The organism is Adonisia turfae CCMR0081, from assembly GCF_011009555.1.
Classification (GTDB): Bacteria; Cyanobacteriota; Cyanobacteriia; order Phormidesmidales; family Phormidesmidaceae; genus Leptothoe; species Leptothoe turfae.
Map to the genome: position 1 here is coordinate 6054954 of NZ_QXHD01000004.1, position 57671 is coordinate 6112624.

At 48.5% G+C, this 57671-nt stretch carries 46 protein-coding genes and 1 pseudogene; 23 read left to right on the forward strand and 24 right to left on the reverse strand.

Translation table 11 applies throughout. From position 1 onward, the window contains the following. From DXZ20_RS29820 to DXZ20_RS29850, 7 genes and pseudogenes are all read left to right on the forward strand, one after another. A pseudogene (locus tag DXZ20_RS29820) lies at positions 1–723 on the forward strand (putative baseplate assembly protein); the annotation flags it as partial. 10 nt (positions 724–733) lie between these two features. Then, positions 734–1750 carry a phage tail protein gene (locus DXZ20_RS29825; protein WP_163702611.1) on the forward strand — a complete coding sequence of 339 codons (1017 nt, stop codon included), beginning with the start codon at positions 734–736 and terminating at the stop codon, positions 1748–1750. A gap of 18 nt (positions 1751–1768) precedes the next feature. Further along, positions 1769–3049: a hypothetical protein gene (locus DXZ20_RS29830; RefSeq protein ID WP_250565975.1), complete on the forward strand. Its 1281-nt coding sequence runs from the start codon at positions 1769–1771 to the stop codon at positions 3047–3049. 93 nt (positions 3050–3142) lie between these two features. Then, positions 3143–5293, forward strand: a complete 2151-nt coding sequence (locus DXZ20_RS29835) for a WD40 repeat domain-containing protein (protein ID WP_163702612.1) — start codon at positions 3143–3145, stop codon at positions 5291–5293. A 12-nt stretch (positions 5294–5305) separates the two neighbouring features. After that, the gene (locus DXZ20_RS29840; RefSeq protein ID WP_163702613.1) at positions 5306–7873 is read left to right on the forward strand and encodes a COG1470 family protein; all 2568 of its coding nucleotides are present in this window, start codon (positions 5306–5308) and stop codon (positions 7871–7873) included. 616 nt (positions 7874–8489) lie between these two features. After that, positions 8490–9038: a hypothetical protein gene (locus DXZ20_RS29845; RefSeq protein WP_163702614.1), complete on the forward strand. Its 549-nt coding sequence runs from the start codon at positions 8490–8492 to the stop codon at positions 9036–9038. A gap of 326 nt (positions 9039–9364) precedes the next feature. Next, on the forward strand, positions 9365–9592 hold the full coding sequence (locus DXZ20_RS29850) for a hypothetical protein (protein ID WP_163702615.1): 228 nt from the start codon (positions 9365–9367) through the stop codon (positions 9590–9592). 116 nt (positions 9593–9708) lie between these two features. On the opposite strand, the gene DXZ20_RS29855 is transcribed toward DXZ20_RS29850, so the two are convergent. From DXZ20_RS29855 to DXZ20_RS29865, 3 genes are all read right to left on the reverse strand, one after another. Then, positions 9709–9981: a hypothetical protein gene (locus DXZ20_RS29855; protein WP_163702616.1), complete on the reverse strand. Its 273-nt coding sequence runs from the start codon at positions 9979–9981 to the stop codon at positions 9709–9711. A gap of 452 nt (positions 9982–10433) precedes the next feature. After that, entirely contained in the window at positions 10434–11612 is a 1179-nt protein-coding gene (locus DXZ20_RS29860; RefSeq protein ID WP_163702617.1) for an SUMF1/EgtB/PvdO family nonheme iron enzyme, read from the reverse strand. Between the two features lie 316 nt (positions 11613–11928). Further along, a protein-coding gene (locus DXZ20_RS29865) for an IS630 family transposase (RefSeq protein WP_431732065.1) occupies positions 11929–12956 on the reverse strand; the annotation gives its coding sequence in 2 pieces (ribosomal slippage) (positions 11929–12527 and positions 12527–12956; 1029 coding nt in all). Positions 12957–13716: 760 nt separating this feature from the next. Here DXZ20_RS29865 and DXZ20_RS29870 point away from each other — a divergent pair. Beyond that, the gene (locus DXZ20_RS29870; RefSeq protein WP_163702618.1) at positions 13717–14832 is read left to right on the forward strand and encodes a glycosyltransferase family 2 protein; all 1116 of its coding nucleotides are present in this window, start codon (positions 13717–13719) and stop codon (positions 14830–14832) included. A 260-nt stretch (positions 14833–15092) separates the two neighbouring features. On the opposite strand, the gene DXZ20_RS29875 is transcribed toward DXZ20_RS29870, so the two are convergent. Continuing rightward, positions 15093–18176 carry an efflux RND transporter permease subunit gene (locus DXZ20_RS29875; protein WP_163702619.1) on the reverse strand — a complete coding sequence of 1028 codons (3084 nt, stop codon included), beginning with the start codon at positions 18174–18176 and terminating at the stop codon, positions 15093–15095. A gap of 154 nt (positions 18177–18330) precedes the next feature. Continuing rightward, positions 18331–19617 carry an efflux RND transporter periplasmic adaptor subunit gene (locus DXZ20_RS29880; RefSeq protein WP_163702620.1) on the reverse strand — a complete coding sequence of 429 codons (1287 nt, stop codon included), beginning with the start codon at positions 19615–19617 and terminating at the stop codon, positions 18331–18333. Positions 19618–19795: 178 nt separating this feature from the next. Between DXZ20_RS29880 and DXZ20_RS29885 the strand changes: the two genes are divergently transcribed. Beyond that, complete coding sequence (locus DXZ20_RS29885; protein WP_163667997.1) at positions 19796–20353, forward strand: PadR family transcriptional regulator; 558 nt, start codon at positions 19796–19798, stop codon at positions 20351–20353. A gap of 363 nt (positions 20354–20716) precedes the next feature. Continuing rightward, positions 20717–21436 (forward strand): phycobilisome rod-core linker polypeptide, encoded by a 720-nt coding sequence (locus tag DXZ20_RS29890; RefSeq protein ID WP_250565976.1) that lies wholly within the window; start codon positions 20717–20719, stop codon positions 21434–21436. 266 nt (positions 21437–21702) lie between these two features. Here the strand turns inward: DXZ20_RS29890 and DXZ20_RS29895 are convergent, their stop codons facing one another. From DXZ20_RS29895 to tmk, 12 genes are all read right to left on the reverse strand, one after another. Beyond that, positions 21703–22953, reverse strand: coding sequence for a flotillin family protein (locus DXZ20_RS29895; protein ID WP_163702622.1), 1251 nt, complete (start codon positions 22951–22953; stop codon positions 21703–21705). Then, a complete protein-coding gene (locus tag DXZ20_RS29900; protein WP_163668003.1) occupies positions 22953–24425 on the reverse strand; it encodes a flotillin family protein in 1473 nt (490 codons plus the stop codon). The genes DXZ20_RS29895 and DXZ20_RS29900 overlap by 1 nt, the downstream gene beginning before the upstream one ends. Positions 24426–24445: 20 nt before the next feature. After that, positions 24446–25159, reverse strand: coding sequence for an NfeD family protein (locus tag DXZ20_RS29905; RefSeq protein ID WP_163702623.1), 714 nt, complete (start codon positions 25157–25159; stop codon positions 24446–24448). 238 nt (positions 25160–25397) lie between these two features. Beyond that, entirely contained in the window at positions 25398–27431 is a 2034-nt protein-coding gene (locus DXZ20_RS29910; protein ID WP_163702624.1) for an elongation factor G, read from the reverse strand. Positions 27432–27732: 301 nt separating this feature from the next. Next, the gene (locus DXZ20_RS29915) at positions 27733–28701 is read right to left on the reverse strand and encodes a sulfotransferase family protein (RefSeq protein ID WP_163702625.1); all 969 of its coding nucleotides are present in this window, start codon (positions 28699–28701) and stop codon (positions 27733–27735) included. 427 nt (positions 28702–29128) lie between these two features. Next, entirely contained in the window at positions 29129–29611 is a 483-nt protein-coding gene (locus DXZ20_RS29920) for a YbjN domain-containing protein (RefSeq protein WP_163702626.1), read from the reverse strand. Between the two features lie 14 nt (positions 29612–29625). Beyond that, positions 29626–30414, reverse strand: coding sequence for an ATP-binding cassette domain-containing protein (locus tag DXZ20_RS29925; protein ID WP_163702627.1), 789 nt, complete (start codon positions 30412–30414; stop codon positions 29626–29628). A 35-nt stretch (positions 30415–30449) separates the two neighbouring features. Further along, positions 30450–31619: an ABC transporter permease DevC gene (devC, locus tag DXZ20_RS29930; protein WP_163702628.1), complete on the reverse strand. Its 1170-nt coding sequence runs from the start codon at positions 31617–31619 to the stop codon at positions 30450–30452. Between the two features lie 11 nt (positions 31620–31630). Beyond that, positions 31631–32776, reverse strand: a complete 1146-nt coding sequence (gene devC / locus DXZ20_RS29935) for an ABC transporter permease DevC (RefSeq protein ID WP_163668017.1) — start codon at positions 32774–32776, stop codon at positions 31631–31633. A gap of 2 nt (positions 32777–32778) precedes the next feature. Then, positions 32779–33957 (reverse strand): efflux RND transporter periplasmic adaptor subunit, encoded by a 1179-nt coding sequence (locus DXZ20_RS29940; RefSeq protein WP_250565090.1) that lies wholly within the window; start codon positions 33955–33957, stop codon positions 32779–32781. 76 nt (positions 33958–34033) lie between these two features. Continuing rightward, the gene (locus tag DXZ20_RS29945; RefSeq protein WP_250565977.1) at positions 34034–35017 is read right to left on the reverse strand and encodes a DNA polymerase III subunit delta'; all 984 of its coding nucleotides are present in this window, start codon (positions 35015–35017) and stop codon (positions 34034–34036) included. Next, a complete protein-coding gene (tmk, locus tag DXZ20_RS29950) occupies positions 35007–35669 on the reverse strand; it encodes a dTMP kinase (RefSeq protein WP_163668021.1) in 663 nt (220 codons plus the stop codon). Before tmk ends, DXZ20_RS29945 begins: the two co-directional genes overlap by 11 nt. Positions 35670–35924: 255 nt before the next feature. Here tmk and DXZ20_RS29955 point away from each other — a divergent pair, with 255 nt between their 5' ends. Further along, the gene (locus DXZ20_RS29955) at positions 35925–36260 is read left to right on the forward strand and encodes a hypothetical protein (protein ID WP_006515553.1); all 336 of its coding nucleotides are present in this window, start codon (positions 35925–35927) and stop codon (positions 36258–36260) included. 106 nt (positions 36261–36366) lie between these two features. Here DXZ20_RS29955 and DXZ20_RS29960 read toward each other — a convergent pair whose 3' ends face one another. Both DXZ20_RS29960 and DXZ20_RS29965 read right to left on the reverse strand, forming a co-directional pair. Further along, complete coding sequence (locus DXZ20_RS29960) at positions 36367–36804, reverse strand: FHA domain-containing protein (RefSeq protein ID WP_006515552.1); 438 nt, start codon at positions 36802–36804, stop codon at positions 36367–36369. Positions 36805–37217: 413 nt separating this feature from the next. Next, positions 37218–38228, reverse strand: a complete 1011-nt coding sequence (locus DXZ20_RS29965) for a phosphoribulokinase (RefSeq protein ID WP_163668023.1) — start codon at positions 38226–38228, stop codon at positions 37218–37220. Between the two features lie 509 nt (positions 38229–38737). Between DXZ20_RS29965 and DXZ20_RS29970 the strand changes: the two genes are divergently transcribed. The 4 genes from DXZ20_RS29970 (at position 38738) to ftsH (ending at position 43348) form a co-directional block, all read left to right on the forward strand. Then, positions 38738–39319, forward strand: coding sequence for a photosystem I assembly protein Ycf4 (locus tag DXZ20_RS29970; protein ID WP_163668025.1), 582 nt, complete (start codon positions 38738–38740; stop codon positions 39317–39319). A gap of 92 nt (positions 39320–39411) precedes the next feature. Further along, on the forward strand, positions 39412–40155 hold the full coding sequence (locus DXZ20_RS29975; RefSeq protein WP_163702629.1) for a peptidylprolyl isomerase: 744 nt from the start codon (positions 39412–39414) through the stop codon (positions 40153–40155). 29 nt (positions 40156–40184) lie between these two features. Further along, entirely contained in the window at positions 40185–41300 is a 1116-nt protein-coding gene (locus DXZ20_RS29980) for a beta-ketoacyl-ACP synthase (protein WP_163668029.1), read from the forward strand. A gap of 128 nt (positions 41301–41428) precedes the next feature. Next, entirely contained in the window at positions 41429–43348 is a 1920-nt protein-coding gene (ftsH, locus tag DXZ20_RS29985; protein ID WP_163702630.1) for an ATP-dependent zinc metalloprotease FtsH, read from the forward strand. 132 nt (positions 43349–43480) lie between these two features. On the opposite strand, the gene DXZ20_RS29990 is transcribed toward ftsH, so the two are convergent. Further along, positions 43481–43771, reverse strand: a complete 291-nt coding sequence (locus DXZ20_RS29990; RefSeq protein ID WP_163668033.1) for a hypothetical protein — start codon at positions 43769–43771, stop codon at positions 43481–43483. 224 nt (positions 43772–43995) lie between these two features. Further along, positions 43996–44631 (reverse strand): M23 family metallopeptidase, encoded by a 636-nt coding sequence (locus DXZ20_RS29995; protein WP_250565978.1) that lies wholly within the window; start codon positions 44629–44631, stop codon positions 43996–43998. A 410-nt stretch (positions 44632–45041) separates the two neighbouring features. On the opposite strand from DXZ20_RS29995, the gene DXZ20_RS30000 reads away from it, so the two are divergent. The 3 genes from DXZ20_RS30000 (at position 45042) to mnmH (ending at position 48875) form a co-directional block, all read left to right on the forward strand. Beyond that, the gene (locus tag DXZ20_RS30000; RefSeq protein ID WP_163668038.1) at positions 45042–45449 is read left to right on the forward strand and encodes a tetratricopeptide repeat protein; all 408 of its coding nucleotides are present in this window, start codon (positions 45042–45044) and stop codon (positions 45447–45449) included. A 116-nt stretch (positions 45450–45565) separates the two neighbouring features. Then, positions 45566–47803: a selenide, water dikinase SelD gene (gene selD, locus DXZ20_RS30005; protein ID WP_163702631.1), complete on the forward strand. Its 2238-nt coding sequence runs from the start codon at positions 45566–45568 to the stop codon at positions 47801–47803. Positions 47804–47843: 40 nt separating this feature from the next. Further along, positions 47844–48875: a tRNA 2-selenouridine(34) synthase MnmH gene (mnmH, locus tag DXZ20_RS30010; RefSeq protein ID WP_431732031.1), complete on the forward strand. Its 1032-nt coding sequence runs from the start codon at positions 47844–47846 to the stop codon at positions 48873–48875. A gap of 311 nt (positions 48876–49186) precedes the next feature. On the opposite strand, the gene DXZ20_RS30015 is transcribed toward mnmH, so the two are convergent. Further along, positions 49187–50848, reverse strand: coding sequence for a B12-binding domain-containing radical SAM protein (locus DXZ20_RS30015; protein ID WP_163668042.1), 1662 nt, complete (start codon positions 50846–50848; stop codon positions 49187–49189). A 247-nt stretch (positions 50849–51095) separates the two neighbouring features. Between DXZ20_RS30015 and DXZ20_RS30020 the strand changes: the two genes are divergently transcribed. Then, entirely contained in the window at positions 51096–52127 is a 1032-nt protein-coding gene (locus DXZ20_RS30020) for a tetratricopeptide repeat protein (protein WP_163702632.1), read from the forward strand. Positions 52128–52238: 111 nt separating this feature from the next. On the opposite strand, the gene DXZ20_RS30025 is transcribed toward DXZ20_RS30020, so the two are convergent. Further along, positions 52239–53255 carry a type I glyceraldehyde-3-phosphate dehydrogenase gene (locus tag DXZ20_RS30025; protein WP_163668046.1) on the reverse strand — a complete coding sequence of 339 codons (1017 nt, stop codon included), beginning with the start codon at positions 53253–53255 and terminating at the stop codon, positions 52239–52241. Positions 53256–53664: 409 nt separating this feature from the next. On the opposite strand from DXZ20_RS30025, the gene murC reads away from it, so the two are divergent. From murC to DXZ20_RS30045, 4 genes are all read left to right on the forward strand, one after another. After that, positions 53665–55116: a UDP-N-acetylmuramate--L-alanine ligase gene (gene murC / locus DXZ20_RS30030; RefSeq protein ID WP_163668048.1), complete on the forward strand. Its 1452-nt coding sequence runs from the start codon at positions 53665–53667 to the stop codon at positions 55114–55116. 76 nt (positions 55117–55192) lie between these two features. After that, positions 55193–56104: a UDP-N-acetylmuramate dehydrogenase gene (murB, locus tag DXZ20_RS30035; RefSeq protein WP_163702633.1), complete on the forward strand. Its 912-nt coding sequence runs from the start codon at positions 55193–55195 to the stop codon at positions 56102–56104. A 97-nt stretch (positions 56105–56201) separates the two neighbouring features. Next, on the forward strand, positions 56202–56549 hold the full coding sequence (locus DXZ20_RS30040; protein ID WP_163671767.1) for a YbaB/EbfC family nucleoid-associated protein: 348 nt from the start codon (positions 56202–56204) through the stop codon (positions 56547–56549). A 95-nt stretch (positions 56550–56644) separates the two neighbouring features. Continuing rightward, positions 56645–57112 carry a low molecular weight protein-tyrosine-phosphatase gene (locus tag DXZ20_RS30045; protein WP_163668053.1) on the forward strand — a complete coding sequence of 156 codons (468 nt, stop codon included), beginning with the start codon at positions 56645–56647 and terminating at the stop codon, positions 57110–57112. Between the two features lie 6 nt (positions 57113–57118). Here DXZ20_RS30045 and DXZ20_RS30050 read toward each other — a convergent pair whose 3' ends face one another. After that, positions 57119–57649 (reverse strand): hypothetical protein, encoded by a 531-nt coding sequence (locus DXZ20_RS30050; RefSeq protein ID WP_163668055.1) that lies wholly within the window; start codon positions 57647–57649, stop codon positions 57119–57121. Between the last annotated feature and the right edge of the window lie 22 nt (positions 57650–57671).

Here is a 57671-nt window from a genome sequence, read left to right on the forward strand (position 1 = left end):
GCCGCTTACCATGGAGCCGATGCTGAATCATTAGATGATGCCGTACTACGAGTGCCGCGACTGTTGCGTACCCGAGACCGAGCCGTCACTCCAGAAGATTTTGAAACCTTGGCCATTGAGGCCAGTCAAGGGGCTGTAGCCCGCAGTATTTGTCCTCAACAGATTAACAGCCAGCCGGGGGTGGTGAATGTGATGTTAGTGCCCCAAGCCAACACCGCCACCATTGATACTGCCATGGGGATCTCTCCGGAGTCCTTTGACCTTACGCCTCAGCTGACCCAACAGGTTACCCAGTATCTAGATGAGCGCCGTCCTTTAGGTATCCAGGTGAAGCTACAGTCCCCTGAGTATGTGGGCGTGACTGTCAAAACAGAAGTTGCCATTGATGCAGCCTATGGTGCCCCTGAAGCTCAGCAGGTGATTCTCCATGATCTGCAAGTCGCCCTCTATCGGTTCTTAAATCCCCTTGTTGGAGGCCGTAACGGTCATGGTTGGCCTTTTGGTACAGCGGTGCATCCGTCAGACATTATCACATTGTTGCAGGGGATAACTGGAGTACGTTATCTCGGGGCCGTCATGCTATATGAATTACGACGTCAAGACAATGGCTGGGTGCGTCAGTTAGCCCCTGATAACGTTGTTAAACCAGGACCATTAGGCCTGGTCTGTTCCTGGGCAGATACTCAGCTACGTTCGGGCCACACCATTAGTCTGATTAATTAGGGAGAGGCCGATGTCACAGGTACAAACGGGACAAATGATGAGTCTTGAGCTATTGCCTCTCCAGGTGCCTGAAGCGGTTATAGACTCAGCTACCGTATTCTCTCGACAAGCGGTAATGCCGCAGTCGTTAATCAGTAAACTGTGTCTACGGCCAGGGGAGTTTAGTGAATTAGTGGTGCGGATCAAAAACCACTCTAGTGAGTCGATCCAACTTAACTTCTCGGTCACTGGAGATATGCCCTCTAGCTGGTGGCAACTGCGCACAGAAGGCTCTAGTTTACCTGGCCATCACCAGATGGAAGTTGTTCTGTATTTTGCGATCGCAGCCGATTTCTTTGAACAGCCCCTCGCCCCTGAGCAACTGCCCCTGAAACTAGATTACACTGGCCAACTAACCGTTACCGCCATCACCTCCCGAGGTGACAGTCAGGAACAAATTAGCCCTTTCCAAGTGTTGGTCAGGCCGCCAAGCCTGTATCTCGACTTTCTCCCCGACATCTATCGCAATGTTGATTTTGTTGGTCGATTTCTAAAAATCTTTGAAACCACCTTTGAGCCCACCGTTGATATTCTCGATCACCAATGGGCCTACCTTGATCCGCTCACAGCCCCCCAGGCCATGCTGCCGTTTCTGGCACACTGGGTGGGCTGGTCATTTCAAGGACCGCTCAGTTTAGCCCAACAGCGTGCCTTGATCCGCTATGCCATGGAGATTTATCGATGGCGTGGCACCCGACGCGGTTTGCGATTTTATCTCCATCTGGCCAGTGGTCTCCCCTTAGACGACCATGTATCCGATGAATCCCAACGGTCCATTGGCATCCACGAAAACTTTAGCCAGGGCTACGTGTTGGGTCAAACTATTCTAGGAGAATCCACCATCCTCAGAGGTAATCTTCCCTATCACTTCAACGTGCAGCTACGCCCTCCCAGGGATTATCCCCTCAATGAGACCCTGATTCGCACCATCATCGAACAAGAAAAACCCGCCTTCTGTAGCTACGACCTTGCCATCGAACCCCAATAACCAATACCAATACCCCCCATGAACCCCACCCCCCTCCGGCGTATCCAAGTCAACGACGGCATAATGAATCCCAGCCCCCTCCAGCGCATCCAAGTCAACGACGGCATGCTGATCACCGCCAACCATTGGCAAATCGCCCACAGCTATCACCAACAACGACAAACTATTCATTATGAAGCTCTCCATCGGGGTGGTATTGTTAGCGGCTTAGGAGTGAGTGTGGGTCCCATTCCCGAAGTCGCACCGAGTAAATATCGACAGCCCCGCTGGTTAACTATCCAGCCGGGATTAGCCATCGACGCTAAAGGCAATCCCATTGTGGTTTCTAATTTAGAAAGCTGTTATCTCTCAGCCCAGCCCATTGCTGAGACGACAATTTATATTGTGCTGAAACATTCAGAACGGTCCTCTCAATCTGAGATTGTTCAAGAAGCATTTCAGATTATTGAAAAAGATGTCCCGGCAGAGAGTGATGAGGTAGAACTTTGTCGAGTGCGATTAGGCATGGGGGACGTTGCGATCTCACCTCCTGAGGATGTCTTTTCTCCTGCGCTCAACCAGCTTGACTTACGCTATCGTCAGTGGGTGCAGCCTCGCCCCCAGCGAATGGCCAGCGTTGCAGCCTGGTCTTACCATAGCTCAATTATTGCTCAGTTCGAAGACCTATTTGCCGCCTTGCCAGGCCTATATCCAGCATTGCAGGGACAGGTGACAGCGCAAGTATTGGAGAGTGATTTAACCTATCTTGCCTATGAAGATTTTTGTGAGCTGACTCGCCCCGATCAGCGACAGGTTGCTCAGTATCTTCAGCAAGGGGGTGTAATTTTGGTTGGAGCTGCAGCCGACCAACTGGGTGAACTCTATCGGGTTGAAGCTGAGCTCAATCAAGCCCTCTTCGCCAAGCCTCAAGGCTTAACGTCATCGCTATACACCTCGGCAGAGCAGGAACTACATAACGTTCAAGGTTGCATTGCTGAAGCTGTGGCAAAACTAACTGAGCCATTGCTGGCTTTTCTAAACGCAGAAGGATTAAGTCTTAAATCTGTAGGCAGAGAAGTGCGATCGCAACCCTTTAGCTTTAGTCAGTGGCCCACGATCCATGGTCAGCCAGTTGATCTGCACGGTTGGGGTGGGTTGTTACTGTTGGTGGGGCCGTTGCCTCAGGCTTGGAGCCTTAGCGAAGACCTGAATCTCTCCCGCGAAGAGATTCGCAGCGCTCAGGAATTGGGGGTTAACGTGTTGAATTTTGCAGCACGGCGGCGGTGTATGTATCAGTGGTTAGCGCCGCCGCCATCATAAGGGGGCATTGCCCAACCTCAGTTTCCTGATGCCTTGACCAATTCTCAACTAATCCGATTGCCTGACCCCATTGCCTGACCCTATTGCCTGACCATGGCCAAACAAATTCTGACCCAGCTTTCTACCCATACAGTCCATTTAGGCATGGGTAATGACCAATTTGAAGTCATGGTCAATAATCTTAGCGATCGGTTTGCCACCTTTGCCTTAGAACTGTCAGCTTCGGGGCTAGCTCGCCAGACTACACCAGATTGGTATCGGCTCACTCCAGACATCTCGGCAAAGATTCCGGCGGGGGATCAAGTCAATTTTGTGGTGAGCATTCTAGAAACTCCCCCGATCCCTGGTGGTTTCACTGGCAAAATGAATCTCAATGTCAATGTGACCTGTCTGGAGTTGGGGGAAGAAGACCGCCAGCTAGTCAACCTTGTTGTTGCCGGATCTGGTGTACTACCGTCCTCCCTTAGCGTCCCCAAAACTGAATTTCAGGCTGTTCCAGGAGATTTGATTGAGATCCCTTTACAGCTGTTTAATCCTAATCGTAACACCGCACATACGCGGGTTACCCTCAAAGGTTTGCCCAAAGCATGGCTTACCGACGGTCACGAGCGGCGTTTACAAGTAGCCCCCCAGGGAAGTGCCCATGGGGTATTTATCTGCCAGCTACCATCGACTAGTGAGGCAAAACCCTATCCATTTAGCATTGAAGTAAACCAGGCCGAGGCACCGATTGTCAGACAAAAAGGTATCCTCACAGTGTTGCCAACGGGCTGGGTTGAATTTGTTTATGAACTTGAGCAATCTGAAGATTCGGAACCACCATTAGAGAAAAGAGTAAATGCTGCGTCGAATCGCTATGCCCTGGTCCTCAATAACAAAAGTAATGTCCATCAATCTGTTGCCATCACCCTAAATCGGGTTGATATTCCCTGGCACCAGAAAATTTGGGCGATGTTACGTCGCCGCCCACCCATACCTGCCTCAACGACATCGCATTTACTTCAGCTCACCCCAGCACAGGTTGATCTCAAAGTGGACGATCTGGCCCAGATGAGTTTAACCCTTTCGCCAAAATCCCCCTGGTGGGGCTGGCAACGACGGCAACAGTTTCAGCTACGCCCCCAGCTACATCAAACAGAAATACGACCATCGACTCAGACCGTTGAACTGGTAGCTAACCCCAAAGTTCCCTTCTGGTTACAGTGTCTAGGTTTCCTTAGCCTGAGTATTATGGCCATTATGGCTGTCTATTGGCCCAATGGTCATCGCGGCTCTGTGAATAGTGTACAGTTCGACGGTCAGGCGAATGCCGTGATTAGTGGGGCAGACGATCATACCCTATATCGTTGGCAAGTCTCGCCGCGTCTGCAAGATGTAGCAAAGCTAACAGATACGAATAAGTCTGTGCGTGTCGTTCGTTATCGTCCCCGCAATAATGATTTGTTAGCAGCTGGTTTAGAAAATGGAGAAATTCAACTATGGGATTTTTTATCCCAGAAGTCTCCTAAAACTTTGGTATTTCATAAGGATGATCGAGTCTTTGACCTGCAATTTAGCTATGATTCCCAAAGTCTTTTTAGTGCCCACGGTAGCGGGCTGGTACTACGCTGGGCCATGGATGATTTATCTCACCTGGGTCAGGGCACTGTTCCAGAACAGGAGCAACACTTTGACTTTGCTATTCAAGCGATAGCGTCGATTGATTACACTAACCAGCAACATGATCAACAGTCCCACTGGCTGGCTGTGGGCGGACGCTTTAACCACCTGGTTTTATGGAATCTAGAAACGGATCAGCAACACTTCCTAAAGTACCCTGCTGGGGAACCCAATCACTATATCTCTAGCGTAGATACAGCAGATGCAACGTCAACTCGCTTAGCGGTTGCAGATAATCAGGGGCGCATTACCCTATGGAATTTGGATAAATGTCTCCATAGTGTTACCGCTTGCAAAGTAAGCGACCAATGGATGGATGGCCATAAAGGTAAACCTGTAAATACCGTAGCCCTGAGTAAAAATGCCTGTTACCTGGCTAGCGGTGGCGACGATGGTCGCGTCATGCTCTGGTTTCTGAATACGGCAGGACAGGTGATGGAACAGAAGAAAATAGCCCACTTTAGTAAACCCGTTAACAGTGTTGACATTTTGCAACAAGATAAAACCCTGCTAGTGGTCAGCGGCAGTGATAACCATCGTGTCAAGCTGCATCGCACTAAGGCCAACAATAAAATCTGCCCATAAGGATACGTCGTAATGACTCATTTTTCCCTACCCATGCGATCGCTACCCGAGGTAGCTATGGAACCGTCTGAGATTGCCCTATCTCAGCCCATTGGGATTATCCTCTCCTCTTCTGGAGAAGACTCTGTGCTACCGGGCGAGCGTTTAGAAATTGGGGTGACCATTAACAACAAGGGAAACCAGAGTGCCATTATTGATGTCTACCTAGACGAATTACCAACGGCCATTCATAACTGGTGCTCTACGACACAAACCCGTCTGGCGTTGGATCCTGGTCAAGGGGAAGAAGTCACCTTTGGGTTTGATGTGCCAGCGTCAGCTTTATCGGGAGCCTATCGCTATCGATTGATCGTAGACGCCCCTAACCATTATCCTGATAGTCCGCCCCAGCGATACGAACAAGTCTTGCAGGTGTTGCCACCGACCCATACAACCGTCAGAGTAAATGATCCGACGTTTGCCGTAGAGCCAGTTACCACCACCAATAAGCCAGTTAAAACACTGCCAGGCAATCCGCTTCAGTTTCAAATATATGTTTATAACAGAGCGGACCGAGTGGATCGGTTTCGGCTACAGTGCACTGATTTAGCTGAAGATTGGGTAACCATTAATTATCCCCAGGGATTCCAAGCGCCAGGTTTGGCCATAACAGAACCCTATCTGGATTTGAACCCAGGTATGGAGGGCGTTATTTTATTGACCATTACGCCACCATCCAATGCCCTGGCAGCAACCATGCTGGCTACGCTACAGCTTAAATCTGAGAATAATCCACAACTCAAGCTGCTAGATGTTCTATACATCACCATTGATCCGGTTTATCAGCTGGATACTCGCTTTCGCACCCTGGTGAGTCGGGTACAGCGACAGCCAGGTTTATATAGTATTCAAGCCAGTAATCAGGGAAATACCCCCAGAACCCTGGAGTTCAAAATTTTAGGGCTGGAAGACGCTGATCTTTGTGACTATCAGATTCGGCCTCCATCACTGACCCTAGCTCCGCAACAAACCTTACTCAGCCAGATTTCTGTTCAACCTAAAAATCCCTGGCAGCGACCACTGTTTGGGGGTGGGCGAGTAATCAACTTTGAAGTTACAACAACTGACCCAGAGAAAAAGCCACTCCTCGACATGCCCATGCAGGGGCTTTTAATGTGGGAAGCGCGCCCCTGGTGGCAAATTTTGCCAGTTATTTTATTGTTGCTAGGCTCATTTATCGGGCTAATATGGTTAGCCTGGTATTTTTTTATTCGCCCCCCTGCACCCACCAACATTTTACGATTTTCAACCGAGGATACAGCCTACAGTGCCGCCCAAGGAGACACAGTACATCTTGGGTTTGACATTGCCAACCCAAGGCGGATACAGCATCTAGAAATCGTTGGCCTATCGGCTGAAGGTAAGCTGTTGAGTGGTCCTTTAAAGTTTGACTTTACCCAGGGGTTGCCTGCCACTTTAGAGCCTCTATGTGTGCAGCGAAAAAAACAGCTGACTTGCCGTAATATTCGCACTGATGCCACACGAGCAGGCGAGTATACGTTTACCCTTTCATTGATTCCTAAGCCAGGTCGTAATGCTACACCAGCAACAGCAACAGCACTGCCTGTGACAATTACCCCTGCACCGCTACCGGCCATTCTAGAACTGGTCCCGACCTTCGCTTCTTATGCTGAAGCACCGCCACAGCCAAAGACAAAATCTAAGGAGACCCAGACAAACGCTGCGAAGAAGGCCCAGGCTACGGATGGGAAAAGAGCACAAATGACAGATCTTCCCATAGCGTTTGTTCCATCTCTGCCAGAAAAAGATCCCCATGTTGCCAGAGTCAACTGGAAGGTAGATCATCCAGAACAATTAGAGACGCTACACCTGGTTGGACGAGATGCAGAAGGAGCTGTCGCTACACCAGTGTTTTCATTCGATTTTCAGGCTGGGATACCCAAAGAACTCACTGATTTCTGCCTATTAGACACCCAGTTAATTTGTCGTAATGTCCCCACAAGTCTGCGTCAGGCGGGTATATACACGTTCGATTTAATCGCCATTCCTAAAGGAGAGTTGCCTGAAAAACCTATTTCATTGACCAGTGAACCCACACACATTCAGCCGCGCCCCCCCCGTTTGTTGACGTTCACGCTCAATGGAGAACCGGCTCAGCCTAACTATTTGGTCCCTGTTGATGAGGGACAGCCTTTAGTAAATTTGGAACTAGCTTGGGCCGTAGAAGATAATCCGGGTACTCAAGTGATGCTGATGCCAGCCCCTGGCAATGTCCCCGTAGAAGGTGTTTTGCCTTTACCCCTTAGTCCAGAACCGGGTGAAACGCTCGTCTCTTTGCAGGTGATTAATGGGGCTGGAGAACAGCTCACCCGCTCGATTACGATTACCACCTATGATCCGACACCAGAGAGTCCCACAATTGTTGTGAATACAGGGGATGCAGCAGCTGGTGATGGTGATGGAGCCAATGCTGCTGGCAGTGCTGATGCTGCCGGGAATAATGGAGGCGCAATTAGGGTGCCAGTGCCTAGCAGACCAGGTACAGTATCCCCGCAGGAGCTACCCCCACAGTTTGAATAAACTGGCTGTAATCCCCGTTGGATTTGGCGCGATACTTCCCTTGCTGGGATCAGAGAAGCACTGGAAAACTCTATCTACTCACAGCAGGGTATCCTGGCCCACGAAGTTGAAAAAGGTCGAACCGTAACACCTAAAGAATCCATTTGATCGTTTCTATGCAGAAAATACATGCTTGCGGCGACCGATTAGCTGGTAGAGCCACCAGCTAAAGAGGAACGCAACGGCTGCGATCGCAACCGACTGCCCAATCCGCAACCATTCTCTATCACCTGAAATGCTTGTACCATAGTCATTTTGCCTATTTTCAGGGAATTAAGAGGGATTGAAATACGCCTGAACTATGCTTAATAGCGTTCAATTTCTAGATTTTTTAAGCCATTTTTAAGCCAAAAACCCACCCTGCACGCATATCTGCAAGAAAGAACAGGTAGACGGTATTTTTATATATCTATCTAGGTCAACCTGACTTTTCCTGCTAAGTCCTAGAATTGCCTAATAGCAAGGGTTCTGAAACCACACTAAATTCTTAATAAGCTGACCTTATTGAGAATTGAGCCGCGAGGCTAAAGGGCTTCCAGGGCGTTAAAATTGAGCAGATTTTTCTCTGAAAAAGATAATGGGAAAAGTCAGCAAAGGTGACACCAATACAGCTCGTGGGGGTGCAACCGGTACCCACAAGATGCGGGATGAAGGGGAGGTGCATATCAAGCTACTGGCTAAAGGTAAGGCACGAATCACGTTCCCGGATGAAGCGCCCTTTATCCTGCACTATCCCAACTTGGAAGCCTACACCCAGGTAACTGACAGCTATTTAAGCGAGCATGATGCACTCATTGATGAGCTAGCTGAGGATGATTTTGAAAGTCAAATCATTAAGGAATCCCCTTCAATAAAGCTCCCTACGAAATGGGAAGTGGCTAAATCCAAAATGCAGGCTGTGGATAGCCCTTTACTACCTCTAATGGAGTGGTTTGAAAGCAGAAATGAAAACTCATTCTCCATGCAGTTCATCAAAGAAAATGGGAAGTTGCGAAACACCATTGGAAAGCATGAGTATTTCCAGGGAAGTAGCGCTAGAGAAAAAGTAGAATCTGCTGTGCTTTTATTGGTCAGGGATGGACTACTTCATTATGATGGCGAGGCTGTTTTTAATAACAATAAATAGCCTCTTGGCGATTGGGTGGGCGTTGGGTGATTTTTACTCTGAGCGCACTGGGTGATACAAAAAATCAAGCCGCCCAGACCGCCCACCCAGAAATCGCCCAGCATTTTTAAGTTGCATTTACATGATTTTGAAGAGATAGAAAAATACTTAACTTGAAGGTATTCCCATGACGTCAAATATGGTTCCTAAAGCAGTCATCACACACGATCTCAGAATTGTTAATATCACGGGGCTAAAAAAGTTAAATAGACTAGTCTATAGCCTATTTTTACTCAATAAATCACTGCATCTACGTCCCAATAAAATCACTGACTTGTCACAAAACAATGAATCAAAATCCCGAAAATCATCAAGCGCTAAAAGACCAAATCAGTAATCTGATCGAGTCGTATGATCCGTCCGGTTCTGCACTTCTTGAAATTGCGGTTGATGTCGCTGATAGGTACTCAGCACTCGCGCAGGTATCAGAACTGTTAGCAGCGTCCCATAGTCAAATGCGAGCGCTCGAACATCGCCACGCGCTCTTTGAGAAGCACGGCATTCCAATTCAATAAAAACCATTGCATCTACTTTCATTCCTGGAAATCAAGCTATGTCACTGAATCAACATGAAAACCACGAACCAAAAACCAGGCTTCACCCGCCATAGGGGAAGCAGTCAGTAACCACATCAATACGCGCTTTGAGCGGTAGCTGTAGATTCGGTTACCGCTCGCTTTTTGAAGAAGGGTACTGAAATGCTTGCAGCTAAAGGATTTGAGGGTGCGGGGGATTCTGCGAATAAATTGACTGGAATGCTTGCAGCTAAAGGATTTAAGGGTGCGGAGATTGTGCGTTTCTTGCTGTTAGAGGTATCAGCATTCTGATCGAGGTCGCGGCAGAGGATGAAGGCGTCATTGATAAAATTATTCGGCTTAAGAAAATGCTGGATGGTGATGCCCAACACGAAAAGGAGCTTAAGCAATCTGGCACTGTGAATGATGATTGCTCTTGAGTATAGAGACGAATTACTCAAGGAAAACGGAATTTCAATCGAGTAACCCGCAACTTAGTCTCACTTGCTTCCGAAAAATCACTGCATCTACTTGATTCCTAGAAATGAAATCATGTTGCTGAATCAAAATGAAAAACACAAAAGCAAAACTACGCCATGGCAGACATCGGGGTACTGGTCGGTAGAAGCCTAAGCCATGGATAAATGTAAGCGGTAGCTATGGACATTTCAGGCTACCGCTCTCCTAACATCACTTAACAATAGATATACATATTGAATTTACGGCTACCGTTGCATCCGGTTCTACGACTATGGATGCCTGGTGGGTAGTTGAATAGTTATAATTTGTGGCTATCTGTAACTGGCTGTGGCAAATTGCAGCAGTATCTAACAAGGAGTTACTAAACCCTCGGGGCACGACAGACTACCCGGAAACCGAGACTGAGGTTATCGTGCTCGGAGAAGTAGTCGAGGCGACCGACCGACCGACAGCCTCTAGGAACGCAGTTCCAAGAACCACCGCGTATCACTCGATGGTTTGAATTACCTCCTTCAGTCCACGCACTACCATCCGTGGGCGCTCCATCGGAAATCTTATGCCAAGAATCTTGACACCACTCCCAGACGTTCCCATGCATATCATAAAGACCAAAGGCATTAGCAGGATACGTTCCTACAGGTGTCGTTTCACCTATGTTTCGGTCATAATTAGCCTGTTCCCCGGACAGGGTATCGCCAAAATAATATCGAGTCATCGTCCCTGCTCGACATGCATACTCCCACTCTGCTTCGCTAGGTAACTGAATATTCTCTCTAGTCTTCTGTGAGATTCTTTCACAAAACGATACCGCCTTGTACCATGAGACAGTTTCAACAGGGAGGTTATCTCCTTTGCCATAGCTCGGGTTATCGCCCTCAACAGCCTGATATTGCGCCTGAGTAACTGGGTATTTCCCCATCCAAAACGCAGGTACGGTTACCTCATGCTGTGGCTGCTCCCAGTCCTCGCCATCGTTCTCATTAGCAGGTGCTCCCATTTGAAACGTACCTCCAGGGATATACTCCAGTTCTAAGGTGACACCGTTACCGAGGTCGATCGCTTTTGGCTGAAGCGTTATCTCTTCCCCCTCAGCAGAAACCGTAGCTTTAACTGCATCAGGAAAGGCATAGTCTATAGCGGCTACTAACTGCTCAAATCCATCAGGTTCAAAGAAGTCTACCCAGTGAATATCTTGAAGATTTACTCCGTATTCCTCTTGACGAAGCTCTGGTATTTCACAATCATCTAACCGTAGCGGTATTAAGTAGACATCACCAGGTGGCAACTCGCTATATTTATTCAGCGCCATCTTGAACTCTTTTTGCACATAGCTACGCTTGCTCACTGATGTTTGGGATAAGCAAGCAATGAAAACATCGCAGTTCTTGATTGCCTTAGGTATTTCTAAACGCCAGTTCTGACCACCTCGCAAATCCATCTTATCCAGCCAAGGCTGGTAACCCTTTTGTTTCAGGCGATTGTATAACTCAAACACCTGCGCTTTATCTTCTTTCGCGTGGGCTAGAAATATGCGTATCATTGGGTATGATGGACAGCACAAAACATCACACAGAAAGCGACTCAGAACTTGCCGGTTGGGAGTCGTTTTCTATGTCTATACCTATTAAAGTCGCTTTATCTATTACAGACCAGGAAGAATACTGGATCATGCGTCAAAGGGATGACTGCCTCATCAAGATCCACAGTGTCAGGTAACGAAAGCGCTAGAACACCCTATGCAACTTCACTGTGAAACCTGGAACGTTTCCTTAGTCTGTGAAGTGGAATAGTGTACTTAGCCTGGTAAAGTAGAGAGCTATTTTTAGACGCAATAGCGAAAAGCAGCTATAGCGTTCCTATTTGATTGGTGAGAATGTTCCATACATATGCATTTTGGGAAAGTCAAAGAGTTCCAGGGCACAAAACTGCTCAAATAGAGCTTTGAGGCCAGTGAATGACGGCTTCAATCCAGCCATCTGTCTGACCCAGGTCTTGGCTTGTAACCAAACATCCTCAATCGGATTTTGAGTTGGGTCGTTGGGCGCAAAGCGAATGCAGTGGATACGCCACTGGGATTCTGGCAGTCCTTCATTGAGCTCGTTTAAGCACGCTTGAATCTCCTGAGAACGATGATAACTGGCTCCATCCCATAGAATAATCAAGCGCTGGTTTGGAAACTGACGCTGCAAGAACTTGAGATAGGCCAATGTACAGGTCGTATTGCCGGCAGCGTGGGCCTCAACGAAAACGCGTTTACTTAGCAGGTCCAAGGCCCCATAGTACGTCTGCCGGTCGCGTTCATTGACAATCGGGACCTCAACGCGCTGATTTCGACGTCCCCAAACGTAGCCTTCGAGATCCCCACTCATCAGATGACATTCATCGACAAACAACACCCTCACTTGGCCACATTCAATCTCGGTGCGGTAGCGTGCCAATAGCCGTTGGATGTCGGCTTTTTTTTAGCCACTAGAGCGGGATCGGTTTTGGGGTTGACCTTGCTGGTTTTCTTCCAACTCAGACCAGCGGTCTCGAATAAGTCGTAGTAACTCTGTTTGGACTCATAGCTGACCCCATATTCACTGGCCAGGTGATACTCCAATTCATTCAGTGTCCAGATAGCTTTGGTCCCGAGCCACTCGATAACAGCGGCCTTTTGAGCAGCACTCAGATAGCTTTGACGACCTTTATGACGCGGTGCAAAGCTGCTGAGTCCCTCGGCCTCGTATCGCTGCTTCCAGTTTGCAATGAAGCCCATCGACACGTCGAGAATACTGATAATCGATTCGTAGGTATGCCCCTGATAGAGCAGTTTAACTGCTAGGGCTTTCTTCACCTGACGACCATCACGTTGCGTCTTGATGAAGGTTTTCAATTCTTCGATGGCTGCGGTTTGACTGGATACTGGTATCTCCGAACTCATAACGATACGGGGGGAACATGCTCTGATGAATACAATTTCTCAGATCATACCGATCTACCCTCAAGAATCAAGACGGATGACTATAAGCTACATATGTATCAATATAAAGTTATTTATAATACTGAGTTCCTATTATTCGACAGGCTATAAAAATCCCTATTTATACTGAGTTTTCTTGATGAGAACTAATTAATAATTTAGATGAGTAAGATGAGAGCTAATTATTAACTAAAAGCAGCAGCAACAGTTTCTTGGAAAGCCCCCACATTCCTCTAGGCTGTTTGCTAAGCTAGAGCCCAGTTAACGCTTTTGTCTTTTTCCAGTAAGCTTTAATTCGAATGCTGATAGGTTAGCCTATTAGCTATTTATGGCTGAATAACTGAGGCTATTTGCTAAGCTAGAGCCCGGTTAACGCTTTTAATTTCTTCTTCTAGTCAGCTTCAATGTTGGATGCTGATAGATTAGCCTGTCAGCTATCCATAGCTGAATGACTTAGAAGAAATTACACCTCATTCCATTCTTATCTATTTTTTTCTGTGTCCGTGAGGTAGCAATGTGTATGGTTGCCACTACAATATTTGAGTAGAATTACCCATGCTTTTAGTTTAGCTGTAAGCATGCTCCACTGAGAAAAAAATAAACTATATCTACGCTTAGAGCCACCCGTCATTGCTGACAGTTACTGTCTATTGTCCTTGCCTGAAAACTTTGAGTGGTTTCCATGACTGCTAAACGCTTTAACCCCAATGCTTTACCCCAAGCAGCCTCAAAGCCTTCGATTACAATCGTTGTCTCACCGCGCGAATGCTTTGGTAGTACACAGCAGACTCTGGAAAGTATCTACAGGCATACTAAAATGCCATTTGAACTTGTATATGTGGATACTGGTTCACCCAAACAGATTAAAAATTACCTATCCCAAGCAGCAGTTAAATATAATTTCACGTTATTACGTTCTGAGCATTTTCTTACACCAAATCAAGCCCGGAATCTGGGCCTAAGTCAAGTTACGACAGATTATATAGTTTTTATTACTAATGATATTCATGTCTCAAATGGTTGGTTAGAAAGGCTTTGGCAATGTTCCCAAGAGACGGATGCAGCCGTTGTTTGTCCCCTTACCTGTGTGGGTATACCTTTACATGAGCGCATTCATCTAGCTGGTGGTGAGGCCAGGGTCTTCATGGATGTTCAGGATGGACAGCCCCGTCGTTGTCTTTATGAACAACCCTTTCTTGTGGGTTGTTCAGCAACAGCTATGAAATCTCAATTGTCTAGACGAGCCTGTGAATTTGCAGAGTTAAACTGTCTGTTGATTAAACGAGAGATTTTTGCTCAGATTGGCTATTTGGACCCAAGGTTGGTGGGGGCTCAGGCAGATATGGATTTTTGTCTCAATGTGAATCGCGTTGGTGGGCTCATGTTCTGTGAACCTGCCTCAGTTGTGACCCATGTTTCACAGAAACCCAATAATTGGGCTGATTGGTCTTGTTTTATGTTGCGTTGGAGTGATGCGTGGGGGCTGGAAAGTCTGATGCGTTTTCAACAGAAATGGGATTTAGATGTGGAACGCTATTTTCAGACGCGCTACAGTCATCTAGGACAGCATCGTCAGGAGACTGTTGTTTATCCTTTACTTCGTCAGTTAACCATAGGCAATATCTCTCCATGGTTGGAGCAGCTGACCATTGATGTTGAAAGGTGGTTCAATCAAACACTTGCAGATCGGTATGCTCAGTCTAGTGAAGAGGCTGTTGGTAAGGTGGTTCACGCTGCTGTGGGATCGACTCAAACGATGGAGTCTCGCACACGGGCTTTAGTCAGTATTTCTTTGTAATAGCAGCCTTGTTATTTGAAGATCACTTAAGGTTTCACCAATTACTAACTCCATAATATCGTTGGACTTTGCATCCAAAATCGATGGATGGGCTTAGGGGAGGGGGATAGGTGTTGGATGGGGTGTTGGGTTTCATGTTTCAACCCAACCTGCGGGCTATCGTATATGCATATCTCGAAAAGATGTTCGACATCCTGCCTTATCAAGGGGAGATCTAGCTCAGACACTCTTGTATTCAAAGTTTTATTCTTGTTGTCCTTTTAGCTCGTTGTAACCTTAACCAATGTTTTCCTAGGTCGATGAATTAACAAATGAGCTGACGGGATAAAATACAACGCCAACAGTGTTGCCCCCCCTAGACCCCCAGCGATCGCAATCGCCAACGGTGGCCAAAACCCAGTCGAATCGAGCAATAGCGGCGTAAACCCAATAATCGTTGTAACCGTCGTCGCCACTACGTGCCGCGTTGCCCTCATCACCACCTGTCGCGTTGCGCCTGCATCTCCCTTTCGTGCCAGGGGATCATTTCGCAATGCTGCCAACACCACAATCGAGTCATTAATCGCTAGACCAATTAGACCCAGCGTACCAAGAATGGCAGTAAAGCCGAATAGTGAGTTAAACAACCACAAGGCCATTGCTGCTAAACCCACTGCCGCCACTGCAACAACTGCCAGCAACCCGGCCAATGCAAAGGAATTAAAGGACAATACCAGTGTCGCTGTCATCAATACCACCAAAACTCCCACCGTTGACAACAGATTACCAACGGCAGATCCTCTGGCATCAGCCTCCCCTCCATAGCTGAGACGATACCCCGTTGGTAGCTCAAAGCCCTGCTCTGTCAATGCTTGTTGAAACTCAGTCAAAACAGTGCTGGGCAAAGACCCCGCCGTAATAAATGCCTGTACCGTATTCACCCGCTGTCCATCCCGTCGAGCGATAGTGCTCAGTTCTGGACGTAGGTTAACTGATGCCACGGCAGAAAAGGGAACTGTTGTCCCAGTAGCACTGAGTAAATCAACAGAGGTAATGCTTGCTAAGTCACCGCGCTCCTGCTCCGGTAGCTGTACACGCACAGGAATATCTTCTGTGTCTTCTAGAATAGAACCGCCGAGCTGACCATCTAGAAGAGTACTGAGTTGGGATGCGATCGCACCATTATCCAATCCCACTCGTTTAGCTGCTGCCTCATCCACCTCCAATGCTAGCTTTGGCGATAGCTCCGTCAACGTGGCCCGAGTATGGGTAACCTCATTCAGCTGAGACAATATTAGCCGCAGCTGATTTCCCAGTGTCCTCAACTGCTCCAAATCAGGTCCATAGAGACTGACCTCAAGCGGCGCATCAAAAGGTGGTCCCTGCTCCAGCTGTTTCACCAGGATCTGAGCATCGGGAAATGTCCTATCTAGTTCAGTTTGCAGTGTTCTAATTGTCTCTCGCAGATTATCGGTGGACTCCAACTGCACAATTCCCTGGGCATACTCAGATGCATTCCGACGACTGCCCATTACGTTATAGAAAAAAGACGGGGCGTTTTGGCCTAGAAACCAATGGATATCGCTGACTGCTGAATGTTGTTGGATCAGGTTGCGGATAGCCAGGGTTTGAGCGCGGGTGGTTGCGATCGCGCTAGATGCCGGACGTTCCACTTCAATTTGAAACTGGTCACGATTTGTTGGTGGAAAAAACTGTTGCGGTAAACTGGCAAACTGCACAAATCCCACCATAGGCAGCACCATGGCTATCAATACACCTAAAATAGGTCGACGAAAGACAGCTCGTAAACTTCCCTCATAGATACGTGAGAGAGTTTGATTAGAGAAGCCACCAATACTCCAATGTTGAGAGTGAGAACGTAACGGTCGCCAACGATAGACTAAGCCGGCTAAGGCTGCAATTACAGTTAGTGAAAGAGTTAACGAACTCAGTAGCGCTAAAATTACAGTGCTGCCAATCGTGCCAATAAACTCTCCTGTACCACCAGGAGAGGTGGCAATGGGAACAAATGCCAGCACTGTAGTCAGTGTGGATGCCAGCAACGGAACTGTCAGGTGCTTCACTGTTTCACCCACCGCGATCGCAGGATGGCTGCCACTTTGCAAGTGTACCCGCACCTCATCCACCACCACAATGGCATTGTCAATCAGCAAGCCCAGGGCAATAATTAACCCTGTAACAGACATCTGGTGTAGCGGAATGCCCAGCACGTTCATACTGCCAAATACCATCAGTGTAGAGAGCGGTAGCGCCATGCCAACAATCAAAGCTGAGCGCCATCCCAGCACCACCAGGGAGATGCCAATCACTAAAAGAGAACTAACAATCAGGTTGCCAATTACCCCATTCAATCGCTGTTGCACATACCGACTTTGATCCAGCACAATGTTGATGCCAAGACCATCTGACAGATCAGCTTCAAACATTTTGAGAACTTTTCTGGCCTGCTGTGCCCATTGGTCTACACGGTAGTCAGACTCAACAGTGGCTGCCACTACAACGGCGGGTTGACCACCGATCAATGCCAGGTCAGAGACTGGAGTTTGTACTCCTTTGGTTACCTGAGCAATATCTCCTAGCTGAGCAATCTGCCCCTCTGCCCCTACCTGAATTGGAATTTCTCGAATCTGATCCAGCGAATCCAGAGAACTGTCCACCTCAAACAAGAGTTCAGTAGCATCACTTCGCAGCTCTCCAGTAGAAATCTTCGCATCGCTAGCCCTAATCTGTTGTGATAAACTCTGGGCACTAATGCCTAACTTCAGCAAATCAGCCTGACTAATTTCCACCTGAATCTCTTCATCCGGCTCACCAAACAGCTCTACACTGTCCGTCCCAGGCAAGTTTCTTAATTCAGCTTCCAAGCCCTCTGCCACCCGACGCAGAATCGAATAGTTAACTGGCTCATTCAGCTCCCACGTTAGCCCCACAATCATGGCGCTTGCCTGTACCTCTTGATCCTCATACTCAGGCCGACTTGCCTCAGCAGGTAGCTCAGGAATCACATCGTCAATCTGACTCCGCACCCGTGCCCATACTGGCTCCACAGCAGACACCGTATCCTTCAGCTCCACTGTAACTACCGATATGCCAGGACCAGAAGACGAACTAATCTCCTCAACCTCTTCAATATCAGACAGCTCTTCCTCAATTTTGTCAGTTACTAAAGACTCTACTCGTTCTGCACTAGCCCCTGGGAAAAAGGTAGTCACCGTCGATGACCGCTGAACAATTTCAGGATCTTCCAACCGGGGTAATGATAAGAATGCAGACAGACCCCAGACAATAACTAATGTTAGCGTCAAAAATAGTAACTGCCGATTTCGAAAAAATAGATTAAACATAATTAGGTCAAGAGAAAAAGCAGTTCTTAGTCAAGACTTTGTATAGGAAAATAGCTTGGTTAGCGGTGGGGGAGTGGAGGCCCCCACGAAAGGAAGGGTTTCAGGGAGGAAAGCCCTGAGCAACCCCCACCGCTATTGACCAATTTTCACGCTCCTAATTCTTCACCAACTGCCCTGGCACCAGCCGATGCGTACCACTGGTAATAATCTCTTCCCCTGGCTGTAGAAGCCCCCGCACAAAAGCCCGATCACTTTCCGTATACAGCACCTCCACCTCTCGACGACTCACCTCATAAAGATTCTCACCAATGTCACTTTCCGCCTCATCCAATACATAGGCCGACCACAATCCTCGCTCTCCAGCAACAAGAGCACTGGTTGGTAACCAGTAGCCAATTTCATTCTGTTGATCTTGCAACTCCAGTCGTGCAGTTGCACCAATTGTTGGCTGTGCTGCCGGTGGCAAAGCCATTACCACAGTGACCGTCTGGCTAGCATCATCAAGCTCTGGCAACAGTGCAGTAACTCTACCCTCAAACGATGCACCATCAACTTCAACTGTCTGAACGTCGCCGCTATTAATACGACTTGCCATCTGGCGAGGTACTCCAATACGAGCCTCCAAAGCATTGCCTTCCACCAGACGCATAATGGTTTGACCTGGGCTGACAACGACACCTTCATCCATAAGCCTCAGAGAGACACGACCATCAAAAGGAGCGTAGATAACGCTTTTAGCAATGGAGACATCTAAATTTTTCAAACTGGCCTCAATTTGGTCTACCTGGGCATCCTGAGCGCTGACTTGTTCCACCCGAGTACCTGTGTTTAGCTCATCTAACTGACTTTTGGCCTGATTAAGACGACTTTCTAAGGCATCGGCACCAAATGTGGCCTCATCTCGTTCTTCTAAAGAAATTGCACCTTGAATATAGAGATTTTCACGGCGCACCTGCTGTAACCGCGCCAGGTCAAGCTGAGCTTGCAAGTCTTGAACAGCAGCAGCGGCAGCGGCAATATCTTCCTGACGGGGACCGCGTTCTAATTCTTCAAATCGAGCCTGAGCCTGACGACGTTGGGCCTCAATCTGCTGACGTTGAGCTTGCAGGCTGCGGGTATCTAACCGAGCTAGAGGTGCTCCGGCAGCGACGGTATCCCCTTCATCTACAAGCACTTCCACCAGGGTACCTGCTTGCTCAAAACCCAGATCACTACTGCGTCGAGCAACGATTTCACCGGTGTAGGTGCGCTCTACTTGATATTCATTAACACGTTCTAAGGCTTGGGTTTGAACGGGGAGCGGTTGAATCGCATCCTCAGCCACAGCTGAGCCAGACCGAAAACGCCCCAGCCAGATGGCAGGAGCTACTAATACCGGCAGCAACCATAACCAGTGCCAGCTAGGGCGCTTTGCACTGGTATCAGACGTTGATGAAACCATAGCTCAATATCCAAACAGTTGATATTCACTTAGTTGATATTCGCGTAGTTGATAATCAAATAATTGATATCCAACTTGTTGCTTATGATTCCATAGCGTATACTCAACATGTTGGATATGTCAACGGATTCTCCATTAAATCTGTCTGTTAAGTCTGTCTGTTAAGTCTTTAAATTCTATGGCCCTAGCCCACACCATCCTTGCGTTATTAGCCCAGCGACCCGATAGCGGATACGACATTAGTAAACGCTTTGACGAAGGGCTTAGCTGCTTTTGGAAAGCCTCCCAGCAGCAGGTATATCGAGAGCTATCTAAAATGGAGTCCCAAGGCTGGGTGAATTTTGAAAAGGTGCCCCAGGAAGGTAAGCCGGACAAAAAGATTTACAGCATTACAGATTCGGGATGGAGTGAACTCACTCGCTGGTATGCAGAACCTACTGAACGCACCCAAATCCGAGAAGATTTGCTGGTGAAGGCGATGATTGGCTATAAAATGCCCCGGGAGATGTTGTTGAAAGAATTACACCATCGCCAGGCACTACATCAGGCACAGTTAGATGAGTATCGTGTCATTGAGGAGATGTGTTTGGGGCATCCTGAACCCCCTGTGGAGCTGCAGTTTAAATACCTCACCCTGAAACGAGGGATTGCTTACGAAACAAGCTGGCTGCAGTGGTGTGCTGATGTGCTTTTATTTTTGGAGCAGTACGATGCGCAGCAAAGGACTGTGTCTTAGGGTGGGGTGCGATCGCATACTAGTTTCGACGGTTGCCATGGCCTTAGTGCAAAATTATTGATTTGACTTCAGGCGTACAAGACTGATTATTATTCAATTGCAATTATCGTTATGCTTCTTTACGTATCCTAAAAGAAGTCTAAAAACCCTAACGATTTCTCAAGAATCTTCAGATATCAGTCGTTTCTAGTGGGTGAGCACCCTACTTAGAGCTCCCTTTTCTGAGGAAAATGCAACATAATTAAACAAATTGAGTAAATATACTTATCAGTTTTGCTAGTGGGGGACGGCCTGTCACTAATATGTCCTTGACTAAAGGGCTCTATGTCGGCCTGCTTGTCCATTTATAAAAGTCAATTAAAAATGCAGACACTTGCCAATAACAATCAGGTCATCCCCGTAGCCACCAACGGTAGTATCCGTTTAGAAAGTGGTGATGCCAGCGGCATTAAGATGTTTTCTACGATGGATAAAGCAGACTGCTTGCAAGCAGTTTATCGTCGTCTCTTCAAAGACAATCGCAACATTGATTTTCACCACAATGAGTCTCTGGATTCAGCTTATCTCAATGGTGAAATTACCACGCAGGAGTTGGTTCGCGAGCTAATTTGCTCTGATATGTTCGTGAACTACATTCTGGCCAACAACAGCAACTATCGCTTTGTTCAGCTTTGCTTTGAGCGGGTTCTAGGTCGCCCTGCCATTCAGTCAGAAGTATTCAAGTGGAGTTCATTGCTGGCTTCAGAGGGCATTCGCACATTTGCCGAGCAGCTGACCGGTTCTGAAGAGTACATAAATGCATTTGGTCCTTACCAGGTGCCTAGCCGTCGTTCCATCAAGCTATCGTCCAGTGATCAGGATTTACCTGCTCTACCTAAGGAACTCAGCATCAAGCGTTATCAAGGTGAAGGTAACGTTAATCAGTTTAACTACATTGGTGCTATTAACCCACTATGGGACGGCAACATGCCGCCAGCTATTATCCGTAAGATTGGTGCTGTGATTACCGTTGCTGGCGTTATTGAAGTCACTCGCATATTGTTTACAGCGGCTGTGGGTGCCATTACTGCTGGCCACATGTAATGGTTGTTTCAATCATTTAATTACTGCCTAATTCTTTGGATTTCTGTAGGGGCAGCCCTTGTGGCTGCCCCTACAACGTCTATCTTCAAAATTCAAGGTCTTCCTTGCATAAGGTCAGCACAAATAAACCCCATAGCGGCATAGGCTTGCCTCCATGGGGTTTTGTTTACGAGGAGATTCAGACAATTATCCCAGGGTGGAAGGCACTACCCCTACGAGATTATCCAGTTTGAATGTGAATCAGGGAGACTTGATCGAATTTGATATTATTTCCCTTCTGGTAATCGCTGGGAGCTACTAGCCAGATTGTTCACGGCACTGGCAATATCCAGGCCAGTCGTCTGTTTTAACTGCTCGATAATGGCAATTGCCTGTTTTGCGGTGCCCCCTGTCTGACTGTCAATCATGGTGACATTCTGAATGTCAACATCGGGTACCGTAGCACTCAGGGTCTTCAACAACATTTCTAGCTTTTGTAGTAAGAAAATGTCGCGGGCATTTGCTCCAGCAGCGCGCCAGGACTCGGCTAACTGTTTAGTACCTTCGGCCTGGGCTTTACCATCTTCAACAATCTGAGCTGCATCCCCTTTGGCTTCTGCCAACGCTCGTTTGCAATTGGCCTCAGCTGGGGCAATCACATCTGCTTTGAGCTGTTCAGTCACTTGCTTAATGCGCTCTTGCTGTACTGGAATCTCGGACTGAATACGGACGAGTTCAGAGGCAATTTCAGCTTCTACCTCGGCCACAACAGCCCCTCGCTTAGTAAGGGCATCCTGGATTCGACGCTCGGCTTCCGCTTCAGCAATGCCAGTGTCACGCTCAATCCGGCGCACAGAGGTAATCTTTTCGTTCTCAGCTGTTTGAATAGCTGATGCTGCCTGGGCTTTGGCCTCGGCGATGCGGGCATCACGCTGGAGCTGGGCCTGCTGTTTACGACCGATGGAGTCAAGGTAGCGCACGTTATCAGAAATGTTCTGAATCTGCAGGGTATCGAGCACTAATCCTAGCTTTTCGAGATCTTCTTCTGCTTCATCTAAGAGACTTTTGGCAAAGGCAATTTTGTCTTCGTTTACCTGTTCTGGTGTAAGGCTAGCGAGAACGCCCCGTAAGTTACCTTCTAGGGTCTCTTTGGCAATTTTTTCAATCTCTTTTCGACTCTTGCCCAACAATCTCTCAATGGCATTATGAATGGCGGGTTCTTCACCAGCGACCTTGATGTTAGCAACGCCATCTACCTGCAGCGGAATACCGCCTTTAGAGTAGGCATTAGTTACCTTGAGCTCGATAATCATGTTGGTGAGGTCCATGCGCAGCGCCTTTTCTACCAAGGGCTTACGAATGCTGCTACCACCTTTGACCAGACGATAGCCTACCGTTTTTTGCCCCAATCGCTGCTGAGCGCCCGCAAAGATCAGTACCTCATTCGGCTGACAAATGTAGTAGAGGTTGCGGATGATTAGGGAGATTACTCCAGAACCACCACCGAAAATAACGAGTAAAAGAATTAAACCTTCCATTAGCGATTGCCCTCCATGTTGGGCTCTACAGTTGTTGTATGGGTTGTGACAGCGGGTTCTAACTGGCGCTGAAAATCTAAGCTTTGGTTCAGGGTGCCCGTAACATCGATACCCAGGGTGTCGTCTACCTGTTTAAGGAACTGACGGACAACGTCGGGATAGACATTGACCAGGTTGGCAATAGACTTACCGTCGCCATTGTCAATAACGTTGACATTCTTAAGATGGATGCGGTCAGGAATTTTAGCGGCTTCCTTCAGTACCATGTCAATTTGTTGAATCAAAAAGACCTGGGTGGCATCGGTTCCGGTTTCGGCCCAGACCTCAGCCAGCATGTTGTTGACGAGAGCAGCGGCCTTAGCATTCTCTTCGAGAGCAGCGGCTTGACCCTTGGCGTGCAGTTCCTGAGCTTGTTTTGCAGCTTGGGCAGGCAGTACTTCATCGGCTTGTAGACGCAGTCGCTCTAGCTCGGCTCGTACTGTCTGGAGCTGTTGCTCGGCACGGGCGCGGGCTTCTTTGGCGGCAGCGATGGTGCGTTCCTCTTCAGATTTGGCTCGTTCCTCTAGCTCAGCTTTGATTTTGCGAAGTTCGTTTTGCTGTTGCTGTACAACTGTCAGAGCCTGGGTTTTTGCTACTTCCGCTTGCTTTTGGCAATCGGCTTCGATACGGTCGGCTTCACCCACAGCTTCAGACTCGGCAATCTCAGCATCGCGAATGATATTGGCAATTTGGCGGCGACCAATGGAGCTGAGATAGTCCATATCATCGGTGACACTTTGAATTTTGAGCGTATCTAAATGCAGTCCCAACTTACTGAGATCTTTAGCAACGTCAGCTGCAATGCGCTCGGCAAAGTTCATGCGATCTTCGTTGACCTGCTCAGGGGTAAGTAGGGCGACAACACCGCGTAGGTTACCTTCAAGGGTTTCGCGGACCACCCGACGAATTTCGGAGCGGTTGCGGCCTAGAAAGCGCTCAATGGCGTTACCAACAACGCTGCGATTGCTAGAAATTTTAACATTAGCGATGGCTTGAATATTCAGTGGTGTACCCCCTTTGGCATAGGCATTTGTCACCTCAACGGGGATAGGCATGGTGGTCATGTCCATGCTTTGCACCTGTTCAATAATGGGTACCACCAACGTACGACCACCAAACACTACGCGGTAACCGACTGTCTGCCCCCTTTTGTTTTTGTATTTACGACCCGAGATAATCAAAATCTGATTGGGGTTGCAAATACGCAGGCAGGTTTTGAGCACTATGATTAGCGCGCCAATGCCAATCAGGCCAAGAACTAAGGCACTACCGCCTAAAACGGCACCTGCCTGGGCTGTATTTTGGTTAGCCTGTGAAATAGGAATGGCCTGGGCAAGTTCGTAACTAACGGTCTCAGTGGTTTCGGCCTGGACCGATATTTTTTGATCCCCTGCTGGTGTAGTCTGTCCCAGCAAGAATAAAGTGTGTGTCATGGGTATGAAATGGGTATAAGTTAGTTCTGCTGAGCAGCGGTTTCGTCTGAAACGACCCAAAGCCGGTTTTTCTCGACATTAACGACGAGCACTTTATCACCCGGTACAAATTGTTTGGTGTCGTCCGTGAGTGCCATCATGTGCAAAGTGCTACCACGTAGTTCCAGACGCACTTTGCCTTTGCTTTTGGCATCAAAGGGCAGTTCTACGATGCCCACCCGTCCAGCAAAATCCTCGGTACGAATAAGGCTGTCGGCATGGCGACGAGCCAGGTGGCGCAGGGTAATGGCCAAGGTGCCTCCTAGCACAATGCCCATGAGCAAAGCGACGATAAAGATGACTGAGGCGGGCCAATTGGATTGTACCCAGCTCAGGCTGAGGCCCGTCAAACCAAAGAAAAATCCGCCGACAGTCCAGAATTTGAAACTGGTGAGGATGTTCAGGCTGAAGATGTAGGCTCCTTTAACTTTTCGTAGGAGCTGAAGATCAGTGTCTATCTCGGCATCGAAGCCACCACCTGTACTGATATTGGGGCCAATATCTGGCGCATCGCCGTCAAGGTCTACATCACCATCAAGATCTAAATCTGCATCTAGATCTATATCGGCATCAAAGTCAGCGTCAAAATCAACATCGGTATCGGCATCGAAATCTGCATCACCGGCACCACCTAGTGTGGCGATCGCAACAAAGACGCCGCCAATGACAAAACAAAACCAATAAATTGACTGCACAGTATCTCCTTAGGGTTCATTCCCTAGTGATAGTCAGATACAGTCTGTGCCTCTAAAATTCCTGACAATTTTTAATGATTGGTAGGGTGGGCAGCGCCCACCAATCCTTGCAGCGGAAGTGCTACCCAATATCGTCATCATAGAATAGATGTACTTATCATATCCCAGACAGATCAAGGTGCGCCGTCACTTAGTTAAATAACAGCGCACCTGATTTTAGTTATGAGAGTTTGTGCGGTTACTTATGGTTGCTAGCCTCAGCCACAATTTTCTCCTTTAATCTCTCAGGTACAGTATTCAGATGGTCGTACTGCCAGCTGAAGAAGCCCACACCCATACTCAACGAACGCAGTTCCAGGATCAGCGTTTGCATTTCAGCAACCGGTAGCTGTGCAGACACCTCATCCCAACCAGGCCAGTTAGCCTTGTTGGTATACCCCATCACCTGACCCCGACGACCGCTAATCAGAGTGAGCACGTTAGAGGTAAACCGATTCGGAACGGATATAGACAGAGAGGCAATCGGCTCTAACAGCGCAGGTTTGCACTCGGGTAGACCCGTTTGCATGGCAATGCGTGCAGCCTGCTTAAATGCCTGGTCAGAACTGTCTACATGGTGGTACGACCCGTTCTTAAGGGTGACCGAGACATCCACCACTGGGAAGCCTAATGGCCCTTGCTTGAGAAACTCTCTCACACCAGTCTCAACACTGGGAATGTATTGTTTAGGAACAACGCCGCCAACAATTTTCTCAGCGAACTTAAACCCTTCTCCGCGCGGTAGGGGCTGAATGTCGATGTAAATATCACCAAACTGTCCATGGCCGCCGGTCTGGTGCTTATAGCGCCCACGAATGTCCTCTTTGGCATTGCGAATGGTCTCTTTATAGGCCACCTGAGGAACGTGAGTGACCATGGATAGATTGTACTTACGGCGGAGCCAGTCCATGGCAATTTTGAGATGGACGTCTCCTTGTCCCCACAAGATTACTTCGTGGGTGTCGCCATGTTGTTCCCAATGCAGAGCAGGATCTTCATCTACTAGCTTGTTGAGTGCTCCACTCAGCTTGACTTCGTCATCGCGCTTTTCGGGAGCAATGGCTAAGGAGTAAACCGCTGGCAGAATATCTGCGATAGGTAAGGTTTCGTCAGAGTTTTCTGCTGTGGTGAGGGTGTCGCCAGTCCTAGCGTGTTCTAGACGTGCGATTGCAACCACGCTACCTGCTTCAGCTGCACTGAGTGCCTGCTGCTGACTACCCATCAAAGAATACAAACCGCCCATGCGATCTAGCCCTAGGTTGGCTCCATCCTTGAGGGTGCCTCGCCACAGCCGAGCTAAAGACAGTTTGCCGCCTTGGGGACTGTAGTAGGTTTTGAGAATCTGAACCAAAGGCTCAGTAGAGTTCAGATCAATGCCACGTCGTTCTGCAGTGACCTGAGGCTCAGGCGTTTCTCGTACTAATGCATCCAGCAGTGGACGAACGCCATAGTCCTTAGAGGCTACACCGACAAAGACGGGCACCACTAGGTCTGCGCCCAGTTCCATTTTGAGATCCTGGATAATCTCGTCCTCCGGTGGATCAATTTCTTCCAGTAGCTCTTCTAAGAGGTGATCATCGAAGTCTGCCAGGGTCTCTAGCATTTCCGTGCGGGCTATTGCTTCTTCGACCGCCAACTCCTGAGGCAATGGCACTGGATCGGCGGCGGCTCCTGCGTGGTAGTGATAGGCCTGCTCACTGACTAAATCAATGAACCCGACCAAGTCTGCTCCAGCGCCGATGGGATATTGATGGGGGACCAGGGGCCGACTGGAGACTGATTTTAAGGCTTCTAAGACGTCAGAAAATGGTGCACTGGCCCGATCCATTTTGTTGAGCCAGAGAACATGGGGAATTTCCCATTTATCTAGAAAATGCAGCAGTGGCGATACGGTAAGTACTCGGCTAGGGTCAGGTTCGCACACGACGATGGCGGCATCTACTCCCATCAATACATGTAGCGGTTCTTGGAGCAGCTCGATGGAACCTGGGCAGTCAAGGAATGTAAAACGAATGCCGCCGTACTCAGTACAGGCGGCATTCGTTTCGACCGTCATTTGGCGATTGCGGGCTTCAGGTGTATGGTCTCCAATCGTATTACCTTCAGGAATGGATCCTTTTCGAGAAATCGTATCGGTGACCGAAAGTAGACTTTCAAGCAATGTGGTTTTACCACTGGAATATGGGCCTACAATCGCCACGTTTCGTGAACGAGAGACAGCAGCTTTTGCCATTAGGTTTACCCCTTTTTCTAAAGAGACGACTATTGGCCAAGCTCAGATTGACTTGTTAGGTTATAGGGCGTCTGAGCTGGTAGAGCGGGGAAAATAACCTCTTAACGGAAATTAAGGGCGAAAATATTGGTTAAGAAGTGTATAACCCCTTGGTTTATATAGCCAGCCTAACGCTGCTGCAAACCTTTAATGACAAGGGGTTTGAAAAAGTTCACTAGGTTAAGAAGCATGAGCAACCTTGAAGTTTTGAGTGGTAAATGTTGAGTTTTGAATTGAGCTTAGAAAGTATCCAACTGGACAACTAAGTTAACGAATAACCGAGTCGCGTTAGGGTTTTTCCGGCAGATTGATGCCACAGGTCGATATGTTCTTGCGATAAGGCTGTTTTCCAGTTGTTGATATTTCCCTTGTTGATATGTTGGCCAATGCCTTTATTCTTAATGTTTTCAATATTGTAGGATTCTATAATTTGGCTCAGTTCTGTAGTCGTAATCTCTAAATCAATAAAGTTACAGATTTGATTGAGTTGAGCGATCGGATCTTCTCGCAGTTCCTCATATTTGATTGAATACATACGAGCTGAAAAGGCTGGATCTAGAGAAAGTTTTTCACTTAAAGCAATGCATCTTTCCCATTGAGAAATTATGGTTCTTGTGTCGTATTCAGCCCATCGCTTTGTTGTAGCTCTGGCTTGTAAAGACGCACAAACATCCCGACCATCTCGGACTATGTTGATGATTCTGGCTTCGGGCCAACTATTTAAGATGACATCAGCATATTTAATGTGAAATGGAGTTTTTTCGAGAAAAAACTGTTGCGGCTGTCCGCCCACCTGTTCAAAAAAAATATCGATAATAAGCTGGATTAGGTACTGGGCCTTCTCTAGATCTGAATCTGAGTTTTGTCTTACTTGGTGGATTAAGGTTTTAAGTTGTTGATAGCTAATGAGATGATGTAAACCGATATCGTTGTTTTTTTGATAAATTTGGTAGCTCTTCAAGATACTGTTCCAAACATTTGAAGAGGTTGCTCCAAACAACAAAGCAGTGATGCCAAAATGTCTTGCGAAGCGTGGCCAGTCTTGCCAACGGCGTTGTGCATTTAATTTAGTGATATAGGTGAATGGCTCATAGATAAGCCGATAAATATGACTCTCATTTTTTACGGGAATCACATTTCTATGATTAGAGAGCATTTTCTGTAACCACGTAGTGCCCGAGCGAGGACAACCAACAATAAAAATCTTTTTGTAAGAAATCTGAGCTTCCATTTAAGCCTGCTTTATCGAGAAGTAAGGGCATCAATTTAAGCTGGGAAAGCTTGGCTGAGTGGGAGTTAGAAGCTCATGAATTCTGGCTTCTGACTCCTGACTTCTATGCTTGGAGACCTGTCCCGCTCTGACTTGATACCCGAATTAAACCTATAGGTTCGGTGAAATGAGAAACAGCTAGTCCAAACGGACTAGCTGTTTTCTATAGGTAAAATTCCCCTAAAGCGATGCGCGCTAACGGAAAATCACGAACTAGGCAACATGTTTCATATCTCTGTTATTTCTTATTTCCAATTTTTATTCACGCCAATGAGATTGCCAAATAACATGATGAAACCACTAGCCAAAATAATGATGGCCAAAGCTACAAAAATACCGTCGTAGGTTGCTAGGTCTTCCATAGTGCGGAGTGAAGGTTTTTATACTCTTATAGTTTAGAGGTTGGTGTTGAGTTGCGGGCACGCTGACCGTCAAACTTGTCAAGCATGATGTCGCTATAATGACTTGCGATCGCACCCACCGACAGCAAACATACTTCTAGCTCTGTTGGGTCCATATGTTGGCCACCCAAAATCCGGTTAGCAAAAAATACAGTACCGGCTTCATCGGTCTGAAAGGAGCCAAATCGCATTTTTCGGTTTTCGTCCAGTAAAAACCTCAGTAAATATAACTCTGGGCCACAGCCGATGGCCACACAGCTGCTGGCTCGCACAATGGCCAGTTCCTTATCGGGGTAAGGATGCGCCTCCCAGGGCAATATGTAAAGCTCAATCAGCGTTGTATTTTGGTAAATTAAGTCAAAATAAGGCTTTTCATCGCTCGCCCGCACCGTTTTCTTAAATACGCTGCCACTTAGATAGTCTTGAACCCGTTCATAGGTTAACTCTTGGGCTCCATTTGTAAATTTCATAGGTGGTTTACCACTTACATGATGAACATGTCGGCGCTGACTTCTGTCATGGCACCTTTTGTCTTGCTTTGGACAAAGGCATTGGGAGTGGTATCTGATTCTAGACGACCGTCCACCAGGTTAATAATCCGATCGGCTACGTCTAAAATACGGTTGTCATGGGTAACCATCAGCACGGTGCAACCCTCTTGTCGCGATAGGGTGTGGAGATAGTTGACCACGTCCCGACCAGACTTTTTATCTAAGGCCGCTGTGGGTTCATCAGCCAAAATTAGCTTTGGATGGTTGACTAGGGCTCGGGCAATTGCCACCTGTTGTTTTTGTCCCCCAGACAGCGAATGGGGCTTATAATCGACTCGATCAGCGAGTCCCAGTGCACTGAGCATGGCTACGGCCTGCTCTCGCTTTGAAACAAAGTCTCCTGTCAGTTCCACGGCCATTTCTACATTTTGGCTGGCGGTCAGAGACTCAAATAAATTGTGAGCTTGAAAGATAAAGCCGATATTGCGTCGGACATTGACCATGGCGCGTTCGCTCATGCCAACGAGTTCTTGGTCCAGTATGCGCAGACTGCCGTCCTGTAAATGTCGCAAAGCCCCCGCCAGGGTGAGCAGTGTTGTCTTACCGGAACCTGATGGGCCGGTCAGGATAACAATCTGACCCTTGGGTAGCTCCAGGGAAATGTCGAACAGCACCTGCTTGCTCAGGTCGCCGATACCAAAGTAATAGTTAAGATGCTGAATATGGACGGCTAGGTCGTCCTGTGGAGGGTCAAACGTAGATTGTTGCTGAGTTTTGAACATGCTATTAACCTAATTCAACGCCACTATAAAAGTTGCTAAAACACGTCTGCTGGGTCGGTGGTTTGGACTTTGCGGACTGCGATCGCCCCCGACACTAAACACATAATGAATGTGGCCACTAGCAAATTCAGGACGCGTTCGGGGGTCATTTGAAAAAATAGACCAGTGGCATTACCTGCTGCCTGATAGAGCAGCTGACTGACCAGAACCCCTGGAATAAATCCCAATACAGATAAGATCAAGGCTTCTTGCATCACGACCCCCAGTAGATAGCCATTTTTGTAGCCCATGGCCTTGAGCGTGGCATATTCAGCCCAGTGGTCTGCCACATCGGTGTAGAGAATCTGGTAGACCAGGATAATGCCGACAAAAAAGCCCATGCTGGTCAGCAGCGAAAACACAAAGCCGATGTTGGTGTTTTCTTGCCAATATTTACGTTCGCGAATGACAAAACCGTTCTCCCCATCGCGAGCCATGACCAACACATCATTGGGTAGATTGTCCTGCAGCGTTTTCACGATGCGATCGACATTGGTTCCTGGTTCAAGTTTGACGACACCTATATCCACCGTGGCAAAGCTACGCTTATCCTCCTCGGGACCTCGGTCAGCAAAGTAGCGCAGAAAATTTTGGTCGCTCATGATCAGGTTGCCATTGCCTGAGGCAAAGTCAGTGCCCATGGTAAAGGTGCCGACCAAACGAATGCGTCGATCGGCCAATTCACTCACTACTCCAGCTTCCACTGGCCCTACCTCTGCCCGTGATTGGGTATCCATGAGCGCGGTTTCTGGGAGCTTCAAAACCTGGCGATGGGCCTTGATTTCAGGAATATTGAGGACTGGTTCATCGGGGTTGATGGCAATGACCCTGACACCACGCGACGTACGATTGTCTGGATTTTTCCAGTTCACTTCACTGACGTATATGGCGAAGGCGTCCTGGACACCTTCGAAGGCACGGGCCTGGTACAGCCGCCTGCGGGCAAAGGCCCGAGGCACAAACATGTTGGTACGCAATCGATTGACGATTATTACCTCACCGTTAAACCGATTGAGTAGCTGGAGCTGACTGTCGTACAGGGCATTCATAAACCCGTTGAACATAAACATCAGCAGCACAGCAAAGCCTACACCCGCTAACGACGTGGCAAAACGTCTGCGGTCGTGGGTCAGGTTGAGCCAGGCTAGGGGAATGCGTTTGATCATGGCTTTCCCCTCTAAAAGATTTCTGCTGGGTCAGCTTTCACCGCTTTGCGTACGGAAATCAGACCCGATAGGCAGCACATGACTAATGTTAGGATCAGCACAAAGATGACTCGACCACCGTTCATGGCGACGGGTAACGTGCCAGCGGTGGCGGTGGCGGTGAGATGGTAGAGCCCGAGAGCCGCTGCTAGCCCCGGAATATAGCCCAATAATGCCAATAAAATTGCTTCCTGCAGCACGATTTTGAATAAGTACTGGGAGCGATACCCCATGGCTTTCATGGTGGCGTACTCAGGCAGGTGATCGCGAATGTCAGTAAACAAGATCTGATAGACAATCACAGCCCCCACTACAAATGAAACCATTACACCCATGCTGAAAATAAAGCCAATGGATGTGGCTTCTAGCCAGTAGGTGGAGTCATGCTCGATGATGCCTGCCTTGGTGTACACATCCACATCGGCGGGTAGGACTGAGCGCATGGTTTCTGCCACTTTTTCTGCCGAGACCCCTGGCTGGAGTTGGACGAGGCCCACATTGACCAGACTCAACGGTCGTGGTTCTAGATACCTGATAAAATTCTGATCGCTCATGATCAGGGTGCCATCAGCCGCAAATCCACCTCCTAGAAAATAGGTGCCGCCGATGGTGGCGCGACGACGATCCGCTTCAGTGGTGGTGCCAATGTCTTGGGGGCCAAACTCGGGGCGTGAGAATCTGTCCATAAATACGGTGTCGGGTTGACTGAGGATGCGGCGGGCCTCTTCACCCTGTAATTCAGGCATCAGAAATACGGGGTCATTGGGATTGACGCCATAGACAAAGATGGCGCGGCTGACACCGGTTTCTGGGTTACGCCACAGTAGATATTCGCTGTAGAGGGGCATGACGCGCTCCACACCATCCACGCCAGCGACCTGGTACAGTCGCTCCCGTGGAAAGGCGGTAGAAGTGCTAATTTCCAGTGTTTCTGGCGAAATTAAGAAGAGCTCGGCATTGAACTGTTCATAGAAATTGGTGGCAGTGGAGATCAGGGCTCCCATGAACCCAAGGTTCATAAAAATTAGAATGACGGCGAAAGCCACACCTGCGATCGCAACCACTAACCTGGTACGCTCGTGCATTAAGTTGGCCCAAGCCACCGACACCCTGGCCATCGCTAGTTCTCCTCAGCTTGGATGTCGATCAGCACATCCACCTGAAGATTAGTCAGCATGGCGACGGCATCATCTTGATCGACTGCAATGCGCACCTCCACAATGCGGGCATCGGCATTGGCAGCCGGGTCATCGTCCAACACATCATTTTTAAAGATTTGCAGACCGATCGTTTCTACGGTGCCGGTCAGTTCTCCTGCAAAGGCTCCGTTACGGCTAGTAATCATCGCCTTTTGTCCCGCTTTCACCAGGCCCACATCCGTTTCATAGACCTCGGCGACTACATACATTTCCTGCGTATCGCCCATGGAAAGCAGCCGATTGTTAGACACAGTCTCCCCTGGGCGCACATAGATATCGAGAATTTGACCCGCAGCTGGTGCTTTGATCACGGTGCGATTAAGTCTCGCTTCGGCCAGGGCTAAATTCTGCTGAGCCGCTTCTACGCCAGTTTCTACGGAGGCCAGTTGTAAATCTGCCTCTGCCATGGAAACTTGGGCAGCCGCATTGTCTAAGGCGGTATTTCGAGCTAGTTCTAGCTGGGTTTTGGTGGCCACAGCATTGGCAATGTCGCTGGTGAGTTCGTCGACCTCGGTTTGCTGACGGTCCAAATCTTGACGGGTAATGGCCCCTTGGCTAAACAAATCCTTAAACCGAGCCAGATCGGTTTCCGCCAGAGCCAGGCGAGCTTCTAAGCTGCGAATCTGAGCTGCCTGGGCCTCAATCGCCTGAATCTGCGGCTGATCAATTTGCCCCGCTTTGGTGTTAGCTTCGGTAATCCGGGCCGCGCCTAGACTGCGCTCCGCCGCTAAGGTTTGCTGAGCTTCCGCCAGCTGACTGGCGGCATAGTCCCGCTCAGCTTTACGGATTTCGTACATATCTAGCTCAGCTAAGACTTGGCCAGACTTTACCTGCACGCCTTCTTGCACCAGTAATTTAGCGAGCACTCCAGTCTCAGCGGCGGCCACATCAATCACTTCGCTTTTGGGTTCAATCCGCCCCAGGGCAGCGACATCTACTCGTTCGGGGGGTGGTTTAGCAGCTTCTTCCAGGGCTGCCTGTCGTGCCTGCCGTGCAGACCGTAGGGCTAGTAAGGATGCAGTGGCAATGAATAAAAGTAATGTAGCCCCAATCCAGACGCTGGTTTTTCTCAGGGGACGTTGCGCAGACTGTGGAACCATATGGATCATTAAGTTCTTTCTCTATGGTGCTGGGGTTAGAGAAAATTGGCTGAATTGTACTGTTTAGTTTAATTCTTCAATAAATCAAGTTCATTAACGTCACTTCCCATACCAAACGCGGTTGCACATATCTGAGCAGCTGCTTGCGTGCTAATTCCAGGTGTTCCATGCCTTGGGCATGGCCTTGCCGCCAGCGGCTTTGTTGGAGATAGTCCAGTAACCAAAGCTGGGATTCTGGTGCGAGGATTTGTACGATTTGGCGGGCGAGTTCTAGGGCGCTACGGACGTTGCTAATGGGTTGGCTGACCTGTTGTATTAGCTCTGGTGGGATGGACTGTAGCTGTTGCCAACTTGCGATCGCACTACCCGGACATCCTTGGGCCAGGGAGAGTACTTCAGGGGAGTCCAAAATCTCCTGGTGACCCACCTTAGTCAATACTTGAGCCATGTCAGCTGGGCTCAATCGCCGAAATGGAATGGTCTGACAACGTGAAATTAATGTGGGTAGCAGTGCCTGTTGGTCGGGGGCAATTAAGATAACTGACGCCTGCCCCGGCTCTTCCAGGGTTTTTAATAGGCCGTTGGCGGCTGCTTCTGCAATTAGCTCGGCTGCTTCAATCACCACTATGGCTTTGGAGGCTTCTAAGGGTGGACGACTTAAAAACCGAGCAATGTCTCGAATCTGGTCAAGACGAACCTGGGGACGACCCCGTCGTTTAATACCAGCTGCTTGGGCTTCAGCGACGGTCAATAGCTTGTTTTGGTGCAAATAAGTGGGCTCAACCCACAATAAATCAGGATGATTGCGAGACTGAATACGACGTTGAAGGTTATTTGGGGCGGTGTGTTGATCGCCAAGCAGCATAGTGGCAAAGGCTGTGGCAGCTAGGCTACGCCCAATGCCATTGGGGCCTATAAATAAATAACCAGGGGCAATCCGTTGGCGAATGACGGCCTGAACCAGTAGGTCAACGGCCTGGGACTGCCCAACAATGTCAGCAAAGTGCTGCATCAACTGCTGTGTTTGCCCCATTGAGGCTGAGGACAATTTAGAAGGCATACCACTGCTGTAAATACTTGGAGACGATGGCTTGAATTTGCTCAGCCACTGCTTCTGGGTTGAGGCTAGCATCCACGGTAACGAACTCATCCCCTTCGGCTTGGATGCTGAAACCCTTATGGACCCTACGATGAAACTCAACTCCGGCCTGTTCGATCCGATCGGCTTCGCCACGGTTGGCTATGCGTTTAAGCCCTTGCATGACGTCTAGCTTGAGCCATAGGGTAAGATCGCTGGTCAAACCACCAGTGGCAATGGCGTTAAGGTTGTTGATCAGATTTAGGTCTAGCTGTCTGCCATAGCCTTGGTAAGCAACCGTTGATGCGGTGTAGCGATCGCAAAGTACCAGATGTCCAGTTTCAAGGGCAGGAATCAAAATTCGTTCCACATGCTGTGTACGATCAGCCGCATACAGCAACAGCTCAGTCCGACTCGTTAGACTCTCAGCATTTTTTGACGACTGTAATAAAATCTGTCTGATTTCTTGGCCAATGCTGGTGCCCCCTGGTTGTCGAGTGACAATCACCCCCGTTGGATAGTCAGATGGACCACTGCTGAGAAGTGTGTGCTCTAACCACTGACGCAGATGCTGAATTTGCGTAGTTTTACCACTACCTTCAATTCCCTCAAAGACGATAAGTTTACCGCGCATCCTTTTCCTCAGCAGCAGAATATCATTACACTAACCCAACAGGGATGCTCTGGGAATTTAACCTACATTTATCCTGAAAAGCTTACTGTTTTCGAGAAGGGTAAAGGTAGATGCAGATTTATATCTAGATCTAGTGACATAGTATATCTGGACAAAAAATTGCAAGTTTGTGACTTATTGTTTAGTCTAAATTTACTGCTCCCTATCTTAAACACCCTTAGATTCTGAAATTGTGCAATAGCTCCAGAATTTTCTATGGCCCGGTATACCAACATTTTTGTAAGCGTTCTACCCGCAAATAACTTGCGTGAATCCCTACCAGATGTACTACAGTCCTGTGGTCTTCATTTGGTCTATCAGGATGGAGACTACATGATGGCTAAAGAACGCCCTGGTCTGGTTTCCTTCAGCAAGCTAGCTACGGTTGAGGTTTTGATCGGTTCTACCGATGAAACTGAGCTAGTCACCCAACATAGTGCTGCAACTGTGAATCTGGTAGTGAAGAATGAAGAGCTGCCGTTACAGGTCAATAACCATTGTCACAAGGTTTTTCAGCAGGTTAATCAGGCTCTCGAAAGCAAAGCAGGTTAACCCGCTTATCAACAAGCCAGTAATAATTAATACACAGGGGCCTGCAAAACTTCCATAGACCCCTTTTGAGTTTTGCGTAATGGGATACGGTCAGAAAGTACTTAAACTACCCATTTAATTCACTTTCCTCTTCTTCATCAATCATGTTGGGGCTGATCAACGTGATATCGAATTCGTCGGGGGGAACAGTTGATGTGGTATCCCGTTTCAACTGATAGTAAATGGCCCGTGCTTGTGGCCCAAAGACAATCTCGTCTTCATTTTTTAGATCATGGGCCTGTAGCTTACGCCCGTTAATGAGCATGCCATTGGCACTAGGCTTACCTTTCAGGTTTCCATCTACAATCCGATAGTAGTAGGTCTCGTCGTCCCTAGGAAGCTGCACTAGTGTGGCGTGGTGCCGAGAAACAAACTGTGAAGCTAAGCGAATATCACATTTTGCATCGCGACCAACAGAATAGACGGAGCTATCTAGGACAATCTCCCGTCGACCTTGACTATCTTCGACTATAAGAATACTGCTGAGATGAGAACCTGAAGCCATGCTAACCGTGAAATGATAAATCTTCGAGAAAAAATCAGGCCGTCAATAATTTCTTTACTATATTATTCCGCCAGTATTTGGGGCCTTCAGGATTCTCCCATGCTCTTCAGCTTGATTCGATGGGGACACCATGTCTGTAGATGAATTCCGCTGTCTTCATAAGAGGTTGAATTAACCCAATAACAGCAAGATGTTACTGCTCATCAAATATTCATGAAGGCACAGCAGCCAATATAGCATTCCCGGCGGAATACTGGAATATGACAGTCCTTATCCTGTAGTCATTCAGTATCCCGTTTTAGAAAAATCCTGCCCATATCCAGAAAAATGCCATTTTGCTGAACCAGCAAAATGGCATCGAACTGATAGTACTTTGACTGATTAAGCAAGTGTCTTCAGCTTAAATAAGCGTCTTAAGCGACGACGGCGGCACTAACACCAGCTCGCGTATTCGTTAGACGTTCGTAAGTAGCGCGCATTTTCAATCCAACCAGCACTTGGAAGAGGCCGGTACCATTGTTAGAGCCAGGATATTCCCGATGCTTTAACAACAGCTCAGTCATTTCACCGTAGCTGCGGGTGGAGATATTACTGAGGTGCTCTTCAACATAGATTAGCTCCTCCAGCTTCTCAAACTGGCCATCAATTTCTAGAACTGACACCTCATTGCCCATATAGGTATCAGGACCATAGGTCATACGGATGCCAGGATAGGAGCAAGTTAGTTTTCGACCACAGGGCACCCAGTTAATGGTAGAACCTTCATCAAATAGGTAGGCGGGCTCAAAGCCTTCAATGCCTTCCTTCTGAATCATTTGTACCCGTAAAATCTTGCGCTCTTTGTCCTCCTTAATCAGATTTGTGGGTAGAACCTGCAGAACGACATCGGCGTATTGCTTCTGAACGTCGATATAGGCTTCAAAGTCAGGCTTACGGGCTTGAATAGAGGCTAGAACATCCTCATAGGTATGGCCTCGCTCAGCCATATCACGCTGGATTTTCCAGGCAATTTTGACTTCGTCGCTAATGTCAAGATAAACGCTGAAATCTAGCAGATCACGAACTCGCCCATCGTAAAGGGGGTGCAGACCTTCAATAACGACCACATGATTTGGATCAATACGTTCAGGCGGATCAATGAAACCAGTTTCGTGGTTGTAAATTGGCTTATCGATAGATTGTCCTGACTTAAGAGCCTTGATTTGCTCATACATCAGATCGAAATTGTTTGCTTTTGGGTTGAGGGCCGTCACCCCAGCTTGCTTGCGTTGCTGACGATCCAGACTATGGTAGTCATCCAAACAGATGACGGTCATAAATTCTTCACCGAACAGATCGCTGAGGCGTTTCAAAAATGTAGACTTTCCACATCCTGAATCACCGGCAACACCGATTAAAACCACGCGGTCGGGCTGACTGGTCATGGAATCCTCTTCTGAAAATAGTTGACAAATTGATCTAAAACCAATCAACGAGTCTATGAACCCTGACTCATTTGGGTATCACTAGTGGGTTGTAAACGTTGCAAAAGTTAAGGTTGATCCTATCAGAATCTGTATTCTTTTGGAAGGCTGAAGTAGGGGCTGTGCTTATGAAATCGCTAAGTTAATTAAAAAGGTTGTTTGCCTGAAATAATAGATGACCTGATAGGGACTCTGTTAGCTCAAAAACAGCAAATCTGTAGTGGTTTTATCTCATTTGCTCAGTCATCATTTATTGAGAGTGCTTTTAACAGTTGCTCCGTACCAGTCAGATAATGGTTCCTGATGATTTTGGGTGTGGGATTTATACCGTTTGTTAACCTTAGACTTTAAACTGACTATAGGCTTAATCATTGCCTGGTTAATAGTTTTCTAGTTTAAAGCGATGCTTTGGCAATGCTGACTATTCAGTCAGTCTGCCAACCTCATTTCAATACTCTTTCTAAATCAACATGGCTGTTTCTAAAGCAACTGTTTCTGACACAACCAATAAGGATAGTGTCCTGCGTCGTGAAATTTTAGGAGCTCGTCGTTGGAGCAACTATTGGTGGGCCGTGGTAACGACCATTGGGGGAACGGGATTTTTGCTGGCAGGCATTTCTAGCTACATGGGGATTAACCTTTTGCCGTTTGCAGATCCCACACAGCTTATCTTTATCCCACAAGGGGTGGTGATGTGTTTCTATGGCATAGCGGCTTTGCTGCTATCGCTTTACCTTTGGTTAATCTGTGCTTGGAATGTTGGAGGTGGCTATAACCTCTTTGATAAGAAGAGCGAGGAAGTGCAGATTTTTCGCTGGGGTTTTCCGGGTAAAAACCGCAAGATTGACTTCAAATATCCTTTGGCGTCTGTCACGGCGATTCGTGTTGATATTCGAGAAGGATTAAGTCCTAAGCGTGCGCTTTATCTGAAGGTTAAAGGTAAAGGAGATATTCCATTGACCCGTGTTGGTCAACCGATGTCGCTGGCATCTGTGGAAAATCAGGGTGCTGAGTTGGCTCGCTTTCTGCAGGTTCCCCTAGAAGGTCTGTAATAAATAGTGCCGAATGTCCAGGAGGCTCCCTATTGAAAAGGGTGTTTCCCTGTGACAAGATATGGTGCCCTTAGTGAACAAAGGAATTAATCATGGTTTTCGGTTTCCGGATGCAATGGGCCATTGGTTTGGTAGTGGCTTTGTTTATGGTGGGCTGTACGGCTGGGGCCACTGACCCATCTGAGTCGAGCACCACTTCGCTAGCTGAGCCTGCTGAGTCAGCGGAGTTGGCTGTGACTCCTTCTATACCTGAGGGTCTGGCTCGTCTAGAGGGTAAGGCCACTGTTGAGTTGACAGTGAATGGGGAGCGAGTTCTGGTGGAGGTTGATGGTACTCAAGCTCCAATTACAGCTGGTAACTTTGTTGACTTAGTTGAACGCGGTGTTTATGACGGCACTGTCTTCCATCGAGTAGTGCGTGAGCCTCAACCGTTTGTGGTGCAGGGGGGAGATCCACAGAGCAAGGATCCTACTGTGCCTGTTCAGCAACTTGGTACGGGTGGTTTTGTTGATCCTGATACCCAGGAAAAACGCCTGATTCCTTTGGAGATAACCCCTGCGGGCTCAGAGCAACCTATCTATGGTCAAACCCTTGAAAATTCTCAGCCTGCTTTGCAGCATACCCACGGTGCAGTGGCTATGGCACGCTCACAATTTCCTGATTCGGCCTCTTCCCAGTTTTACTTTGCACTGGCAGATTTGCCTTTCTTAGACGGTAGCTATGCTGTCTTTGGGTATGTCACTGAAGGTCTGGATACTGTGGATGCTATTCAACAGGGAGATGTGGTTGAATCGGCCACGGTGCTTGAGGGCTTGGACAACTTGGTGACTGAATAGTGTAGGGAACGTCTTGGTAAGTTTGCTTGATGGTTGATGTCGATATTACCGGCATTGGTTTATGGACAGCCTTGGGGAAAACAACCAAGACAACCTGGGCCAACTTACTAGCGGGTAAAAGTGCGATCGCACTACGCCAGCCTTTTCCCTCATTGCCTGTCATGCCCGTGGGCATGGCAGGCAAATTGCCTTCTGACCCAGAAGATATTGCGATTACCGCTGTCAAAGCCGCCATGGCGGATGCCGGTCTCCCATCATCGTCACTGGTGGATTGTGGGGTGGTGGTGGGTTCTAGCCGTAGTTATTTAAACCGTTGGGAGGCCATGGCACGGGGTGATATGGCAATGCATCATTGGCTCGCTGCATTGCCCTGCGGTTTGTCGCATCAGATCGCTCAAGCAGTGGGTAGCCAAGGGCCTGTGCTGGCTCCGATGGCGGCCTGCGCCACAGGTTTGTGGGCTCTGTTCCAGGGCTATATGTTGCTCCAGGCAGGGCAATGTGAGCGAGTGGTGGTGGTGGCTGTGGATGCGCCGATTACGCCCTTAACGCTGGCGGGGTTTCGACGGATGGGGGCGATGGCGAAGGATGGCTGCTATCCCTTTGATTGCGATCGCAGTGGATTAGTCCTGGGAGAAGGCGCAGCGGCTGTAGTTTTAGAAATTAGGGGGACAAGCACACGCCCGTCTAATTACTACGGCCAAATATTGGGTTTTGGCCTGAGTAATGACGCGTACCACATTAGTTCTTCCCGTCCAGATGGAACCTTATCTGTGGCCCACCAATGTTTACAGCGTAGTGGTTTACATCCAGATGACATTGACTACATCCATACCCATGGCACGGGTACTCGCCTTAATGATGCCAACGAGGCATACATGATTCAGCAGCTGTTTCCTGAGGCTGCCGTCAGTTCCACTAAAGGAGCCACGGGCCATACCCTGGGTGCCGCTGGGTTGATGGGCGTTGTGTTTAGTGTGTTAAGCCTGCAACAGCAGTGTTTACCCCCCTGTGTTGGTCTCAGTAAGCCTGAGTTTGATCTGAATTTTGTGCGAGTTGCTTCCCCTGACGCTAAAACCGTGAACCATGTGTTGTGTAGTAGTTTTGGGTTTGGTGGGCAGAATGGCATTGTTGCGATCGCCCGATAAATTCCTATCGGTTCAGGGATGTCTATCATCGCCCCCTGGTTAGCAGATTAGAACGCTAAACTGAGGATATTGATTTGACAAAGACCCACTGGCTTACTAGCTGTATTTTTAGTTCTACGTTCTCTTCTATGAATAAGCCCACCCCCCCCTCGTCCCATAAATCTGCCCTTAGCCGTCGGGCTGCTCGGACTTTGGCCACTGGATGGTTTGTGTTGCAAACTCTGATTGCAGCCCCCATGGTGGCAACTCAGCCAGTCCTTGCCCAGGCAGAAGGGGATGAAGAAACTAAAATTACCTATGGCCAGCTGTTAGAGAAACTGGAGCAGGGTGATGTGCAGCGGGTTGAGCTGGACAACCTGCGGGGTGTAGCCAATGTGCGCATTAAAGGCGATGACGATAATGCGCCGCTACATGAGGTGACCCTGTTTGCCAATGATGTTTACAACCAACCTTTGCTACAAAAGCTGCGCGGCAGCAGTGATGTTGAATATGAAGTTCTAGAACGCTCAGATAATAGTGCGCTGACGGGATTAGCCGTGAATGCCTTGTTAGCCCTGATTGTGGTGTTTGCGCTGTTAATGATCCTGCGGCGGTCTGCTAATTCGGCTAGCGGTGCCATGAATTTTGGCCGCTCCCGTGCCCGGTTTCAAATGGAAGCTAAGACCGGGGTCATGTTTGATGATGTGGCCGGGATTGAGGAAGCGAAGGAAGAGCTACAGGAAGTGGTGGTCTTCCTCAAAAATCCTGAGAAGTTTACGGCCATTGGAGCCCGTATTCCAAAAGGTGTGTTGCTGGTGGGCCAGCCTGGCACCGGTAAAACCCTCCTAGCTAAAGCAATTGCTGGTGAGGCCGGTGTGCCGTTCTTTAGTATCTCAGGCTCTGAATTTGTGGAAATGTTTGTGGGGGTGGGGGCTTCCCGTGTCCGTGACCTGTTTAAGAAAGCCAAGGAAAACTCCCCTTGCATCGTCTTTATTGATGAAATCGATGCCGTTGGTCGTCAGCGTGGAGCCGGTATTGGTGGCGGTAATGATGAACGTGAACAAACCCTAAACCAGCTACTGACGGAGATGGATGGTTTTGAAGGTAACAGCGGCATCATTGTGATTGCTGCCACAAATCGTCCCGATGTTCTGGATGCTGCATTGTTGCGTCCCGGTCGATTTGATCGTCAAATTACCGTTGATTTGCCTGGCTATAAAGGGCGTTTGGGTATTTTGGATGTGCATGCGCGGGATAAGAAGATTGCGGATGATGTCAACCTGGATGCGATCGCACGTCGCACCCCTGGTTTTTCCGGTGCTCAGTTGGCTAATTTGCTGAATGAAGCCGCTATTCTGACAGCCCGCCGTCGCAAAGATGCCGTCACCATGGCAGAAATTGATGACGCCATCGACCGACTGACCATTGGACTCACCCTGACACCGCTACTCGATAGTAAAAAGAAGCGGTTGATAGCCTATCACGAAGTCGGGCATGCGTTGGTCAGCACCATGCTGAAGCATTCCGATCCCCTAGCAAAGGTGACAATCATTCCTCGATCTGGCGGTGTGGGTGGTTTTGCCAGCTATCTGCCCAAGGAAGATCGGGTGGATGATGGCTTGATTTCCTATGCGGAATTGATTGACCGCATCACTATGGCCCTCGGAGGGCGTGCGGCTGAAGAGATTGTTTTTGGATCTGATGAGGTAACCCAGGGGGCTGCTAACGATATTCAGCAGGTGACCAATATCGCCCGTCAGATGATTACGCGTTTCGGTATGTCAGAGCTGGGGTCATTTGCCATGGAATCTCCCAGCAGTGCCGTATTCTTGGGGCGTAGCGACCTGATGCAGCGCTCGGAATACTCAGAGGAAATGGCTGCCAAAATTGACCAACGTGTGCGGGAAATTGCCATGACGGCGTACATTAAAGCGCGCTCAATGCTGAAGACCAATCGCTCACTACTCGATCGCTTAGTCGATCGGTTGGTTGAAAAAGAGACGATCGATGGTGAAGAGTTTCGCGGCATTGTGAGTGAATACGTAGACCTGCCGACCCCTCATCAATGAGCGAGGGAATAAAGGCGAGGCTGTAGCCCTATCAGCGCCTCAAGTTCGCCCTAAAACGTACCCTTGTAGTAGCCAAGGGTACGTTAACTAAACCTAACTGCGGTCTCAAGGCTTGAGTAACAGCGCGGAGGTCTATTCGAGTGGTGCGCCGTCCAGCAATTCAATCCGACCGGAGGTGCGTAGACACTCTAAGCGCCAGCGCTGACCGGATACTCTACCGGGAAGAAAACCTGAGATGGTGAGATGATTTTCACCGCGGTCAGTTTTAACTTTGACCAGCAAGTCATCTTTACTCTGACTGACGATGAGTGCCTCGATTTCGAACTCACCTTCACGATTCCAAGGCAGCTCATATTGTGAATTGGGCTCTTGAGAGCGAAGAACAGCGCGAGTGTTTTCAGCTTCAGACATTGGAGCAGTCATAGTTTAAGTGGGTGGTTGTCGAACAGGGGTACAGCTGTAATGTACCCAGCCACTCGCAATGATGGCCTTAGCTAGACGATAGCATCTCGGCTGGTTGATAGATTGTGCTACAGATCATAAAGACTCAAGAGTGCAAATCATGAAGCCCGGTGAGAGTCGGAACTTGTAGAGAACGTTAACCGTCCGCTCGGTGCTTGTAGCCGCCCATGGCAATGCATTCAAACCTATCGAATGGCCTGCTGATCGTCATACATTGCTCGTAAAACCATCGCTGGATCTACCCAGCTATTTTCAAACTTTAAGCCCCAGTGTAAGTGAGGGCCGGTGGTGCGTCCTGTCATACCGACACGACCAATGGGCTGGCCAGTGCCGATATTGGCCCCTTCTCGAATACGAATATTGCCATCGGGATCTACCATAACCCGTCTCCCTTCTTCATAGGAGACATAGCCTTGCATATGGCAATAAATGTGCAGCCACTCTCCTGATTCAATGACCACGGAGGTGCCGCAGGCGCTATCGTCTGAGATTTCCACCACATGGCCTTCCCACCAGTTGCGGATATAGCTGCCCAGCGGAGCAGCGATGTCTAACCCATAGTGGAATTGTTCGCCTCCATAGGGGGATTGGCGATAACCAAAGGGAGAGGTGTAGGCTTGAAAATTCTCTACTGGAAATGAAGCAAAACTCCAAGGATTTGAAGCTCTGGCGAGTTCTACTTCGGCAGCCTTGGCGGTTTTGCGTTGGGCCGGCAAGACCAGACCGATGATCATCCATAAAGACAGAACCCCCAAAAGTAAAACCCTGGTGTAAGCAGTACGTCGGCGTCGGGATTGCATGAGTTTTTTAAAGCGACCCATAAGAGTTTGGGTAAACCCCTTGAGAGGAATGGATTTAAAAGAACTCGATTTCATATATCCCGAAAACGCAGAACGATTGGTTTTGAAAGACTGGCCTTTACAATGTTTTCCTAGGTCAATGGGTAAATCAGTTTAGGGCGGAACTGAATTAGCCTAGGGCAGCCTCAATATTACGGAGCTTTAATTACGGAGATTTAATAAAGTGCGTCTATGACTGAAAGTCATTGATCGATCGCATTAGTTTGCCCAACTGCTGCTCATAGTATTGCCCGCTAATGTACATCAATTTCTTGAAATTGCATACATTTGTTTTTCTGATTAGTGTCAAGGATGTTTTTAGGTGGTTGTAATAAAACATATGGGTTGGCCTATGCAGTCTTGAGAGTGAATTCGAGAGGGGGATGGGATCGATGGATGAGCAATTACAAACTCCGGTGGATTGGTATCAAAAAGGTGTTTTCTTGGATGAGCAGGGGCAATCCCAAAACGCGATCGCATGCTACACCGAGGCCATTGACCTCCAGGCTGATTATTACGAAGCCTGGGTGCGACGTGGTCTGGCCCTGATGTTGCTGGAAGAGTTTCGGCCTGCGATCGCAAATTTTAATCAGGCGGTGGCGCTAAAAATGGATCTGGATTTAGCCTGGTATCTCAAGGCCTACTGCCATGCCCAGATGCAGGCGGATGATTTTGCCCTGTTGGCCTTACAAAAGGCCTTTGCCCTCAATCCTACGCAGTGGATTGCCATGGCGAATAAGGAGCCTGCATTTGATGGGCTGCGGGGCGATCCACGCTTTCAGGAATTAGGGGGTAATTAGCGCTGCTGTCGCTGAAGTCTGGCACCAGCTCTTCAGGAAAAATTCACGCGTCACCCTATTTTTTCTGCTATCTATAGTGGGCGCGGTGCGCGGTTTTTATTGGCTCCCTGATGGCTATGCAGGCGACAACTTCGATTCATACGGATTTATTTTTTGTGGGGGGAGGGCACACCCACGCTATTGTGCTACGCAAAATTGGCATGAACGGTCTACCGGCGGGGGTGCGGCTGACGCTGATTACCAACCTGGTGGATACTCCTTATTCTGGGATGTTGCCTTGCCATATTTCAGGGCTCTATGACTTTGACCAGTCCCATATTGATTTGCGGCCGCTGACTCGGTTTGCCAATTGCCGATTGATTATGGATGAGGTGGTTGATATTGATGTGAATCAACAGCTGATTCACTGTCACCATCATCCGCCGATGCGCTATGACGCTCTGTCCATCGATATTGGTAGTACACCGGGGACAGTGTCGGTGCCGGGGGCGAAAGAATATGCAATTCCGGCCAAACCTGTGCCCAACTTGTTACGAGCCTGGCATCACTATTTAGAAGGATTAGATCAGGCGCAGTCGGCCACCATTGGCATTGTCGGTGGTGGTGTCGGTGGAGTGGAGCTAGCCCTCAACATGCAGGTGCGGCTACAGCAGGTTGTGGGTGAAGCGGCAAATATCCATGTGTTTCATCGAGGGGCGCGATTAGCAACGGGGCGTAACCGGACGACGCAACGCCAGCTGGCTAAGATTTTTCGAGATCGCAATATCCATACCCATTTATCAGAATCGGTTTGTGCATTGGAGCCGGCGACAGCGGGGGCTGTCCAGGTGCACTGTGAGTCGGGGTTAAAGGTGAGTTGCGATCGCGTGTTTTGGGTTACCAGTGCCAGTGCCGCACCCTGGCTGGCTCGTACGGGGCTATCAACGGATAAAGATGGGTTTATTTTGGTCCAAGATACGCTGCAAACCTTGTCCCACTCCAATATATTTGCTGTGGGGGATGTGGCTACCATGGCGAACCATCGCCGTCCTAAGGCTGGGGTATTTGCTGTGCGACAAGGCCCCCCCCTATATAACAATCTGCAGCGTTATTTCTCTGGAAAATCCCTCAAGCCCTTTAAGCCCCAGCGTCAGTTTCTCAACATAATTGATTTGGGCATGGGGGGGGCGATCGCATCTCGCGGTCGCTGGTCTGCTGAATCTATATGGTTTCGGCGCTGGAAACATCAGATCGATGGCAAATTTATGGCGCTGTTTGATCAGTTCCCCCCCATGGTAAGCGGTAGCAAGATGACACCGGAGAGTGCAACCATGACGCTCCACTGTGCCGGATGCGGCTCCAAGGTCAGTAGTTCAGTGCTGAGTCGGGCCTTAAACCGCGCCAGGGCAGAATTTCCAGAGATGGAGCACTGGTCGAACCCCGTCAAGGTCGGTTTAGATGCACCGGATGATGCTGCCGTAGTTGCCATGCCCGCTGACAAGCTAGCCGTGCAAACGGTGGATCAGTTTCGAGCCATTGTGGATGATCCCTACACGTTTGCGCAGATCTGTGTGAACCACTGTTTAAGCGATCTCTTTGCCATGGGGGCAACGCCCCAAACGGTTTTAGCGCTGGCTACATTGCCCTACGGAACAGATACTCTCCAAACGGAGACCCTTTATCAATTGATGGCAGGGACCTACCAGGCATTGGCCCCTGCCCAGACCTGGCTCGTGGGCGGGCACACCACCGAAGGTCCAGAGCTATCTCTAGGTTTTGCCTGTAACGGTTGGGTTGCTGCCGATCAGATTTTGACCAAACAAAACTTGCGACCTGGTTTAGGCTTAATTTTGACTAAGCCCCTGGGGACGGGGGTATTATTTGCGGCAGATATGCAGCGGGCGGCTAAAGGGCGGTGGATCGAAGCTGCTGTGGCCACTATGGTGCAGTCAAATCAGATGGCTGCCACGTGTTTCCAAAAACATGGTGTAGTGGCCTGTACGGATGTGACTGGATTTGGTTTATTGGGCCATCTCCATGAAATGTTGCGGCCTGAGGTAGCGATAGATTTGAATCTGGATGCTTTGCCTGTATTGCCCGGCGCGCACACCTGTTTTGAGGCAGGCTATCTTAGCTCTCTCCAAAAACGTAATCAGCAGATTGAACAGCACTTACATAATCCTCACCCCCATCACTCCAATTACCCACTCTTGTTTGACCCTCAAACCTCTGGAGGACTCGTGGCAGCCATTCCCCAGAACCGTGTCAATGATTGCTTGAGTGCTTTAAAGACTCAGGGATATAGCCATAGCCGTCACATTGGCAATGTTGTCCCTGCTGTGGAGGGACAAGCGCCTTTTACAATCAGAGGGTGAAATCCTGAGGGGTTTCATTTGTTTTTTCAGTAACTATGTGGTGACCCAACTTCTCCCAATTTCTGACTTTTGGCAGGCCCCCGGTCCGATTTTAGATGTGCGTAGTCCTGGGGAGTATGCCCAGGGGCATCTGCCTGAAGCCTTGAGCTTTCCTCTGTTTTCGGATGAAGAACGGGCTCAGGTGGGCACTTGCTACAAACAGCAGGGACAAGAGACTGCCGTTGAATTGGGGTTGGAGTTAGTGGCTCCTAAAATGGTGGGTTTAGTTAAACAGGCTAAGGCTTTGGCTCCGGAGCGTCAGGTCAGGGTGCACTGCTGGCGTGGTGGGATGCGCAGTGGGTCTGTTGGCTGGCTTTTAGAGACCAGTGGTTTAGAGGTCAAGTTGTTGAAAGGGGGCTACAAGGCTTTTCGCCACTGGGTGAGAACCACGTTAGCCACCCCTCGAACCCTGATTGTGGTGGGCGGTATGACTGGCACAGGCAAAACCGATATTCTCCATGCCCTTAGAAAGTTAGGAGAACAGGTTTTAGACCTAGAAGGTTTAGCCAATCATCGTGGCAGCAGCTATGGAGCCCTGATGTTGCCCCCCCAGCCCAGTACTGAGCAGTTTGAAAATCTGATTGCTGAGCAATGGGCAACCTTTAACCCTCAGCGCCCTGTTTGGGTTGAGGCGGAAAGTCGCCGTGTGGGTACCTGCCGAGTACCGGAGGAAATTGTGGACCAGATGGAAGCGGCTCCCACCCTGGAGGTGGTTCGCTCCGAGGCAGAACGGTTGGCAATTTTGGTGGATGTTTATGGTCAAGCAAACTTAGATGAGTTAACAGCCGCTACTGAGCGTCTCCGCAAGCGTTTGGGGGGACTACGTACCCAGGAGGCCGTTCAGCACATTAAGAAGGGGGAACTGGCAGCTGCGGCTGCAATTATCTTGACTTATTATGATCGTACTTACCGTCATGACTTGGTGCGTCGCGGTCAAGAAATTCCCAAAATTGATATTGCTGAGATGTCAGTTTTGCAGGCGGCCCAGCATTTACTGGGCCAGGTGAATCATTGGGGGTGGTATAACAGTTGACTTCTGTGGAGAGGTGAGTGAGCGTATAGTTTCTATGCTTATCGACTGTTGGCTTTCTGTGTCTATGCTCTGAAATATCTGATAAGTATCTGATTTGATTATGAGCTACTTGTACTACCTATTGCCCGCTAGTGTCACTTTCTTAATTGCGTCATATGCATTTTTTAAGGATACCGATGCTTCCAAAGCAAGTGTACTTAACTGGTCTTTTGTCATCATTTCAGGGGTACTTTGGCCAATTACGTTGCCGTTTATTGTTTGGAAAAAGATAGTGTCACGTTTTAGCGTAAACAGTGATGTTGCCTTTGAGTTCAAACGGATCCACATACGTTAGCTGTGGGCATAGAACGACACAACCTAGGTTCATCCATGTAAGACTCTGCTGTTTGTAGATGTTTGATCAGTGTTGGTTTAGGCAGAGGCCCTTCTAGGTGGTCCCAGGGTAAGGGCTGCTCTGTTGACCAATCTGTATAGACATAGAACTCTAGGGGGGGAAGTTGCCCTTTTAGTTCCTTAAATGCCCGACGGTAGCTGCCCAAGGAATCTCCGTAGTGGCGGGTGAGTTCTAATAGCTGGCCAATGCGTCGATCGCCTCTGGAAATCAGAGTTTGAATAACTGACCAGTTGTAACTTTCTGGTCTGAAATCGATGCCTTGCGATCGCAGCTTCTTCTGTAAAAACTTCAGCCGCTTTTCTGCTTTAGGGTTCACGCCGTACCACTGAAATGGGGTGTGGGACTTAGGGACAAACGTACTACAGCCCAGGGTGAGCCGCACTCCCTTAGCCGCCTTCTTTAATTGCAGCATCATGTTGGCCGTATCCTCTAAATCGGTCTCCGTTTCACCGGGGATACCGGCCATACCGTAGAGCTTAACGCTGCTGAGACCGCCCGCTTTAGCATTGACGACAGCACGTTCAATATCAGCGGTTTCAAGCTTTTTATTAATGGTTTCACGAACCCGTTCTGAACCACTTTCCACGGCAATGGTGATGGACTTGGTCCCGTGGTTAACCAGCGTATGGGCTAGTTTCTCATTGACGGTATTGGTGCGCACCGAAGCAATACTTAGCCGTACATCATCGTATTCGGGCCGATTAATATAGTCCAGTAGCTCTTCAAACCCTGGGTGCTGAGTTACCGAGGCCCCCAATAGCCCTAACCGTTTGGTGACTGCCAAGCCACGGTCAATGGCAGGAATGAGCGATTCATCCAGACTAGCTGTACGAAACGGTAGCGTTAGATAGCTGGCCAGGCAAAATCGACACATCTCGGGGCAGCTGCGCACCACCTCCACCATAAAAATATTTTCCCAGGCAGCCTTTTCTGTAACCACCGTTGAGGCTAGCAGCACATTGCCTCGATATGTTTGTTTTTTGACAACGGCGGGGACACCATCGGCGGGTTCTACTCGACTGATGGGTCCGGTGGGGGCGTCGTATATGGGCTGATAGAGGCTGGGTATGTAGATGCCAGGGACCTGGGCCAGAGCCTTCAACTGTTCCCATCGGCTGGCGTCCCGTACAGTTTGATAGGTGTCTATAAAAGTGGGAATCAGATCTTCACCATCGCCCAAAAGAACAATATCAAAGAAGTCAGCAAAGGGTTCAGGGTTAGCGGTGAGGACCGGACCGCCGCCAAAAATGAGGGGATGATCGGAGGTGCGATCGCTGCTACGAACAGGAATCTGCTGCTGCTCTAGCAAATTTAAGATATTGATATAGTCCAATTCCCAGGACACCGAAAACCCCATGAGCTCAGGCTTGGCAGGCAGACCACTGGCCAAGTCTGTAAACAGACGGCCCACGGCCAGATCGCTGCGCTGGGCCAACATGGCCCAAATTACCTGATACCCCAAACTCGTAATCCCAACGGAATATTCGTTGGGAAACGCGAAAATAACGGGAACTGCATCGGAGTGGGGGGCAGCGGGCTCAAAAAGTAGATGTTCGGCTGCAAATACGGACGCGGTCAAAATAATTGCCTATAGCGATGGGTGTCTCTTTCCATCATAGGGATTAACTGACGGCCCATATTATGGTCAGCTATTTAGCTGAACTAGAGACCGTGGCAATCAACTAGGGGTTAGTACGGTTATGGGGCTTTCAACGAGCACATTAGTATAGATGCGTACGTAGATTCATGCTCGCATTGCGCTGACTACCTGAGCTAACTACCTGAGCTGACTAACTGGGCTGACTAAGCTTCCTGGAGATTTGAGTATGCACAATAAGGATTCGCCAATAGTGATCTCCGGTAGTCAACTGCCTGCGGCGCAGAGTAGTGCAGATAAGATAGCTGATCACTATCTCAAGGAAGGATTGGCTTACCATCGTCAGGGTCGATACTCGTCTGCATTAGACACATTGCAAATTGCCTTGCATAGCCTGAATCCAACGGGTGATTGCCTCTTAGAAGGCAAAATTTATCATGCCATCGCGCTGACTCAGTATAGTCAAAAGCGTTATCTCTGGGCCTTAGACTCGGCTCGCAGAGCCCTTGATATTGCTAACGCCTCTAACTATGTTTATTTGCAAATGTCAGCTCTAGATCAAATTGGTAATAGCTATCGCCACCTGAATGATCTAGATAAAGCGCTCAATGCTCTGTGGCAAGGTTATGAGCTAGCTAAAGAACTGAATAACGATAAGGTGCTGAGCCGTTGCCTTAACAACTTGGGTTTAGCCTATAAAGCAAAAAGTCAGTATCCTCAGGCCATTGATTGTTATGAACAAAGCTTGCAATTAGCACAATCACATCAAGGTTCCAAAGATATAGCTCAAATCTTACGCAATATTGGCAACCTCTATCATCGTATCGGTGACTATGGCAAAACTGTTGAATACTACAGCAGACTTTTAGATATAGACAATCCTAGGTTGGATAAATCGGCAGCGATCAAAATTTTGCGTAACTTAGCGACTGCTTGCTACGCATTAGGCCGTTATCAATTGGCGGTTGGCTATCTGAAACAACGTCTCCAATTAGCCCGAGAATTAAGTGATTTAAGGGCTCAAGAACAAAGTTTAGACAGTTTAAGCATTAACTATGATGCTTTAGGTCAGACGGATGACGTTGTTCGCTATCAAGAACAACGACTTCAGGTGTGTTTAGCACTGCAAAACTTGAATTTGCAACAGCAGGCACTCAACACCTTGAAAACGACCTGTTTAGCTTTAGGAGACTTTGATCGTATTCTTAAATACCAACATTTGTTCAATCGCTATAGGGCTCAAGTAGAGCAGACCGTATAACATTTAAGTCTTGAGACATGGGAACCACTATCCACTGGATGTGTTATTTGTAGACAAAGCCCGCTGCATACAAGATACAGCGGGCTTTGAATGCTTAGAAAGCTATGTGGGTTATGCTTGCCAATTAGCCGCAACAACCTCAGCTAGATCAACAACGCGTTGGCTATAGCCCCACTCATTGTCATACCAAGCAACAACCTTAACCATGTCACCATCCATAACTAACGTTAGGCTGGAGTCAACAATCGAAGATTCATCAGTCTTACGATAGTCGATGGAAACAAGAGGCTCTTCTGTATAGCCCAGAATCCCCTTCATAGAGCCACTAGCAGCAGCTTTCATGGCCTCGTTAACTTCTTCCTTGATTGTCTTCTTCTCAACCTGAACAACCAAGTCAACGACGGAAACGTTGGGTGTGGGGACGCGCATTGCAATACCGTTAAGCTTACCCTTCATATCAGGAATAACTAGAGCCACGGCCTTAGCAGCACCGGTGGATGTCGGCACAATGTTGATGGCAGCTGCACGGGCACGGCGCAAATCACGGTGGCTAGCATCTAAAATGCGCTGATCACCTGTATAGCTATGGGTAGTGGTCATTGTTCCTTTGATGATGCCAAAGGCGTCGTTAACGACCTTAACTACGGGAGCTAAGCAGTTAGTGGTGCAGCTAGCGTTGCTGATGATGGGATTCTTGCCGTGAACATACTGGTCAGCATTAACGCCAACCACATATGTATCAATGTTGCCACCTTTACCAGGAGCTGTAATCAGAACCTGCTTAGCTCCCGCCTCTAAGTGGCGGCGTGCGCCCTCTTCACTAACAAAAACGCCTGTGGATTCAATTACAAGATCAATATCCCAAGCGCCCCAAGGCAAATTGTTGGGGTTACGATCAGAACAGCATTTGATAGTCTTATTGCCGACGGTAATGGTGTCGTCGGTGAAGCTAACATCTGCATCCAAACGTCCCAACAAGGAGTCATACTTCAGCAAATGACAAGCTGTTTTAGGATCCGAGGTATTGTTGATTGCAACAATGTCAAATCCTGAATTTTCTCTGGTTAACCAACAGCGTAGGAAGTTGCGTCCAATGCGCCCAAAACCGTTGATAGCTACTCTAATCACTGCGCTTACCCTCTGTCGTACAACTGCGTCAAATTAGCGTTTGCGTTAGCAAAATCAATGATATCCCATTGTCTAAACAGCCCGGGCTCGTAGATATCACAGTCAAGCCTGCGCCAAATTCATGTAATAAAGGGATGCCCGGGCTTAACAAATGGATTATCGTTCTATATTGAAATTAAGTATAATTGCTCACGGTATTGGCTTACAAGTCAGTCTCAGGAATCTGCGTGAAGTTCTGACGAAGATCCAGCATATATCGCTTTCCTGGAATCAATGTTGAAGTTTTAAGGATTGGTACCTAGTAAATTGCGCGAAATGGCGAACCCTGGTAGTTGGGTGTGTAGCCATTCTATAGATTCCTGGTATTATACGCCTGAAATATCTGTGTGTGGTGTGTGAGGTAAGTTTTATGCCAATGGCAGTAGATTTTAATGGCAGACCATTACACTTTATTGGTGTTGGTGGCATTGGTATGTCAGCTTTGGCCTATGTATTGGCCGAAAGGCAGTTACCAGTGTCTGGGTCTGACTGCCATTTAACTCACATTACTCGGCGCTTGCAAGAGAAAGGTGTCCACATTTTTTGGAGTCAAGAAGCTGACAATATTGCTCAGGCAACCCAGACGCTAGCGGACGATACGCAGGTCTTGCCCCAAGTGGTTTGTTCTACGGCAATTAGTCCTAGTAACCCTGAATATAAGGCTGCTATGGATGCTGGCTGTCCTATGTTCCATCGCTCTGATATTTTGGCTGCCCTGATGAATGAAAGTCAGGGTATTGCGATCGCAGGCACCCATGGCAAAACCACCACTAGCAGCATGGTGGGGTATCTGCTGCTTAAGGCCGGCATCGATCCTTCTATCGTTATCGGAGGTGAGGTCGCGGCATGGCAGGGGAACGCCCATGTGGGGACCAGCGATTATATGGTGGCTGAAGCAGATGAGTCTGATGGCTCCTTAGTGAAACTGTCAGCTGAAATTGGTGTTATCACTAACATTGAACTAGATCATCCGGATCACTACAGCACTCTGGATGAGGTAGTAGGCATTTTCAAACACTTTGCACATCAGTGCGATGTGGTGATTGGTAGCGCTGATTGTGAGACGGTTATGAACCAGATTCAGCCTAACGTCACCTACAGTTTGCGGCCCGAGTCAGGGGCTGATTATATTGCCACAGATATTTGTGAAACATCGCAAGGGACAACGGCGGAGATTTGGGAAAGAGGCCAGCGTCTGGGGGAATTACACCTGGCGATTTTAGGGCGTCATAACTTAAGTAATGCTTTGGCGGCAATTGCTGTGGCTCGCCGATTAGGGGTAGAGTTTGATGTGATCTCCACCATCATGGCTACCTTTGAAGGTGCTAAGCGTCGCTTTGATCACCGTGGGTTTCACAACAACATATTGTTTATTGATGACTATGCCCACCATCCTAGTGAAATTAAGGTAACCCTGGCAGCGGCCAAAGTAAAAAGTACGGAGAGTCTAGAAGGTGTTAACCAACGCCTTGTAGTAGCTGTGTTTCAGCCCCATCGCTATAGCCGCATTACAACGCTACTGCAGGAGTTTTCAATGGCATTTGCCGAGGCAGACCAGGTGATTGTCACTGACATTTATAGTGCTGGAGAGAAAAATCCCTCGGGAATTACGGGCGAAGATGTCACTAGTGCCATTGGTGAACACCATACCCAGGTAAGTTATGCAGCTACTCTAGATGACGTGAAAGCAAAGTTGGCGGCGTTGTTGCAGCCGGGCGATCTGGTTATTTTTCTAACGGCAGGTAATCTAAACCAGGTCATTCCAGATGTGATGGACTATCAAGCCAAGCAATCTGAAAAAACCGCCCTGACAAGTGTTTAGGACACAGCCAGCAATCATGTTGTGCCAAGATGAAAATTTCGGCTGGCAACAACTTCTCTAATCCGTATTTTTAGCAATGGCCATTGAAAAGCAACTTACGAGTACCGGCTGTATCGCTAAGGCCCAGTATCCCCTGGCAAGTCTGACCACATTTAAGGTGGGTGGGCCAGCGGAGTGGTTTGCTGCCCCCCGCAGTGTCAGCGAGCTACAGGCCTGTGTTCAGTGGGCAAATGCTGAAGGGTTACCCATTACTCGTCTGGGGGCTGGCTCCAACTTGCTGATTAGCGATCGCGGTTTACCCGGTCTGGTAATTTGTACCCGCTATCTGCGGCAAACTCAGTTTGATGAGGCAGGTCGAGTCACTGTCGCTGCCGGTATGCCCATGGCCACATTAGCTTGGAAAGTGGCTAAACGCGGCTGGAGGGGGCTGGTGTGGACTGTAGGAATTCCAGGAACCGTTGGTGGAGCGGTTGTCATGAATGCGGGAGCCCATGGCAGTGATACCCAAGAAATTTTGGTGAGTACTCAGGTGTTAAATCCAGATGGCTCTCTAGAAACCCTGGTTCCTGAGCAGCTGCAGTTTCAATATCGAACCTCTGTTCTACAAGCCGATCCACGGATTGTGACCCAGGCCACGTTTCAACTACAGCCTGGCTATGAGCCAAAAGTAGTTCGGGCAGAGACCTCTGCCGATCTAGAGCAGCGCCGATCCACCCAGCCTTATCATTTACCCAGCTGTGGCAGTGTATTTCGCAATCCTCAGCCCAAAAGTGCAGGCTGGCTGATTGAACAATCAGGTCTGAAGGGATTCAAAGTGGGGCAAGCTCAAGTGGCAGAGCGGCATGCCAACTTTATTCTCAACTGTGGTGGTGCAACCGCTAGCGATATTTTCAAGCTGATCCGACATATTCAGGGCATTGTAGATGACAAATGGTCTTTGCAACTAAGGCCTGAGGTGCAGATTCTAGGAGACTTTCAGGCTGTATGAGCCAATGGACAGTTGCCGATACTGTGTGAGTAGCGATTGCAATTCCTGCCAAGGCGACGTATAGTTTGACAGTTCATTTAGTAAAATCACGCCGCCAATTATGAGCAAAGGGCAAGGTTTTGGCTTCGGTCTTGGAAAAATGAAAGAGCTGAGCGAAGCCTTTAAAAAGGCTCAGCAAGTTCAAGAGGGAGCTAAGAAACTCCAGGAAGAACTTGAACTAATGGAAATTGAAGGCCAGTCTGGCGGTGGCTTGGTTAAAGTTATCCTCAGTGGCAATCAGGAGCCCAAACGGGTTTCTATTTCCCCTGAAGCGATGAATGAAGGGGCAGAGGTTCTCTCTGACCTAGTATCAGCCGCTATGCGTGACGCTTATCTCAAATCTACAGAGACCATGCGTGAGCGTATGGAAGAGTTGACGGGTGGTTTACAGCTTCCAGGCCTCTAAGTCCATAGAAATAGTTTTTGCCCAAAGGCGGCTAGCGTAATGATCGCTAGTCGTTTTTGTATAGCCAATTTCTCTACGTTCATCGAGTTTCTGCCATGACGACCCGACTCTTATTTGTCTGCCTAGGCAATATCTGCCGATCTCCATCAGCAGAAAACATCATGAACCACCTGTTGGAGCAACGAGGTTTGCAATCGAAGGTGGTTTGTGATTCTGCAGGAACATCGAGCTATCACATCGGCAGCTCTCCAGATAGCCGTATGACAGCTGCTGCTAAAAAGCGCGGCATTAAACTAGTCGGTCGGGCAAGACAGTTTACAGTGTCTGACCTGGATCAATTTGATCTGGTGCTAGCCATGGACGACAGTAACTATCGCGATATTTTGGCCCTTGACCCGTCTGGGAAATACGCGCACAAAGTAAAGCGTATGTGCGATTTTTGCCAGACACATTCTGACCGGGAAGTGCCTGACCCCTATTATGGTGGGTCAGATGGGTTTGACTATGTGATTAATTTATTGATGGATGCCTGTGATGGCCTGCTGCGAGAGTTGAATATGTAGTAGCTGCTAATCGACTTTGAAGACAAAGTCGTAGCTTTTATAGAGGCCTTGCTCGTAATTGACGACAAACCAGGTGTCTGGGTCAAACTCTAAGGGATAGGCCTCGCTTTGCTTGCTTTGATTTGCTTTAGACAATGTGCAATAGGGGCTAGAAATGGTTTCATGGACGATTGTCTGGGCTGAATCTTGGGCAATCACTAAAAATTTAGTTAATTGGCCACGGGAAAGACGCTGGTCGGCATTTACGACTGTCTCGCATGTTTGAGTCGCCTTGGTGCGATTCAGATACCATGGCTGCACAGACTGTGACTGGGTAGGCTGAGTAGAGATCGGCATGGAAATGCGCGACCATATATCTTGGGGAATAAGTGCTAAGGTCGCTAGTGCAATGCTGCCAAATAGCCAATTGGGTCGCTGCGATGACCGGGATGAACGTGCTTTGACGTAATAACCTGCGGGGTGTCTTTCATGACGTCTTTGGGGCCGTCTTTGGGGTGCTGGACGACGGCGTGGTGTATACAGATCAGACCGAGACATAGGACAAACGTTCTAATGGTTG

Bases quoted from the DNA above. Each gene is read 5' to 3' on its own strand.
- DXZ20_RS29825 (WP_163702611.1), top strand. From the start codon at position 734: ATGTCACAGGTACAAACGGGACAAATGATGAGTCTTGAGCTATTGCCT.
- DXZ20_RS29830 (WP_250565975.1), top strand. From the start codon at position 1,769: ATGAACCCCACCCCCCTCCGGCGTATCCAAGTCAACGACGGCATAATG.
- DXZ20_RS29835 (WP_163702612.1), top strand. From the start codon at position 3,143: ATGGCCAAACAAATTCTGACCCAGCTTTCTACCCATACAGTCCATTTA.
- DXZ20_RS29840 (WP_163702613.1), top strand. From the start codon at position 5,306: ATGACTCATTTTTCCCTACCCATGCGATCGCTACCCGAGGTAGCTATG.
- DXZ20_RS29845 (WP_163702614.1), top strand. From the start codon at position 8,490: ATGGGAAAAGTCAGCAAAGGTGACACCAATACAGCTCGTGGGGGTGCA.
- DXZ20_RS29850 (WP_163702615.1), top strand. From the start codon at position 9,365: ATGAATCAAAATCCCGAAAATCATCAAGCGCTAAAAGACCAAATCAGT.
- DXZ20_RS29860 (WP_163702617.1), bottom strand. From the start codon at position 11,612: ATGATACGCATATTTCTAGCCCACGCGAAAGAAGATAAAGCGCAGGTG.
- DXZ20_RS29870 (WP_163702618.1), top strand. From the start codon at position 13,717: ATGACTGCTAAACGCTTTAACCCCAATGCTTTACCCCAAGCAGCCTCA.
- DXZ20_RS29875 (WP_163702619.1), bottom strand. From the start codon at position 18,176: ATGTTTAATCTATTTTTTCGAAATCGGCAGTTACTATTTTTGACGCTA.
- DXZ20_RS29880 (WP_163702620.1), bottom strand. From the start codon at position 19,617: ATGGTTTCATCAACGTCTGATACCAGTGCAAAGCGCCCTAGCTGGCAC.
- DXZ20_RS29885 (WP_163667997.1), top strand. From the start codon at position 19,796: ATGGCCCTAGCCCACACCATCCTTGCGTTATTAGCCCAGCGACCCGAT.
- DXZ20_RS29890 (WP_250565976.1), top strand. From the start codon at position 20,717: ATGCAGACACTTGCCAATAACAATCAGGTCATCCCCGTAGCCACCAAC.
- DXZ20_RS29895 (WP_163702622.1), bottom strand. From the start codon at position 22,953: ATGGAAGGTTTAATTCTTTTACTCGTTATTTTCGGTGGTGGTTCTGGA.
- DXZ20_RS29900 (WP_163668003.1), bottom strand. From the start codon at position 24,425: ATGACACACACTTTATTCTTGCTGGGACAGACTACACCAGCAGGGGAT.
- DXZ20_RS29910 (WP_163702624.1), bottom strand. From the start codon at position 27,431: ATGGCAAAAGCTGCTGTCTCTCGTTCACGAAACGTGGCGATTGTAGGC.
- DXZ20_RS29915 (WP_163702625.1), bottom strand. From the start codon at position 28,701: ATGGAAGCTCAGATTTCTTACAAAAAGATTTTTATTGTTGGTTGTCCT.
- DXZ20_RS29920 (WP_163702626.1), bottom strand. From the start codon at position 29,611: ATGAAATTTACAAATGGAGCCCAAGAGTTAACCTATGAACGGGTTCAA.
- DXZ20_RS29925 (WP_163702627.1), bottom strand. From the start codon at position 30,414: ATGTTCAAAACTCAGCAACAATCTACGTTTGACCCTCCACAGGACGAC.
- devC (WP_163702628.1), bottom strand. From the start codon at position 31,619: ATGATCAAACGCATTCCCCTAGCCTGGCTCAACCTGACCCACGACCGC.
- devC (WP_163668017.1), bottom strand. From the start codon at position 32,776: ATGGCCAGGGTGTCGGTGGCTTGGGCCAACTTAATGCACGAGCGTACC.
- DXZ20_RS29940 (WP_250565090.1), bottom strand. From the start codon at position 33,957: ATGGTTCCACAGTCTGCGCAACGTCCCCTGAGAAAAACCAGCGTCTGG.
- DXZ20_RS29945 (WP_250565977.1), bottom strand. From the start codon at position 35,017: ATGCCTTCTAAATTGTCCTCAGCCTCAATGGGGCAAACACAGCAGTTG.
- tmk (WP_163668021.1), bottom strand. From the start codon at position 35,669: ATGCGCGGTAAACTTATCGTCTTTGAGGGAATTGAAGGTAGTGGTAAA.
- DXZ20_RS29955 (WP_006515553.1), top strand. From the start codon at position 35,925: ATGGCCCGGTATACCAACATTTTTGTAAGCGTTCTACCCGCAAATAAC.
- DXZ20_RS29960 (WP_006515552.1), bottom strand. From the start codon at position 36,804: ATGGCTTCAGGTTCTCATCTCAGCAGTATTCTTATAGTCGAAGATAGT.
- DXZ20_RS29965 (WP_163668023.1), bottom strand. From the start codon at position 38,228: ATGACCAGTCAGCCCGACCGCGTGGTTTTAATCGGTGTTGCCGGTGAT.
- DXZ20_RS29970 (WP_163668025.1), top strand. From the start codon at position 38,738: ATGGCTGTTTCTAAAGCAACTGTTTCTGACACAACCAATAAGGATAGT.
- DXZ20_RS29975 (WP_163702629.1), top strand. From the start codon at position 39,412: ATGGTTTTCGGTTTCCGGATGCAATGGGCCATTGGTTTGGTAGTGGCT.
- DXZ20_RS29980 (WP_163668029.1), top strand. From the start codon at position 40,185: ATGGTTGATGTCGATATTACCGGCATTGGTTTATGGACAGCCTTGGGG.
- ftsH (WP_163702630.1), top strand. From the start codon at position 41,429: ATGAATAAGCCCACCCCCCCCTCGTCCCATAAATCTGCCCTTAGCCGT.
- DXZ20_RS29990 (WP_163668033.1), bottom strand. From the start codon at position 43,771: ATGACTGCTCCAATGTCTGAAGCTGAAAACACTCGCGCTGTTCTTCGC.
- DXZ20_RS29995 (WP_250565978.1), bottom strand. From the start codon at position 44,631: ATGGGTCGCTTTAAAAAACTCATGCAATCCCGACGCCGACGTACTGCT.
- DXZ20_RS30000 (WP_163668038.1), top strand. From the start codon at position 45,042: ATGGATGAGCAATTACAAACTCCGGTGGATTGGTATCAAAAAGGTGTT.
- selD (WP_163702631.1), top strand. From the start codon at position 45,566: ATGCAGGCGACAACTTCGATTCATACGGATTTATTTTTTGTGGGGGGA.
- DXZ20_RS30020 (WP_163702632.1), top strand. From the start codon at position 51,096: ATGCACAATAAGGATTCGCCAATAGTGATCTCCGGTAGTCAACTGCCT.
- murC (WP_163668048.1), top strand. From the start codon at position 53,665: ATGCCAATGGCAGTAGATTTTAATGGCAGACCATTACACTTTATTGGT.
- murB (WP_163702633.1), top strand. From the start codon at position 55,193: ATGGCCATTGAAAAGCAACTTACGAGTACCGGCTGTATCGCTAAGGCC.
- DXZ20_RS30045 (WP_163668053.1), top strand. From the start codon at position 56,645: ATGACGACCCGACTCTTATTTGTCTGCCTAGGCAATATCTGCCGATCT.
- DXZ20_RS30050 (WP_163668055.1), bottom strand. From the start codon at position 57,649: ATGTCTCGGTCTGATCTGTATACACCACGCCGTCGTCCAGCACCCCAA.